The sequence below is a fragment of the Armatimonadota bacterium genome (assembly GCA_016223145.1).
Taxonomy (GTDB): domain Bacteria; phylum Armatimonadota; class Fimbriimonadia; order Fimbriimonadales; family Fimbriimonadaceae; genus Nitrosymbiomonas.
The window spans coordinates 172,650-229,811 of the sequence record JACRPN010000001.1; the positions used below are offsets into that span (position 1 = coordinate 172,650).

A 57,162-nucleotide genomic window follows, 5' to 3' on the forward strand; every position below is an offset into this window, starting at 1 on the left:
GCGCGCGGGCGTCCTTGGCCTGGCTCTCGATTCGGCTCAACCGACGCTCCAAATCGGGGTCAATCCCCAAATCCGGGGCGTTCCGGGTCCGTTCCGCGGCCTCCTCCATCTCACCGAGCCTCGTGCCAAAGGTGACGTCGAGCTCCTTCTCAATGCGATCGACGGCCTTCTGCAGGCGCTGTTCGACTTCGTCATCCACGGCGTCCTCGCAGACTGGAGAGTCTGCGCCACGGGGGGGCTCCCCTTTTCCAGGTAGAGGCTCGTCTGGCATACTGGATAAGGTACCGCGGAAACGCGCAAGTTAAGTGAGAGTTGTAGGAATGGTGAGAATTGTGAGCATTGTCCGGGCCCAATCTCACCAATCTCACCACTCTCACCATTCTCACCATTCTCACCGCTCGCACCATGTCCTCCGCCCCCGGACCTCATAAACGCACACTGGACGACGAGATTCAGTATCTGAAGGGCGTCGGACCCAGGAACGCAGGCCTGCTCGCAAAGGTCGGCATCAAGACCGTTCGCGACATTCTGTTCCACCTCCCCAGGCGCTATGAGGACAGGACCAAGCTCCCCAAGATGCAGAGCCTGCGCTCCGGCGACGTGGTGACCGTGCGCGGAAAGCTCCTCGGACTGGAGACCAAGCAGGTGCGCGGCGGGATGGTGATTCTGCGCGCCGTCATCAGCGATGGCACCGGCACGGTCGGGCTCACTTGGTTCAACCAGCCCTGGGTGAAGAAGGCGCTCGAGGGGTTCAAAGGCGAGATCATCGCTTTTGGCCAGGTCAAGGAATCCGGCTGGACCTACGACATCAACAGCCCCGAGTACGAAAAGGTCGATCCTGAGGATGAGGCCGAGGGGTTTCAGCGGATCATGCCCGTGTACCCGCTTAGCGAGGGCCTCCCGCAATGGGTGGTCCGAAAGGCTGCCGTGTCTGCCCTGCAGACCCACGCGGAGCTCCTGGAAGAATCGCTTCCTGCAGCCATCCAGCGGACCCACGGCCTCATGTCCCTCGAACTTGCCATCCAGCGTGTCCACCGGCCCGAGAGCCTTGAGGACGTAGACGCGGCACGGCGCAGGATGGTCTTCGAGGAGTTCCTGTGGCTGCAACTTGCGCTCGGCATGAAGCGGAACGAGACCCACCGCGAATCTGGCGAGCCGTTCCCGATCTCGAAGATGGAGGGGCTTTGGGACGAGATTCACAGGATGCTTCCGTTTGAGCTAACCGGGGCGCAAAAGCGGGTCATCGGCGAGATCTTCTCCGATCTGGAGGCGCCATTCCCGATGAACCGATTGCTGCAAGGCGACGTCGGGTCGGGCAAGACCGCCGTGGCGGCAGCGGCGATGCTTGCCGCGGTCCGGTGCGGCTATCAGGCGGCCCTCATGGCGCCAACCGAGATCCTCGCCGAGCAGCACCGGATGAATCTGGAGAGCCTCTTTGCGCCGCTGGGGATCGAGGTGGCGCTCTTGGTGGGCAGGCAAACCTCCACGGAGCGAAGAAAGGCCCTGGCGCACACCGAAACGGGCAAGGCCGGCATCGTGATCGGCACCCATGCCCTGATTCAAGAAGGCGTCCGTTTCCACAAGCTGGGTTTCGTCGTGATCGATGAGCAGCATCGCTTTGGCGTTCTGCAGCGGGCGGCCCTCAAGGAAAAGGGGTACGGCAACCCTGACGTGCTGGTGATGACGGCCACGCCCATCCCCAGAACCCTGACCATGACCCTTTACGGCGACCTCGATGTGAGCGTCATCGACGAACTGCCGCCGGGGCGAAAGCCGATCAAGACGCACTGGAAGGTGCGCTCGGAGCGCGATTCGGTCTATGAGGGAGTGCGAAAACTCATCGAGGGTGGCCGGCAGGCGTACATTGTGTGCCCTTTGGTGGCCGATAGCGAAAAGATGCTCGCCCAAGCCGCCGAAGATTTACATTACAGGCTTACGCATGAAACCTATCCAGATTTTGCGGTAGGGTTGCTGCACGGCCAAATGAAACCCAAGGAGAAGGACGACGTGATGGCACGGTTTCGGGCGGGCGAGGTCCAGGTCTTGGTGAGCACTACTGTTATCGAGGTGGGGGTCGACGTGCCGAATGCGAGCGTGATGGTCGTCGAAGACGCCAACCGCTTCGGCCTTAGCCAGCTTCACCAGCTTCGTGGAAGGGTGGGTAGAGGCTCGGCGCAGAGCTTCTGTGTTCTGCTAGGCGACGGCCGGACCGAAGACGCCCAGGCCAGGCTGAGCATTATGTCGGAGACCACCGACGGCTTCAGGATCGCAGAAGAGGACCTGAAACTCAGGGGTCCCGGTGAGCTTCTTGGAACCAAGCAAGCGGGCAGTCTGGGCCTAAAAGTGGCCGACCTCTTAAAGGACGGCAGGGTGCTTGAGGAGGCTCGTCAGGCGGCGATGCGAATCCTTGAGAACGATCCCGGACTCTCACAACCGGATCACGCAGCGCTTCGCGAAGGCATGCTGCGACTCCAACCCGAACGCGCCGCCGTCATCACATCCTGAGCCATGAAACTGCCCTTTGTTGGATCAACCCTCCCCCAGATCTCGCCCCTGGAGCTGAAATCAGAGCTTGACGGGAACAACCCGCCCACCCTGCTTGACGTCCGTGAGACAGAGGAACTGGCGATCAGCCATCTGGAGGGAGCCCTGCACATCCCCATGCGGCAACTGCGTCGTGTGCCGGTCCGGCCACCGAAGCTCTTCGGTAGTCCGTTACTTGATAGAGAACGGCTTCACGTCTGTCCGGAACCTGTCCACGGGCATGAACGGCTGGTCCCGCGATGTGGACCCTAACGTGCAGAAGTATTGAAGGTTACTTCAACGCCGCTTCGATCGAGGCAACGAAATCCTTGTCGTCCGGAGTCACGCGGGGAGCGAAGCGCTTCAGCACCTTGCCGTCCTTTCCGACCAGGAACTTGGCGAAGTTCCACTCGATGTCGCCCTTGTTCTCGGTGGACTGCAGCAGCCAGGTGTAGAGCGGGTGGATCCCCTCGCCCTTGACCACGATCTTCGAGAACATCGGGAAGGTGACGTTGTACTTGCCGGTGCAGAACTCCTTGATCTCGGTGTCGGTGCCTGGCTCTTGGCCACCGAACTGGTTCGCCGGGAAGCCGAGGACCACGAGGCCTCTGTCCTTATACGTGGTGTAGAGCTTCTGAAGGCCCTCATATTGGGGAGTGAGGCCGCACTTGCTGGCCACATTGACCACCAGCACCACCTTGCCCTTGAACTTGGCGAGCGGCATCTCCTTGCCGTCGATGTCCTTCATTTTGAAGTCGTAAAGGGAGCCGGCCGCTTTGGGATCGAGGGGCGCGGCCTTCCTCCCAAAGAAGAGGCTGAACGACATGGCGAACACGGGCACGGCGAGCAGGGACAGGATCATTTGAGTTTTCATCTCGATTCCTCGGCAAAGACCGAATCCAGTCTTAGTTTGGCTCTAACTTGACGAGCCTGTAAAGAATGTGCGCATAAATCCTGCTCATTTTGTGCAGGCTTTCGATGCTGAGCCTCTCGTCGGTCTCGTGCGCGTTGCCGTCGCCCTCCCATCCTGTACCGATGCTCACGGTGTTCGGCAGCTTGCGCGCGTAGGTTCCGCCACCCATGGTTCCGGGTTCCTTGTCCTCGCCCGTCTCTTCCTTGTGAACCTCGCAGATGGTCTTGACCAGCGGGTGGTCCAGCGGGAAGTACAGCGAGGGACTGTCGTCCATCGACGCGAGCTTCCAACCGCTTTTGAGCGAGGCCAGGTGGCCCACACACTTGCCTTTGAGCTGTTCGCCGGTCCATGTCACTGGGTAACGGATGTTGAAGAGCAGTTCGATTACGCCCTCGCGCGACGAGACGATGCCGAGGTTGCATGTCAGGTCCTGGCTCTCTTCATCGCGTCCGTGGATGCCAAGGCCGACGCCCGAAATGTGGGCGCTCTCCATGAGTTCATCGTAGAAAGCCTGGGTGCTGAGCGGCGAGAGCTCCCTCAGGAATCGGAAGAGGCGCGTAGCGGCCGAGTCGCCCCCGAAGGGAAACGCGCCGTGGGCGGCTTTGCCGAGCGCGTGAACCTCCAAGCGGCCACCGCTCCAGGTCCACTGAACGTTTTTGTCCCAAGCCGACGCCAACTTGTCCTCGACCTCAGATCGAACCGAGCCCGCCACGTGGACGGAAGCCGAGCAGGCGTCGATGACAATGTTTGGCCGTTGGCCGCCAGAGACCGATACGATCTGGAAGTCCGATTTAGGAGAATCCAGCTCGACGTGGAGGTTGGCGATGCCCTTTTCTCCGTGATAAAGGGGCCAGCCGGAGTCTGGCGCGACGCCGAGCGTCGGTGCTCCCTCGACCTCGTAATACTTCTCCACGCACTTCATGCCCGATTCCTCATTGCAGCCGAAAACGATGCGGATTCGGCCGCCCAGGTTGGGGCAGGTCTCTTTGAGAGCCCTCGCGGCGTAGTAGGAGGCCATCGTGGGGCCTTTGTCGTCGGTGGAGCCCCGGGCGTAGATATAGCCGCCATCGATTTCCGCGCCGAACGGTTCGTGTTTCCAGCCGTCGCCGACGGGCACGACGTCGAGATGCCCGAGCGAGACGATCAGCCGCTCGCCCTCGCCAAATTCGGCATACCCGGCGTAGCCGTCGATGTCCTTCACCCTGAAACCGTCTCTCGCCGCCATCGAGAGCGCCAGATCGAGCGCTTTTCGATTGCCCGCGCCGAAGGGGGCGTTGGGCTCAGGGGTGGACTCGATCGAATTGATGCGCAGCATCTCAATCGTGTCGGAAAGGAGTTCAGCTTCGTGGGCGCGCAGCCAGTCTTGTGCGCGCAAAACGTCGGGTGAAGGCATTCCGAAAGGGTACCCACGGGAGGCGATGCGTGAGGGTGTGTGAGGGTGAATGAGCATGCATGAGGGTGATGAGATTAGGGGAAGATGGGATGATGAGATGAGGGAATATGGGGCCGCCTTTGGTGTGCGGCGACCTTGCGCCGCTTTGGGCACTGCTCGCTTTGCCGTGATCAAGAGACCCCATAGGTAACCCGTGGTGCAGACTCTCCGTCTTCCATCCCAAAGCCGCATGACGAACGGAGAGAGGGAGAAAGGGAGAGAGGGAGAAAGGGAGACAGGGAGAAAGGGAGAGAGGGAGAAAGGGTGAAAGCGACAGCCCATGCTGAGCGCAGACTGTCGTCGCTAGACGCCATTCGGCAGCAGGCCCGAGCGGCCGTCGAAAAGGAAGAAAGAAAGCGCCGGCAGGTTCGGGCGGTTTATTTGAACCTGCTCGGCGCTATCTCTGGTATTCCACTCAGGCTCAAGCATGGCCCCAGTAACGTCACCGGGTATCTGGTAACCCGCAAGCAGAGGTTCAAAGTGGGACTGGCAAGGGCCGTTCCTCCCGGTGCAGGGCGCATGGGACGACTCAGACTGAGAAGGACGGCCATGCTTCGCGGCGTTCCCAGCACTCCAAGTGCCAACATGAAACCATGAAGGTTGCCCGGGCCGCACGCAAAGCCTACATCGAGCAGTTCCGCGATGAACCTGAAGTCGTGGCCTTTGCACCAGGGCGCATCAACCTGATCGGCGAGCACACGGACTACAACGACGGCTACGTGTTTCCCGTGGCGATCGATCGCGGCATCGCCGTTGCGGCGTCGCGGTCGAACGGTTCGGTGAGTGAAATGACCTCTCTTGAGGTCGGCAAGGGTGCGCCATTCGACACCAGCTACCCCATCAACAAAGAACCCAAGAGCTGGACCGTCTACCCGGCCGGCATGGCCTGGGCCATCCATCGGGAGTTCAAGAGGGCCATGCCCAACCTCTGCGCTGTGGTCCATGGAGACTTGCCCGTGGCCAGCGGCGTGAGTAGCAGCGCGGCCATCGAGGTGGCCTTTGGGCGCGTGTATGCCGCCATCGAGGGGTTCGAGCTCGATCCATTCCGGCTGGCGCAGATCGCCCAGCGGTGCGAGATCGAGTTCGTCGGCGTGAATTGCGGGATCATGGACATGACGGCGTCTTCCTGTGCCAAGGCGGGCTGCGCGATGCTGCTCGACACGCGCTCGTTCGAGATCCGGCACGTTCCATTGCCGAAAGGGCTGAGCATCGCGCTTCTCGACACTTGCACGCCGCGAGCCCTGAGCGCTTCCGCCTACAACGAGCGCCGGTCGCAATGCGAAGCGGCGGCCGCGGCCCTGGGCGTTCCGTCCCTGCGTGACGCCACCGAGTCGGCTCTTGAAGCCAAGAAGAACGACCTTCCAGCGACCGTCTTTCGCCGCGCTCGGCACGTCATCACCGAGAATCAGCGGTGCCTTGACTTTGTGGCCGCGCTCGAAGGGGGCGACTTCAGCGCGCTTGGCGACCTCATGGCGGGAAGCCACGCCAGCCTCAGAGACGATTATGAGGTCAGCAGTCCCGAACTGAACGCGATGGTCGAGGCGGCGCTGGCGTCGCCCGGATGCGTTGGCGCCCGCATGACCGGGGCCGGCTTCGGGGGGGCTTGTGTGGCCCTCACACGCTCGAAAGAGGCAGCGAATTTCCTTGATTCGACGAAGGTCGGGTACGCTCAAAGAACCGGCCGGAAAGGGAGTTTTCTGCTCTGTAGCCCAAGTGAGGGGGCGCACATCGTGGAATCCATTTCCTAGCGAACCCGAAGAAGCGATGATTTGGGAACATGCGGGGCTCCCTTTTCTTCTGAGTGTTGAACGGGTACGCAGACTCCTCTGAGGGAACTCCTTTAGGTAGGCCACTGTTTCTGGCAGGGGAAGCTTGCATGCCTCCAGATTTGAGGTACATCAGAGACATGACGTTAGGTTGCCTGTCAGAAGTACCGAGTGGCGAAAAAAAGAGGGCCAAGCATCTCAAATTGATAGGCGCTTGTGGAATGAACCATGTAGGCGGTTATCCAAACCAAAGTGAGGGGTGGGTTCATGGCAATGCCTAGCGCATCGAGATCGGACGTGGCCAAGCGCGGCGTTCGTCTTACAAAGCGAGAAATCGAAGTACTGAGCTTGATTGCACAAGGACACAGCAGCAAGGAAGCGGCTGACGTTCTGTTCGTTTCGAAGCGAACTGTCGATTTTCATCTCGCAAACATCTACGATAAACTTCAAGTGAACAATCGTGTCCAGGCCTTCCGCGCGGCGACGCGTCTCGGTCTGATTCCGTTCGAGCCGGTTTTCGGCGCGATGCGGGACTAAGCGGTCGTTTCACATAAGGTACGGTTTTGCCCGGGAGGGTTTCCTCCCGGGCTTCTGTTTATTGGGCCCGGCCTGAAGCGGTATTCTGTGCCCCGTGAGGATCGCGAGGGCCGTACTGCTCAGGTTTGTCTATGGCCTCGTCAGCCTGATCTTTATCAGCTTCATCACCTTTCTGGCGGATGAGGTCGCCCCTGGAGACGCCGCGACCGTCCGGGCCGGCGAAAAGGCCACCAAAGCACAACTCACCTTGCTCCGGCATCAAATGGGCCTCGATCGGCCGATGATGATCCGCTATGGCGAGTGGCTGGGCAAGGCGGCAAGGTTTGATTTTGGGGAAAGTTATTACGGGACCAAAGAGCCGGTCACCGACATCGTCAAGCGCAACCTCCCCACCACCCTCAAGATAGCCACGAGCGCGATCCTGCTCGCCGCGATCCTCGGCATCTTCTTCGGCACGTTGGCCGCAGTCTGGGAGAACCGTTTCCTTGACCGCACCGTTTTGAGCGTAAGCACTCTGGGGGTGACGCTGCCCAACTTTGTGTTGGCGCCGATCCTCATCTATGTCTTCGCGCTCAAGCTCGACCGGCTGCCCCAGAACTGGACGACCCCCCTTGCGGGCCCCGAGTGGATGTACCTCTTGTTGCCCGTGGTGGTGCTTTCCGCCAGGCCCACGGCCATGCTGACCCGTCTCACCCGTGCCAGCATGGTGGAGACGCTCAAGCAGGAATTCATCAAACTGGCCATCGCCAAGGGTGTGCCCACAAACCGCCTCATCTTCCGACACGCGCTGCGCAACGCCATCCTGCCGGTCGTCACGGCGATCGGTACCAGCTTCGGCTTCTTGCTCACAGGCTCGTTCGTCGTCGAGACGTTCTTCACGTTACCGGGCATTGGGCGTGAGGCCATCGAGGCCATTCAAAAGGGCAACATGCCCGTGGTGCAAGCCTGCATCCTGATAACCGGCCTGATGTTCATCACGATCAACACGCTCGTGGACATGGTGCTGCCGATCCTCGATCCGCGCATTAGGGAGAGCCAGGTATGAAGCGAACCGGCGCTCGGTGGGGGATGATTGTCGGCGGCGCGTTCCTCGTGCTGCTGATCTTGGTGGCGGTCATCTATCCGATGGTGGGTCCTGCCTATACCAAGGAGGTTGGCCCCAAGTTCTCAGGTCCGAGCCTCCAGTATTGGCTGGGCACCGACGAGTTGGGCCGCGACACCTTCGCGCGCGTGGCCTATGGAGCCCGGATTTCCCTGTTCATCGGCTTGGCTGTTCAGGCGATTGCTCTGATTGTGGGGATCGCGGTGGGCACAGCGGGCGTCTTCGCGCCGAAGTGGATCCGCGTTCCGCTCATGCGCTTCACCGATGGCATGTTCGCCTTTCCCGATTTGCTGCTCGCCGTGCTTCTCATCGCGATCTTCGGCATGGGGGTGACGCCAGTGATTGCTGCGCTCGCCATCACCCACTGGCCGGGAACCGCCCGCTTGGTCATGACCCAAACGGCCTCACTGAAGGACCGCGAATTTGTGGTGGCAGCGCGTGCTCTGGGAGCCAACACCTTCTATATCACCGTCAAACACGTCCTTCCACAGATGTGGGGCATCCTGCTCGCAGTGAGCATGGTCGACCTGGCCGGCACGATCCTTGCCGAAAGCACATTGAGCTTCCTTGGCATCGGTGTGCAGGCGCCTGAGCCCAGTTGGGGCAGCCTAATCATGCGGGGGCGGGCGAACATCGAGTCGCACCCCGAGCTGCTCATCTGGCCCTGCCTGGCGCTCAGCGCCACCATCTATGCGTTGAACTTCGTCGGCGACGGCTTGCGCGAATGGCTTGACCCGAGGTCGAAGTAGCTGCACGGTTGTGGGTCTGCTCGCCTAACTCACATAGGCGAAGAGCGAGGTGCGAAGAGCGAACCGATCGCAATACGCGATGGGCGATGGGAACGGTGCGTCGGGCCAGGGGCGACGGTCTCAGCATAGGCCCAAGGGGCCGTAAGGTGAAAGCGAAGGCCCTAGGCCTGGAACGATGGGTATCCCAACCATCTTCTCTATCCCCAATCGGGCGCAAGGCGAAACGAAGGAAGAAGAGCGAGGAGCGAAGGGCTAGGTTTCCCGGTTATCGCATCGCGCATCGGCTGGGTATTGGGCGTAGCCCTGGAAGGGTGCATCTCATCGAGCAAGCTCAGCAAAGGGCGGCCCATCCATCACTTCGATCGCGCGTCAGGCCATCCGCTCAATACCCGTGACGAATCTCTGTAGCGCCCTCGGTTCCTGTAGGAAGAACAGGCTCGGCTCGATCAACTCCAATTCCGAAACGCACAACTTATCTTCGTTATCTCTCATCAAATCGGCCCGCGCGTAGAGGAGCGGACCCGGCGCTGCCTGGATCGCGCGAAGCGCCAATTCGGCCTCCTCCTGAGTCGGCTTGATCGCACTGGAGACCGATTCCTCGTCGCCGCTGAACCGAGGTTTCTTACGGATCGCATGGGTGATCGCCCCGTCGATCCACACCACGGAACACTCACCTTCCGTCTCAACGGATCCGAGAAAGGGCTGGAACATCGGCTCATGGGTCCTGCTGAGCTGATCGACAAACCGCTCCGCGTCCTCTCGCTCGTCCTGTGAAAACACCCTCGTCAGATACGACCCGCAAGAGACCGTCGGCTTGACGACGTACCGATTCCACGGCACCTCCGCCAGGTCCCGACCAATCCAGGTCGTGACCGTCGGGACGCCTTTGGCTTCCAGGTCGTGCAAGTATCGCTTGTTAAGATTCCATCGAACGACGCTTGGCGGGTTCCAAATCCTGGTTTGGCCCTCAACGGCGTCAAGCCAATGGCGAAAAGCCGTTTCATTCCACGGGTAGTCCCAGCAAGAGCGAAGGAGAGCCATGTCGAACTGAGACCAGTTGACGTCAGATTGCCAGGGCACGACCTGCACCTCGAATCCGGCCCGAGACAGCGCCGCGACCGTCATCTCTTCGTCGACATCCGGCTCGGGCAAGGGGTCGCAAGATACGATGGCAAGGCGCATCGCGGGATCGTACCGCAAGCTCCTCATCGTTCTCTTAGCGGTACAATCGGCCCTTCGCATGAGCCAACTCGATCGCCTCCTCGATAGCCTCAAGTACGATTCAAACGGATTGATCCCGGCAGTGATTCAGGATCACGAAAACGGTCAAGTGTTGATGGTCGCGTGGATGAATCGCGAATCATTGGAGCAGACGATAGCGACTGGCAAGTGCACTTATTGGAGCCGCTCGCGGCAGAAGTTCTGGGTGAAAGGTGAAACGAGCGGCCACACCCAGGCAGTCAAGCGCATCGCGATCGATTGCGATCTGGACACGCTACTGATCTGGGTCGACCAGGCTGGGGCGGCATGCCACGAGAACTATAGGTCCTGCTTCTTTAGGGATCTGACGTCGGATGGCCTCACGGTGAACGCTGAGCGCGTGGAAGACTGATGACGTTAGGGCATTAGGGCATTAGGGCGTTGAGGCATTGGGGCATCGGGTGCTAGGGCTGCGGATGGGGGCGGGCTTCAGCCCGCCTTTTTGGGGTCGGCGAGCTTCAGCTCGCGATCAAACAGCCGAATAGAGCCAAACTGAAGCCGTGGCGACGTCCTTTGAGAACCTAAGTCCCCTGCTAGAGAGCGCTATTGCCGAGCGGGTATTTCCCTGCGCCGCCTACGCGATCGGCGTTCCTGGCGACCTTGAATTCGGATTCGCCGGAGCGCACACCTATGCTGCCGCGGCCCCACGAGCCGCTTCAGAAACCCTCTTCGATCTTGCTTCCCTAACCAAACCTCTCTACGTGACGGCCGCCGCCATGCTGCTCCATCAGGAGGGCCGGCTGGACCTGGATGCCCACGCCATAGACATCTGGCCCGAGTTCACCGGAGCGGGCATGGAGGCGATCACGGTGCGCCACTTGCTGCGCCACGACTCGGGGCTGCCGGCCTATCTTCGGATAGAAGACGATGCGCCGACGCCCGGGGAAGCGGCGGCCAAACTGCTCGGACTGCTGCACAAGCCCCTGCCTAGCGATCCGGGGGAAGAGACCGTCTATTCCTGCTTGAACGCAATCTATCTGGATGCCGTTCTACACGAAGTCGTCAATGGCGATGTGAAGATGTTTGTTCGAAAAAAGCTCTATGACACGATCGCTATCCGGCCGCACTTCTTGCCCTCGGAAGAGGATCACGCCCGCTGCGCGCCGACGATCGCCATCGAACCATGGCGGAGACGGGTTCGCGAGAAACAGGGCAAGCCATATGCCGCTGATGCGGTCTTCGTCCAAGGCGAGGTCCACGATCCCCTCGCCTTCCTCCAGGGTGGCGTTTCTGGCAATGCGGGGCTTTTTGGCACGATCGCGGACGTGTCGGGCTTCGCTCAGGAAATGCTGCGGGCATGGCACGGCTCAGGCAAGGTCTTCAGGCAAGAAACGGTCCGTCGTTTCACCGCTCCCGATGCCCCGGGCAAACGTCCGCTGGGATGGGACATCAAGGCCTCCGAGGGGTCGAGCGCGGGATCGCTCTTTGGCCCGCACACTTTCGGCCACACGGGCTACACCGGTACGTCCATCTGGATTGACCCCGAGGCTGCTATTTTCGCGGTGCTTCTTACGAACCGTGTGCACCCGAACGACGACCATGCCGAAGCCATGTTGGCGGTTCGTCGAGCATTCCATGACAACGCGTACCGGCTCCTGACCCAGTAAACTCCCGATATGGAGGGGCAGGGATGGGGCCTGATGCTGGACCTTGTGGCGATCCTCGCTGCCGCTTTCCTGCTCGGTGCGCTCATGGAGCGCTTTCGCCAGGGCGCGGTGCTCGGCTACATCCTCGCCGGCGTGATTTTAGGACCGAGCTGTGCGGGCTTGGTGAAGGACGTCGCCACCGTTCACAGCCTTTCCGAACTGGGTGTCAGCCTGGTTCTGTTCTCGATCGGCCTCGAGTTCTCGGGCCGTGAGCTGCGAAAACTGGGGCGTATCGGCATTGGCGGCGGATCCCTTCAGATCTTTCTCACAGCCACCTTGTTTGCTGCCATCGCCTTGGTCTGCCGGTTGCCGTGGCGCGAGGCGGTGGCGCTTGGCGCGATCGCTTCGCTCAGCAGCACGATGCTGGTCTTGAGGGGCCTCAAAGAGACCGGAGAACTCGACGCGCCCCACGGCAAGGCCTGCTTTGGTGTCCTCCTGGTTCAGGACATCGCGTTGATCCCGCTCGTCCTCCTCTTCACGTTGATCTCGCCTGTGCGCGTGCAAGGCGCCGCGGATTGGCAAGATGTCGGAACAAGTCTGGCCGGCGTTCTCGCGGGCATCAGCGCTTTTGTTCTGATTGCCGTGCTGCTATTGCCGCGACTTCTTTCTTCGCGCGCGATGGCGCGAAACCGCGAACTCCCGATCCTGCTTGCAGTGACCACGTGCATTGGCGCGGCATGGGCGGCCGAAACGATTGGGATTTCGCCCGCTCTTGGCGCGTTTGTAGCGGGCATCCTCTTGGCGGAGACCGGCTTCGCGTCTCAACTCCTCGCCGACGTCGCCCCGCTCAAGGCACTCTTTGCCACCATGTTTTTCGCTTCTATCGGCATGCTCGCGAACCTGCACTGGGTCTGGGGCAACTTGGGGCTGGTGGTCTTGTTCTCGGCGGTGCTGATCGTAGGAAAGACCTTCATGGCGGCCGGCGCGCTTCACGCGCTCCGTCTTCCGCCTATCTCCGCGGCCGCTTCAGGACTCTGCTTGGCGCAGGTCGGGGAGTTGTCGTTCGTTCTGCTTCAACTGGCGCTGACTCTGGGGCTGCTTTCAGAGCGAAGCGGACAGTTGGCCACATCGACGGCGGTCATCTCGCTTCTGGCCTGCCCTTTTCTCGTGGCGAGGAGTTCCAGCCTGGCGGCAGTCCTCGCGATCCCACTCTTGAAGCGAAAGCAAGGGGGCCTGCAGGTCTGGGAGCCGAAAGAAAAGCCGAGCGGGCACGTGGTGGTGGTCGGCTATGGCCAAGCGGGCAGGGAAGCCTGCAGGAGCCTGATCCGGGCTGGCGGCGAGGTGCTGGTGCTGGAGACGAACCGCCGCCTGGTTCACCTGGCCAGGGATGCGGGGATCAAGGCGCTGCTCGCCGATGGGTCGCAAACCGAAAACCTGGAACACGCCGGCTTGGAGCAAGCCAAAGGGCTCATCATCGCTCTTTCCGAGCACCGAACGGTCTCGCTTGTGGCCTCTCAGGCCAAGCGGCTGGCGCCTGATCTTCCCGTCGTGGCCCGCGCGCGCTACCATCTGTTTCACGAAGAAATCGACCTGGCCGGCGCGGACATCGTGGTGGACGAAGAGTCGGAAACTGGGCGGCTTCTTGGCGAAGAAATGGCCCACCATTTGGGCCTCAGGTGGGAGAACGAAGGGTCGTGAGGGAGAGACGGTGAGACGGAGAGTCTGCCCTACGGGTTCCTTGCTTCTACCATTTGCACCCTCGTTCAGCCTTACTCATCCTCACTCATTTCTCGCATCTTTGACGCACCGAAACCCGATCGTCGAGCAGCGGTTTAGCGCCGGACCGAGCAGCAGAAACTTGGTGTGGTGGTCCAGCGGATGGGCGCCTCCCAGCACGTACCAGCCGCTGCCTTTGGCTTGAAACCACGATCCGCCGCGGAGGATGCAGTAGCGCGTGTTGCCGCCCAGGCGTTCGGATTCGGTCCACTGATACACGTTGCCGACGGTGTCGTAGAGCCCATTGGGGCCACGGCCGTTCGGGTAGGCATGAACCTTGGAAGGGCCGCTCGAGTCGGCGTTGCGCCGAGCAGGATCGTCCTTGTCGCCCCAGGGCCACTTGCGGCCGTCGGTCCCTTGCGCTGCGAACTGCCATTCGGCTTCGGTCGGCAACCGCTTGCCCGCCCATTTGGCATAGGCCCGGGCATCGTCGAGGTCGACGTAGACGACCGGCAGGTCGCGGAGCGCGGAGGGGCAATCCCTTGTGCCCACCGCCCCCCAGTGTTTCAGGAAGTTGTCTTTCACCTTCGGGACATAACCCGAGGCCTTCAAAAACGCCTCGAAGTCTCCATTCGTGACCAGCGCCTCGTCAATGAAGAAGGACCCAACGTGCTCGGCGTAGTCGTGGGTGATCTCCTGCCACCACGGGTCGCCCCAGGTCCAATAGGATGGGTCCAGGGTCTTGGGTCCGAGGTGCAGGTCCGGAGGGTCCGGGTAGCACCCGCACTCGCGTCGTTGGTGGGTGATCTTCATCCGGGCGGTGCCGCCCGGGATGAAGACCATGCCGGGAGGCCTATCAGAGCGAGAGAGACGGAGAGTCGGAGAAGGGTTGATTGGGAGGTGGTCGCCGGGGTCTACGGTGACATTGGGAGGTGTCTTGAAGGTGTCGCCTTGGAAGTGGCCCTGGATGCCGTTGAAGAACGCATAGGCGTCGTCTGTGTTCGCCCCGCCGATGGCGCCATTTCGATCGATCGGTGCGTAGAACCGTCCGTTCTGTGCCGGCCCAAGCTCCGAACGGCCGACGTCGTGCCCAAATCGCTGTCCTTCCATCTTCACGCCCACCTTCCCAAATCCTCTCGGCACAGCGATGAGTGCCACGGCGGCGTCCTTGGCCGAAAACAGGTTGGCATAAGCGTCCTCGGGCGTGGATTGGGCATATGGGACCCAACGGCTTCGCTCGATCAGAGGCGTCAAGTAGGACAACAAGCGGGAGTCAACAGACCATTTGGCGGCGTCTCCATCGCCCCACGGATTCCAGGTCCCGAAGATGTTCTCCCAAACCAACATGCCGCTGGCGTTGAAAAACGCCTCATCGATCTCTCTCGCATGATCGGTGTTCCATCGCCGGATCTGGTGCTGCATGTGCCTTGGCTCGATCCACTTGTGGACCAGGATGCCTGGAGTGTCGTAATAAGGCAGCCATTGGCCCCAGGAAGAGTCGCAGACGGCGAGCTCGCCGAAGTCCGGCAGCGTGCCTTCCGGTTCAAGAGACTGCCCCAGGTTCAGCCTATCCAGCTCTTCGCGCAGACCCGCCTGAGGCTCGTTCATGGTGTCCAGGAACACGCCGTCCGCGCCGATCGCTTTCACAAGTTGAGCCAAGGCCACGGCGTCCGAGACGCCTTCCCGCCGGGTTCCGGTGTCCCAAGGGTTATAGGGGATCATCGCCTTGGCGCCCGACTTGTGGATTTGGTCCACTGCTGCCTTTAGGCCGGCGAGCCCACCGGGCAAGTCTCGAAAGAAGTCGAACTGGTTGCGCTCGTCCACGCCGATGCGCGGGTAGGCCTGCCAGAGGAGCACGACGTCTGCGCCGCCATAGCGGATCCACATGCGCTTGAGGAACGGGTCCATATCCAACCGATCGTTCTGCGGCTGATAGGCCGTCGCATCGTAGAGAAACAAGAACGCGCTGGTGAATGCGCGGCTCGCCCACTGGAGCTCCTTTCGATCGTAGAGGCTCAGATCGAGTGGTTTCTTGAGCCCCTTGGCTACCTTCTGCCGAGCGGCGTTCGACGACAGCGAAATCGTCAGGTCTTTGACCTCGATCGTGCCCTTGTCCTTCGAGAGCACGGCGTCCTTGCCGACAATGGGTTCGGCGTATTGCGTCTTCGGATCGAAGTCCGGCGGCTTGGCAGTGAAGGTCACTTGCTGCCATGGGCCGCCCGCCTTCAAGTTCGTGTTCGAAGGGACTTCGCCTGACCAAGCCCGCCACTGTCCGTTCATGTCACGGACCTCGAACGCGAGCCCAAACTGGCCGTTGCCTTCGGTGCATCGCGCCTGGCAGGTGACGGTAACCGGTTCGCCCGGCTGGATCGCCAGCGCCTTGGCCAGTTCGAAACGAAGCCTCACCCAAGACCACCGGCCGTCGAAGCGCAGAACCACGCATTCCGGATTGCCGGCTCGCACGTCTTTCCGAAAGGTCTCCAGAGCCTTCCGCCATTTGGCCAAATCCGCGTCCGGCTTTGGGGCGCGGATGATGAGGCCGTTGCTCTCGAACTGGCTTTCGGTGCGGTAGCGCCATGACGCTGCGGGCGGATCGGGCCGCCAGACGTTGGGCGAGAATACGGCGATCTTGAGCTGGGCTTGAGGCATGGCCAAGACTGCGAGCAGCAGGAGGCTCGTCATGGTCTCTTGATTCGATCAGAGTCTGCCGTTGACCTCCTGCCTCCAAAATTCCGAGCTGAGAGACCGCACTGGCATGGGCGAACAGCGGGCAAGAGGAGCCCCTTGGTACGGGGCTATTCGCCAAGAATCAGGATTCCCCTCGCGACCTTGCCCGACAGCATGTCGGCATAGGCTTCGTTGATCTGGGCCAGAGGGTATCGCCGTGAGACCATTTTCGCTAGCGGCAGGGCGCCGGCGAGGGCCTTTGCGGCGTAGTCGGGAAAGTCACGAGCCGCGTCGCAGGTGCCGTAATAGCTTCCCATCACGGTCTTTTCCTCGCGGACGAGGCGTGCGGCGGGGAAGTTGGTGTCTTCACCCATCGGCGAAAGCCCCGCGATGACGAGCGTCCCGCCGGGTCGAAGGCAGTCGAAGGCAAGCTCCTGGACGGAGCGAGCGCCTACGCACTCGATGGCGCAATCGACACCTCGGTCCTCGGTGAGTTCTTTGATCGCGCTTCGCACGTCGCTCTTCGCCAAGATGAACTCCGTCGCCCCCGCTGCCAGAGCAAATACCTGCTTTGCTTCCTCCCGATCAATCGCCATGATCTTCCCGGCGCCGGCGACCTTGGCGCCCATGATCGCGCTCAATCCCACGCCACCACATCCAAACACCGCCACGCTTGAACCGGGCGTGACCTTCGCCGTATTCAGCACCGCACCAACCCCCGTAGCGACCGCGCAACCGATCAGCGCCGACAGTTCGAACGGAAGCTCCCGGGGCATGAGCACACAAGAGACCTCCGGAACGACGGTGTACTCGGCGTGACATGCCAGGCCGCAATAGTGATAGAGCGGCTGGCCGTCGCGGCTCAGGCGCGTTGTTCCGTCGAGCATCGTCCCGGCCCAAATCGGTCCGATGTACGCCGCGCAGAGCGCCGGACGTCCGGCCTTACAGTAGAAGCATGCGCCGCACGAAGGGGCCCAGTTCAGCGCCACGGGGTCGCCGACCTTGAGCTTGGTGACGCCTGCGCCGGTCGCCGCCACCACGCCCGATCCCTCATGACCTGCGACGCAAGGGAACGGGTGCCGGGTCGCGCCGCTCACCAGGTGCCAGTCCGAGTGGCACACACCGACGGCCTTGACCTGTACGAGCACCTCGCCGGCCTGGGGCTCCTGAAGCTCGACCTCTTGAACTCGGAACGGCTGTCCCGGCCCTTCGAGCACGGCGGCTTGAATGCGCATGGGGAGATGTTAGCAGGGGAGGGGGACAGAGGGACGTTGGGACAAAGGGACACAGGGACCTGATAACCGGATGATGGTGGGCGGGAACCCAGACATGATTTGGGGTGGCACCCACCGCAGTGCTCAAGTCCCCTGACCAACAGGCCGAGCCGTTACGAGCCGACGCCGATCAACCTTAGCAGCTTCGCGATCGGATCGTAATACCGGTCCACGACGCGCTCCTTCAGCGGGATGATCGCGTTGTCGGTGATCTTGATGTGCTCGGGGCAGACCACGGTGCAGCACTTGGTGATGTTGCAGTAGCCGATGCCGTCGCGCTTCTTCAGGTCTTCCAGGCGGTCCTCGGTGTCCAGGGGGTTCATTTCAAGCTGGGCGACGTGGATGAAGAGCCTCGGGCCGATGAACTCGCCAAACTTGTCGTGCTCGCGCAGCACGTGGCAGACGTTCTGGCACATGAAGCACTCGATGCACTTGCGGAATTCCTGGGCGCGGTCGATGTCTTCCTGCTGCAAGCGCCAGGTGCCATCGGGAGCGTCCGGCTTGCGCGGCTTGAACGGTTTGATGAGCTTCTTTTGCTCGTAGTTATAAGAAACGTCGGTGACCAGGTCGCGGATGTGCGGCCAGGTGTGCATCGGCTCGACGGTGACGCCCTGCTCGAGCGGGAGCTCCGAGCACCGGGTCATGCACATCAATCTGGGGTTGCCGTTGACCTCGGCGGAGCAGGAGCCGCACTTGCCGGCCTTGCAGTTCCACCGGACGGCGAGGTCGGGCGCTTGCTCGGCCTGAATCTGGAGCACGGCATCGAGCACGACCATCCCTTCGCCGACCTCGGTCTCATAGGTCTCGTGCTTGCCCGCGCCCTTGTCCCCACGCCAGATCTTGAACTTGGTCTTCATGGCTAGCTCTTCTGCTCCTCGATGATGGCCTTTTGCTCTTCCGATAGGGGAACGATGGGCACGTGCTCCAGTTCCATCGCTCCGTTCTTTCCAAGCCTAACGACGGTGTTGACCTTGGCGAATTCGTCGCTCTTCTCCGGATAGTCCTCGCGGAACTGCGCCCCTCGGCTCTCTTTGCGCCCGATCGCCGAGCGAGTGATGGCCTCAGAGGCGTCGATCAGGTTTTCCAGCGCCAGCGCCAGGTTCCAGCCGGGGTTATAGGCCGGGCCGCCGCTAACCGGTACGACTTTGGCGCGCTTGCGCAGTTCGTCCAGCTTGGGCAGGGCTTCCTCCATCTCGTCCTGCAGCCTCACGATGCCGACCAGCGCCTGCATCGTCGCCTGAAGGTCGGCGCTGATCTTGAACGCGTTGTCGCCGTTGGCGGCGCGCTCCAGCGGCGCGAGCGCCTTTTGAACGGCGTCCTCGGCGTCCTTCTTGTTCAAGGGGCCGATGGAGTTGTTCTTGGCGTATTCGGCGGCGTACTTTCCGGCGCGCTGGCCAAAGACGATCAGGTCAGAGAGTGAATTGCCGCCGAGTCGGTTCGCGCCGTGCAGTCCCGCGCCGCACTCGCCCGCGGCGAAAAGACCGGGCACCGTGGACATTTGCGTTTCGGCATCGACCCTGACGCCGCCCATGATGTAGTGGCAGGTCGGGCCAATCTCCATCGCGTCCTTCGTGATGTCCACTCCGGCGAGCTCCTTGAACTGGTGGTACATGCCGGGGAGTTTTCGTTTGATGTGCTCCTCCGAATTCGGGATGTGCTGCTTGATCCAGGCGATATCGAGGAACACTCCGCCGTGGGGGCTGCCCCGCCCCTCTTTGACTTCGCGGTTGATGCACCGCGCGACGTGGTCGCGCGTCAGCAGTTCCGGAGGCCGGTGGGCGGTCTTGTCGCCCGTCACATAGCGCCAACCCTCTTCGGGGTCCTTGGCGGTCTGGTTGACGTAGTTCTCCGGGATGTCGTTGAACATGAACCGCTCGCCCTTGTTGTTCTTGAGCACGCCGCCCTCGCCGCGCACGGCCTCGGTGACGAGGATGCCCTTGACCGAGGGCGGCCACACCATGCCGGTGGGGTGGAACTGCAGGAACTCCATATCAAGCAGGTCCGCGCCGACGCGATAGGCCAAGGAATGCCCGTCAGCGGTGTATTCCCAGGAGTTGCTGGTGATCGCGTAAGCCTTGCCCACACCGCCGGTGGCCAGAATGACGGCCTTGGCGTGGTAGATGTGAAACTCGCCGGTGGGCCGATCATAGCCGACTGCGCCGACCACCTTGCCGCCGTCCTTCAAGAGGTCGGTCACGCACACTTCCATGTAGAAGTCGATGCCCTGGTGGATGCCATGATCCTGGAGGGTACGGATGAGCTCGAGGCCGGTTCGGTCTCCCACGTGTGCGAGGCGCGGGTAGCGGTGTCCACCGAAGTTGCGCTGGAGCATGCGGCCGTCTTTCTGGCGATCGAACAGCGCACCCCAACCCTCGAGTTCGAGCACGCGCACGGGGGATTCCTTGGCGTGGAACTCGGCCATTTTCGGGTTGTTCAGGTACTGTCCGCCGCGCATGGTGTCGGCAAAGTGGACGCGCCAGTTGTCGCGGTCGTCGGTGTTGCCGATGGCAGCGGCCATGCCCCCTTCCGCCATGACGGTGTGGGCCTTTCCGAGTAGGGATTTGCAGACGACGCCGACGCTGACGCCCATTCCCGAAGCTTCGATGGCGGCTCTGAGGCCCGCTCCCCCTGCGCCGATCACGAGAACGTCATGCTCGTGAACCTTGTGCTCGCTCATTGTCTCTGGTTCTACCTGGAATTGCAGGCGGATGGTGGGAGGGGGAGGCTGAGGAGTGTGTGATCGGGTGAGGAGGTGAGGTGAGGTGAGGTGAGGTGTTCAGGTTCTGGGTGTTGGGGGTTTTGGGCGTGGTATGAAGCGCGGTCCGATGATCGGACCGCTTTGGCCTGCGCGATTTGTCATTTGGGAGTGCGCTGACTTTTCAGCGCTTTTCCCCTGCGCGACTTGTCACGCAGCTGAACAGTTGAGACCCAAGGTGTCTTCGCTGGTTCAGGTTTGGGGTATAGGCACTGCGAACAGGGATGTTCGCGGTCCGGGGTGCGGACTGGAAGTCCGCGCTCCATCCGCCTCCAGAATGCCCTTTTGCCTGAGCCCAGATCATCGGGGTTGAAGCTCGTGCGCGATCATCGCGACGGGTGGCGAGCCTCAATACCTGAAGGTGCTGAGGCAACCGAAAGGACAACAAGAAGACTGCCCCTAGGGCAAGCTGCCGATTTGCCTATTTTCCCTTGCCCTTCTTCTTGTCGTCCGGCTTGGGGCCTGCCGCCAGGCGGTTTGCGTCGGCCTTGGCGCCCTTGGCCTTGTGCTTGTCGGCGCTGCCCGAGGAGGTCTTCTTTGGTTTTCTGTCACCCATGATTCACCAGTATGGCGGGACGATGGCACGCCACGGCTAGGAGCCTGCTGAAAAGGAGGCTTCGGGCGCTGCGCGCATCGCCCTCTTTTCGCCGATCGCTTCTCTCCTCGCGCCCTTACTAGATCCCTTGCTTTCGGATGCGGTTCTTGTTGGGCTTCTTGTCTTCGACCTTAGGCACGGATCGATCCGGGGTGTAGGATCCCTTTTTGTGCTCCTTCAGCTTCTCGACGGCGGCACGGATCTCTTCTTTGGAGGGACGTTTCATGGCTCAAGGTACCTGTTTTGTGCTCGCGAGGAGCCTGAAGGACCCTAAGTACAGCAAGCCCTCCCCCTACCTCTCCCTCCCAACAAACTCACTCAACAAGCGAATGTAGGTGGACTGGTAGTAGATCGCCGGTTCGCTCAGTTCCCAACTCGCCTCGGGCCAGGCTTTGTCGAAGTCGGCATACGCTTTCCCGCGGGGCTGCGTCTTGATCCATTCCACGCTCGGCGCGCCGTCGGCGGCCTTTCCGCCGAACTGCTGGTTGGGCCCGCCCACCACATAGCCCGGCGCGGGGTTGCCTGAGTGCTTCGAGCCGGCGCCCCAGCGCGCGTGATACAGGTACTGGCATGAGAGCTCCGCTCCGTAGCGGCCCATGTTCGAGAGATACACGAGCGTCAGCGGGTTCACCCCATGAAACGAGTGCAGCATATCGGCCGCACGCGACCTAAGCCTGCGCCGGGTGGCCCCGTCCACGTCGGCGGCTTTCGCCGCGAGGAGCGCGACGATCCCGTGGTTCGCCCGGACCGTGTTGCTGCCCCAGTGGTAGCAGGTCGTGGGCATCCAAGCACGGTAGAGGTCGGCCTCGGGTCCCGGTGCGGCCTGAGCGCTGAGCGCCGACTTGGTGAGCTGGGCCCTGATGCGCTTGCAGAGCCCGGCGTCGGCCTTTGGAAGGCTCAGATAATCCACCAGGGCTTCGGCCGCAGAAGCGCCATAGGGGCTCCAGACCGGCTCGCTGAGCTGGCGCATCTTGCCTGCCTTGGCCACGGCGACGTCGTTGTATTTCTGCTCGCCGGTCAGCGCGAAAAGGTGGATCGCCGCCAGAACCTCGAGCTGCTCCTGCTCCTCGACACTTCGGTTCGCTCCGCCGCTTTTGATCTCGCCGGTGTCCGACTTCGTGGTTTTGGGGGTCCTCTGGTACCAGTTCCAAGAGAGCACCGCGCGGCGCTTCAGGTCGTTCGCAAAAGCCCTCCACCGGGGGAATTGCCCATACACCCGCGCGGCGTGCGCGTAGAAGCCTGACGTTGCGATCGCGGCGCCCGTGTCCTTGGGCCCGTAGTAGCGAGGCCTCAGGTCGTCGCTGATCGGGTATTTGCCGTTGTAGTCGATCACGCCCATCTTCACGGGCACCGCGCCATCGGTGAACTGCATCTTGACCAGCCAATCAAGCTGCACCTTCAACTCGTCCAGGATGTCCGGAAGGCCGTTGCCGGACTCCGGGATGCCGTTCTTGTCGCCGAACGCCTTGGGGTTGCCGCGAAAGGCATAGAGCAGGGGGTGGATGACCTCCACGTTGAAGGGCGGGTACTTGTTCTCGTCGCCTGCATCCATCCAGCCTCCGCTCATGTCGCGGTCGGTGCTGGGGTCGTTCTTGGCGTTCACATAGCGCGTGTGGGAGTCCTGCCTGTAGGCGGCCTTTTCGGTCCAGGGGTTCTCGGCATAGGGCGCCGGCAGGTCTTCATTTTCGCGCTGGTAGTAGTACATCCGACTGGCAGCGCGGAGGATCGGCGCGAACACGTCGCTCCTGATTTCAAAGATCGCCGAGCGCTTGCCGGTACCGGGGTCCAAGATGTAGTATTCGCCGGGCCTCAAAACGCTGGAGAAGTCGAACCACCAGCCCTTGTCGCCAGAGTCTTCGTGCACGGCGCCGCTTTTCCAAGGGCGAACTGGGGCGCTGAAGAGGGCCCTGCCGGTCTTTCGGTCGATCACTTTGAGTGTGTTGCCCGGCGCGTAGCCTCTTCCGGCGTTGTAGCCCTTCACCGGGTCGCTGATGATCGCGACCTTGTTCTCCTGCGGCAGATAGCCGAACTGGTCCACGTGGATGCGGCTGGTGATCGGCGGGAGCCCCGGCACGGTGACGCCATCGAGTTCAGGCACCGCATAGGGCGGGAAGGCCCGGGTTTGGAATCCAATGGAGAGGACGAGGAGGTGGAGTACCAGTCCCATGTTTGCAGATTGGCACAAGCGCTCCGCCGGTGTCGTAGGTGCAGGTTCGGCGCCATTCTTTACTTCTGAATAGGGATGGGCGCGCCGTTCTGGATGCGGTAGGAGCTCAGGGTATAGCCCTGAACGCCGCCCTTGCCCAACCGCACTTTGAGGATCGCCGTTCGGCGCTCCGGTTCCTTCACGGCGTCGAAGATGAAGTTGCCGAGCGAGTAGGCGACCAGGCACCTTCTGCCGTCGTTTCGCGGGATCCACTCGACCGGCTGCAATACGTGGGGATGGCTGCCCAGGATAAGGTCCGCGCCTGCGCTTGCGGCCAGGCGCGCCAAGTGGCGTTGGCGGGCGTTTGGCTTTGCCGAACCTTCGGTCCCCCAATGCCAGGCGACAACGACCACGTCGGTGCCCTGCTGCTTGGCAAGCGAGATGTCGGCTGCGAGCGTTTCCTCGTCGGTGTAGCGGATGCCCTTGCCGCCGGAGTCCCTGGGGAAGTCGCAATAGGCGAGAAAGGCGACCGTGACGCCCTTGAGCTCCCACAGCACGGGATCGGATTCGCGGCCGATCGGGACGAGGTTGGCGGCCTTTAGCGCAGAGACCGTTTCGTCCAGACCGGATTCGCCGAAGTCGAGCGCGTGGTTGTTCGCGAGTGAGAGCAGGCTGAATCCTGCGCGCGAGAGGGCTGGGGCCAGGGCTGGATCGGCTCTCAGGACGATCTTCTTGTTGGCCGATTTCGTTGTTTTGGTGAGGGCGCACTCCAGGTTGGCGAAGGTCATGTCGGCCTGGTTGAGTTCTTTGCTGAACCCAGAAAAGAACTGGTCTGTCCCCACCTTTGCGATCCGCTTACCGACCCATCGGCCCAGCATGACGTCACCGACTGCGGCGAGGGTGATCACAGGGGAACTCTCGCCCAGGCGCGAAGACGCCAAGGTGCGCGATGGGGATTCGACTATGCCCAAGGGACCAGGCAACAAGTGGCCCGGACATGTGCCAACGGCCCAGACCGCCGCAAGCCCCGCCACCCGGAGAAGTGTCGTCAATCCTCCTTCTCGATCGTGTCTTTGCTGAAGAAGGACTTGATCCAGAACGGGCGTTCCGGCGCCTCTCCGCTCTCCAGCATCGTCTGCCACTGCTTGTCTGTGAGCCGCCCCGAGACCGGCACCTTGAACTCGTAGAAGCTGAGCGAGGAGCCATGCGCCAGATAGAGTTTGCCTTCAATGGGCACCACCGCGACCAGCCCGTCGGCACTCCCGACCGCCACGGTTAGCGCCTGGCCATAGGCGGTGTGGATGTCGGCTACCAGGGCCATGTTCAGGTCGTCCTGGCTGAGCTGCTGATACCCTGCGGCGGTTCGCAAGAGATCATAGTTGAGGTTTTCGAGCTCGCCTTCGATGTGCCGGATTCGCTCATGGTCCTTCTTGGCGAGCTTGCCGTTCCTCAACTCGGTCTGGCTGACTCTGAGGAAGAAGTCAAGAAGGCCGAGGAAGGCGGTGGCGTCGTCTTTGATCGGCTTGGTGAGAAATCCCCGGGATTTCAGGCCGTCTCGGGTCTGGATCACAAACTCCTTCAGGCGCTTGTAGAAGGCGACATTGGGCTCCACATAACCCTTCACAAAGGGAGGCGGCTCGTCCTCTCCACCTCCCATTTCGGCAACGGATTGCTCGCCATAGAGGATCGTGTCGTGCCGAAGCTCCGCCCAGGATGCCAGAGCGCTGTAGAGGCAGCGGTCGGTCCAGGCTTGGCTGCGCATGAAGCTGGGATAGCCGCTTGGCACGGTCGCCAGGTACGGCTTGAGCGTGTCCAGCCACGACCAATAGAGGTCGCGCCGCCATTCGACCGCCTTGATGGCCGCGAACTGAGCCTCCAGCGTCTTGCGCTGCGAGCCGTACTCCCTCCAGCCCTTGGCGTTGAACTCCTTCGGGTTGCCATCGAGGATCTGCCTCGCCCGGGCGCTGCCCAAGACCGCCATCACGTCGAGGCCGGTGGGGAAGGGCCTCATGTCCGGCTCGCTGAGGCGCTGAAGCATCGCGCTGTCGGGGATGGCGCGTTGGCCCATGAACCGGAGCTGCAGGTCGCCCGCGACTGCGCCGGTTCGGCTGCGATGGACCGGCACGATCGGGGGTTGGCGCATGCCCCTAGCCAGGTTCACAAACGCTCTGAGCTTGGCGTCTTCAGAGTAGGCCTTGACGGGTGGCTTGGCCCCGAAGACCTTGGCGCAGGCTGTCGCCCACTCGCCCGGGGTCAGGTTGTTCGACTTGCCCGCAAAGAGAGCGGTGACATCGTAGATGCGCTGCCAACGCGTCTTCGCCTTCGAGAGTTCGAGGTCCCGAGCCAGCAGGAGCGACTGCTGAAGCTGCTCCTTGATGAGCACGGTCTTGCCGTTCACGGTCTTCTCGACCGAAAACGGCACAAGTCCGTAGAGCATCATCGTGAGGAAGTAGCGCGTGAGGAGCGGCGTCTTGGTGTAGTGCCCGCGAGGGATGAACTGGGAATAGTCGATCTCATAGGGGAAGATCGCGCTCTTGGCGAACCCCTGATGGGCTTTGATCAGCGCCAGCTCTTGGTCCACCATCGCTTTCGCGACGGCGGGCATTTTGGCGGGTTTGCCGCTTAAGCTTGATGCGAGACCAAAGTAAGCCAGGTTCTTCAGCGCCGCCGATTCGAGCGGCGTCCCCTTGCAGTCCTGGTAGGTCTTGGCGGCTTGGCTGAGCATCGAGGATGTCAGTCCCAGGAGCTCTTTGTTCAGCGCGGTTTGCTCGGCGATGCGCAGCGTGGATTCGAAGAAAACGTGATAGATCTGGAGGACGTTGTCGGCGGTTACGATCGAGCTCAGGTTCTTGTAGTCGTTACGGCCGTAGACCCAGAACATCTCGGCGTCGCCAAGGGGATAGGTGAAAAAGAGGTTTTTGGCGAGGAGGGCCCGCTGGCCGTCGGTGAGGCTGTATCCCTCGACAAAGGTCTTGGCGTTGGCGACTTCTTTTAGGCTGGCCGTGACCTTGTAGGGTTTGTTGGCGGCGGTCTGGGCAACACTGGTGCCCACGACCAAGGTCAGAAAGATGACATGGGCAATGCGCTTCAAGGTCGCCCCTACAGGGCTCGTCCCAGAAATGGCCCGCCTTTCCAGGGCGATGCCCTTCGCTGAGTTAGGTCGGCCCGTTGGGCCTCCAGACGATTCGGAGGCGAGAGGCTTCAGTGCTGAGAATCGTTCCATGGTCCATCCTTGGCCGGCAGGGAGAACGGTTTGCCGGACACCGTCATGCTGATTGTGCCATCCCGAAAGCTCAGATGGGTTGCCCGCTCGAACACCCGCTCCCCTTCTTGCTTGCGAAACCCGAACCCCGACCAGACGTACCTCGAGAGCGCCGTCTTGCCATTGAGGGTGGTTTCAAGCGTGTAGAGTTGCTGTCGGCCCTTGGCGTCGGGTTCGCCGAAGCAGAAGTCCTTGAGCGGCCTCCCGAGCGAAGATCCCATCCAAAGCTTGTCGATCCTAAGCCCGTCGAACTGATACACGAACAGCGTCGTGTGGGGTTTGGGGTGGTTGTGGGTCGCCTTGACGATGCCGATCGCGAGGTCGGGACGACCGTTGCCGTCGGCGTCGGCAACCTCCAGCCTCCAAGGTCGCCATTCCTGCTTGGCGGCTTCCGCCACCTTCTTGTCGTCGCGAAAGATCTGGAGCGGCCTGGCGGCGCCTGGGACTAGCGCAGCCCGGAAGCCAACCCCTCGACACGAGAAGTCAAAGCTCTGCTGGATCCAGATAGCGCATACGGCGAGCACACCGAACAGACGTCGCGGGCCCACGAACCGAACCATCAACGTGCCGTCCTGGGGCGAAAGGGCCTAGATCGCCAGACATGCCTGGCGTCGTTTCGCAGCCGCAGCGCCTTCGATCTCCAGAAGCCGCTGCTTGCGCCAGAGCCCGCCGCCATAGCCGCCCAGGGTTCCGTCAGTCCGGATGACCCGGTGGCATGGGATCAGGATGGCGATCCGGTTGTCGCCGTTGGCGGAGCCCACCGCCCGGATCGCGCCGGGGTTCCCGATCTTCGCGGCGAGCTCGGCATAGGAAAGGGTGCGGCCATAGGGAATCCGCAACAGCTCCCTCCAAGCAGATTCCTGAAATGGCGTGCCATCGATCACCAGCGGGACGCTGAACTCCCTCCTCTCACCTTCAAAATAGGCCTCCAACTCGGCGGCCGTTTGGTCGAGAAACTTGTGCTCTCCGGGGACGACCCGGCATCCAAGACGCGAGGAGAGCGTTCTCAACTGCGTTTCCAGCATCCGGCGATCCACGAACTCCAGGAGCGTCAGTCCGGCATCGGTGGCGATGGCGATCATCGGTCCCAGTGGCGTCTCGATCCACTTGGCTTGCGCCGGCGTCAGGCCGTTCGCCTTGCTCGGGATCGCCCCCAGAATTCGCTGAAAGGCATCACGGAAGCCGCTGTCCGAGCTATATCCGGTCTGAATCGCCGCCTCCACGGGATGCGCTCCGTTCCGAATCTCGCTGAGGGCCATTCCCATCCTGCGCGCGCGCTGATAAGCGTGAAAGGTCATCCCGAAGCGCTTTAGGAACGTGCGCCGGACCGTGGCGGGCTCAAGCCCCATGTCGCGAAGGTTCTGGTCCTTGAGCCGAACGTGAGGCGAGGCATCGATCCGCGCCCTCAGGACCTCGATCCATGCGGGCGGCTCCGCGCCCATGTCCAGCGGACGGCAACGCTTGCAGGGGCGGTAGCCGGCCTCCAGAGCTTCCTTTGCCGAGGCGAAGAACTCGACGTTCTGGGCATAGGGGGTCCGTGCCGGACAAATTGGCCTGCAGAAGATCTTGGTGGTCTTGACCGCCTGGAAGTACAGCCCATCATACTCGTGGCTTCTTGCGCAAACGGCGGCATACAATTCCTCGAACGACGGGCGGCTCATGCGTTGAAGTTAGCGCGAAACCCGCCACCGTGGCAAGCGAAAAACGGACTTCAATGTCCACTTGCCCTCAAGCCGCGTCCAGCAACTCTTCGCGAAAGGCGGTCTGGCGGCAGAGCCTGTGGAGGATGGTGATCAAACGCGAGTCAAAGAGGTCGCCGGACATAGACTGAAGCGCCTCGAGGGCCTTTTCAACAGACAGCCCGGGCCGGTCAGAGCGTGCCCGCATCATGGCATCAAACGTGTCCACCATTCCCACAACCTGTCCCACGAGCGGGATTTCGTCCCCTTTGAGGCCTTTGGGATAGCCCGTGCCATTCCAACGTTCGTGGTGGGTACGCGCGATCACTTCGGCCATCTTGACAACGGGGCTGGCGCCGCCCGCAAGGATGCGCGCGCCAATGACCGTGTGTTCCTTCATGACCTCGAACTCCTCGGGCGTCAGGCTGCCTTCCGTTCATGCGCGATTTTGGAGGAGATCAGGCCCACCTTCTTGGTGTGGTCTTGAGAGGGGTGGTCTCGCAGTTCCGCTACGATGACGAGGCGCCGGTGCATGTCCCAGGCCGCCGTTTCGAGCAGGCGCACGTACTTCTGCACCTCGATTTGCTTCTGGGCGGCGACCTCTCTGAGCTTTGCTTCGAGCGCACTTGTCGAAAGGGCGCTTCGGACCCGAAACAGGATCTCCCAAGCGTCGCCAGGTACGGAGAACGCCTCGCTGGCGCCGAGAGTCAGGGCATGCTGCTTGGTCTCGGTGCTGGCCAGTTGCAGGCAAACGAGCAAGGGCGAGAATCGGGCTGGGGAGCTTTCGTCTCGGAGCGCCTTGATGCACCGCGTCTCGGCCAACCCGAGTGAGTCGGCCGTCAGAAGGACCACGTCGGGCGAGAGCGTCTGGGCCGTGGCGATCGCCGAGGAGATGTCTGTGGCCAGCGCGGCTTCGCCAAACCCTGCCCACTCGAAGAACCTGGGCGTCAGCGCCGTCTGCCCTTGCGAGGTGTTGACGATCAGCACCTTTCGCTTTGCGAACTCTTGCCCAAGGTGGGGAGCGTTTTCGCTGGTTAGGTCCATGACGTCCTTCTGTACTCCGCGTGAGGGGAACTTGCCCCAATACCTTTTTCGGCGGATTGTTGATCGTTTTAGAGACAAGCTTTTGAAGGTGCACAGATTACTGGAGTACTGTGATAATCCAAGCGCGATGGGCGCCAACCCAAGGTGAGTACACTTTGGTGTGTGAAGGTCAAGGTATCACACCCGTTGCCCATCTATGCCGAGGCCCTGGAGTGCCTCATTGAGAAGCGCGGCGGCCTCGAAGTGGCGGCCGGGCAATTGTCCCCAAACGAGCCAGCCGTGCGGGTTGCGGTGGACACCAGGCTCACGGCCGGCGACCTCGCCGAGCTGCAGAAGATCCGTCGTGCAGGGTCTGCGGTGCTCGTGCTTGCTGAAGGAAAGTCTCTGTCCACCGAGGTTGCGGCGGCCGCCGATGCGGTTGTCAGCCTCTCGTCGCCGACCGAGGAGTTCCTCGGCAAACTCTCGGCCCTCGGCGCCAGTCGGCGCGTGATCGGCGTGTCGGATCAAGGCGCCGGCTACTTTGAGGTGCGGCTCTCCTCCAACGAGCAGAAAGCCGCGCAATTCCTCGCTCGCGGCGCCTCGAATCAGGAGATCGCGGCCGCGATGGGCTGCAGCGAGCAGTCGGTGAAGAACTACATGCGCCAACTAATGAGGAAGCTGGGCTGCAAGAACCGGGTGCAGCTACTGCTCAAGTTGAGCCGAGCGGAGTAGGAGCAGTCGATTCGCCCGTAGCGAGGGTCTGTGCTGCGAAGCAATGGGGGTGCAGGGATTGCAGAGGCGTGGCCCGGCCATGCCACTAGCCATCCCACCGGCAAGGCTAAGTTCTTGCGAGCCTAGGCCCTTCCATCATTGGCCCGGAAAAAGGCAGTAGTCTAGGCCGCTATGCTTTCCTCACTTCTCCTTGCACTGCCGCTCGCGGCGCTGCGGCCGGCCGTCGATGGCCCTCACTGGTTCGAAGATCCTACCGTCAGCGGCAAGCGCATCTGCTTCGCCCTTGGCGGCGATTTGTGGGACGTTCCTCGCGAGGGTGGCGATGCCCGACGGCTCACAGCGAGTGTTGGCCAAGAGGGAGTTCCTTCGTACTCACCTGACGGAAATTGGATCGCCTTTTCTGGCCAATACGCTGGAAAAACCGACGTTTATGTGATGCCCGCTGAGGGCGGTGTTCCCAAACAGCTCACCTTTGGCCCTGCCGAGGATGAAGTGCTCGGCTGGAGTCCAGACGGAAAATCCGTTCTATTTGCGACGACGGAAGGTGGAATGCCCTTTACCCCTCGCCTCTACACCGTGCCGGCAGCGGGAGGCCAGCCTGAGGGATTGCCGTTTCCTCAAGGCACGATGGGCAGCTTCTCCCCGGACGGCAAGCAGATTGCTTACGTGCCCTATGGGCAGTTCCAGAAGGCTTGGAAGCGCTATCGGGGCGGACAAGCGTTTCCGATTTGGATATCCAAGCTAGAAGATTCCTCCTGGAAAGAGGTGCCTCGGAGGAACTGGAACGACAAGGCGCCGATGTGGGTCGGCAACCGGATCTATTACTTGAGCGATCGAACCGGCAAGTTCAACCTCTATTCCTGCGACACGTCGGGCGGATCTCAGCGCGAGCATGTCAAGAGCGCAGTGTTCGGGTTCACTTCGGCTACGGCGGGAGCAGACGCAATAGCGCTCTGCGAGCCCGGCTCGATCTCTCTTTTTGATTTGAAGTCCGGAAAAGCCAGCCCGGTTTCTATCACGGTGCGCGGGGACTTCCCGGAGGTTCGCGCCAAGTATGTGCCGATCTCTCAGGGCATCGCCGGCGCGGACGTCTCGCCGACCGGCAAGCGGGTGGCCTTTGAATCGCGAGGCGAGATCGTGACCGTGCCCGCCAGCAAAGGGGACGCTCGAAACCTGAGCAACAGCAGCTCCTCAGCTGAGCGGTCGCCGGCATGGTCGCCAGACGGCAAGTCCATCGCTTACTTCAGCGATGCCGGCGGTGAATACAAGATTGTGGTTCGACTGTCCGACGGATCTGGAGACTCCAAGACGATCGAGCCCGGTGGTGGCAAGGGGTTCTACCAGGGCCTGGCCTTTTCGCCGGACTCCAAGAAGCTCTCCTACTCGGATAATCGGGGCGCCCTTTGGGTTACCGAAGTCGAGAGTGGAAAGGCCACCAAGGTAGATGAGGCGCCGCTTTACCCGGTCACTTATGGCTATTCACCCTCCTGGTCACCCGATAGCAAATGGCTGGCCTTCAGCAGGATCATCGACAACTATCAACAGGCTGCCTTTGTGTATAGTCTTGAAAGCTCAAAGCTAACACAGATCACCGACGGCATGAGTGAAGCGTTTTCGCCGGCGTTCGACCGAAACGGGAAGTACCTCTATTTCCTGGCGAGCACCAACGCCAAATCCGCGCCCGGATGGCTCGACCTGACCGCGCTCGAGACTCCCAACCAGACCTACAGCGTCTACATGGCGCTTCTACAGAAGGAACTGCCTTCGCCGTTCCTCCCTGAGAGCGATGAAGAACCCGTCGCCGAAGCCAAGAAGCCGGAGAAAAAGGATGAGCCGTTCCGTATTGACCTCGAAGGGCTGAACCGGCGGGTGCTCAGCGTGCCGATGCCTTCGAGAGTCTATCGAGCCCTGGTTGCTGGCACAGAAGGCACGTTCTTCACCATAGATACGCCTCCTCAACCAAACGCAGCGCAGCCTGGCGGCCCGCCGACGATTCGCAAGTACGAGTTCAGCTCCAAGAAGGAGAGCGTGTTCTTTACCGGCGCCAACGGGTTTGTCATATCCCCCACGGGGGGGCACATGATGATCCTCGGGCCCGCCGGCCCGCAGCTGGTCTCTACCGCTGCGCCGGCTACGCCGGGACAGGGCGCCCTCGACGTCAGCGCCCAGGTCATCAAAGTGGATCCTCGGGCCGAATGGCGGCAGATCTTCCATGAGGCGGTGCGCTTGCAGCGCGACTATTTCTACGATCCCGGACACCACGGGGTAGACCTGGTTGCGCTTGAAAAGCGCTACGAGCCGTTCCTCGCCGGCCTCATGAGCCGGGCGGATTTGAACTCGCTCTTCGAAGACATGATGGGCGAGATCTGCGTTGGCCACATGTACATCGGCGGCGGCGACATCCCGGGAACCTCGGGCCCCGCAGTGGGCTTGCTCGGCGCGGACTTCAGCCAGGAAAACGGCCGATATCGGTTCTCAAAGGTCTACACTGGCGAAAGCTGGAACCCCGGTCTGCGTGGGCCCTTGGCGCATCCTGGAGTAAACGTCGAGGCTGGAGAATATCTCCTTGGTGTTGGAGGCAAGGAGCTCAAGGCTGGAGAGGATCTGTATCAGCTCTTCGAGGGCAAGGTCGGCAAGCAGGTCAGGATCAAAGTTGGCCCCAAGCCGGATGGAACCGACTCGCGCGAGGTCACCGTGGTACCGACAGGAAACGAGACGCAGCTTCGCGTGTTCGACTGGGTGGAAGGTAACCGGAGAAAGGTGGAGGAGCTAAGCGGTGGCCGACTGGGATATGTGTGGTTCCCGAACACGACGGTTCAGGGCTATACGTTCTTCAACCGGTACTACTACGCGCAGGTGAACAAGGAAGGCATGGTGTTGGACGAGCGCTACAACGGTGGCGGTTCGGTGGACGATTACTTCATCAACAACATCACCCGCCCGCACATGAGCTGGTGGATGACTCGATATGGCAAGGACTTCAGCAGCCCGCTGATGACGGTCTACGGACCGAAAGCTCTGATCATCAATCAGTATGCCGGCTCCGGAGGCGATTACTTCCCGTGGGCGTTCCGCAAGGCGAAACTGGGTCCGCTGGTGGGCAAACGAACCTGGGGCGGCTTGGTCGGCATCCTCGGATTCCCGGCCTTTGTAGACGGCGGCAGCATGACGTCGCCGAACCTCGCCTTCTACAGTCCTGATGGAGAGTGGGAGATTGAGAACTTCGGCACTGCGCCTGACATCGAGGTGGAATGGGATCCGGTGCTGTGGCGGCAGGGCCGCGACGCCCAGCTTGAGAAGGCGGTGGCCGAGGTCATGAACCAGCTCAAGTCCTACAAGAAGCCAACGCCCAAGCGGCCTCCGTTCAAGGACAACACCAAGATCGGCGGCGGGTAGGGCGCTCCATTGATGGCTCCTGAATAGCTAGGTACTTAAGCTCATCCCATAATCAATCTCGCAGGGCGAGGAACGCGAGTCTCCAGACTCGCACAAGGATGCCGAGTCTCCAGACTCGGCCAGGTTGCGGGCTCGAGGGATAGGTACTAGGATAAGGGGATGGGACCACTTGTGGGTTCCCATCCCCGTTTTCGTTCGGCTAATCTGGCAACCGTAGGTAGGATTGGGCTGAGGGTATTCACACATGTTTCTTGCGGTTGGTCTTGGGTTCGTTGTGTCTCTCTTTGTTGTCGCACCCAAGCCCCTTCACATCGAAGGAACCCAGGTCGTCGATTCCGGCGGCCGGCAAGTGGTACTTCGCGGGGTCAACGTGGCGTCCCTCGAGTGGTCGAGCGATGGCGAGGGCCACGTGCTGAAAACCATCGAGGTCGCCATCAAGGACTGGAAGGTTAACCATATCCGGCTGCCGATGAGCCAAGATCGCTGGTTTGGCAAGGCCCCGGAGCAGAAGGACGGCGGCAAATCCTATCGCAAGCTGGTGGACGAATGCGTCCAGCTTTGTTCCAAGAATGGGGTCTATATCATGCTGGACCTGCATTGGAACAGCCCGAACGAATGGGGCAAGCACATCGGCCAGCACTTCATGCCGGATATGTTCAGCGTGGACTTCTGGAAAGACGTCGCGAAGGTCTACAAGAACCATCCGGCCGTGCTCTTCGACCTCTACAACGAGCCGCACGACACGACTTGGGAGATCTGGAAGAACGGCGGCACGATCGACGAAACGCGGGGCGTCGGTGCACGGCAAGGGAGGTTCACTCCGATCAAATACCAGACCCCCGGCATGCAGGCCCTGGTGAACACCGTGCGTGCGACCGGTGCAAGGAATCTATTGGTTGTCGGCGGCTTGGATTGGGCTTACGATCTCAAGGGGGTATTGGAGGGCTATGCGCTGACAGACCCGGGGGTCACGGATGCCCCTCGCCGGCACGGAACCGGCGGCTACGATGGGTTTGGCGACCTGCGCCGGCACGGAACCGGCGGCTACGCTGGGTTTGGCGACCTGCGCCGGCACGGAACCGGCGGCTACGGGGATTCTCCTACTCGCTCCTCAGACCTCGGACCTCAGACCTCACACCTACCCGGCAACGGCATCCTCTATGTCTGCCACAACTACCCGTTCAAAGGCGACACGTTCGAGACCTGGCTGGGCAAGATGAAGCGCTACACCGAGAAACTGCCGGTGATCATGAGCGAGTTCGGCGCTCAAAACCTCGGGAAGGCGATCAACGATCCGAACCCCTGGGTGGCGAACGTCCTGAGAGCCTGCAAGGAGAACGGCTGGATGTGGACGGCCTGGGACCTTCATCCCGCCGCCGGTCCGACGCTGATTTCCGACTGGAACTACACGCCCACGCCGAGCTTCGGGAAACTCGTCAAGGAGGCGTTGGCGAAGAAGTGACCTACTTCCCCAACAGGTACACCAGCGCCTCTTCCATCCTGTTGCGCCAGGCCGTCCAGTTGTGCCCTTCGTGCGTGGCCTTGCTGCCGAACTTCCGCCCCAGATTATTCAGCGACTTCACGCACCGCTCGTTGGCGGCGGTCAGGTCTCCCTCATAGCTTCCCCAGCAGATCCAGAGCCTGAGGCTCGGCGCAAGCTGCTTGAGCTTGGCCTCTGAGCCGGTTTCGCTGAAGTCCTCCGTCGATGCCTTGAGGAAGGCGCCTGATTGGGAATGAACGCCACCGGCCACCTTGTCCGGAAATTCCTCTGCCAACCTCAGCGAAATCAGGCCGCCCATGCTTGAGCCGCCGACGTAGAGGTCTTCGGGCTTGTTGCTAGCGCCTGTGAGCGCTCGGACCGCAGGGAGGATCTCGTTGAAGAGCGTGTCGGCGTAGCCCTTCCAGCCCGATCCATACTCCTTCCAGCGGTCGACCGGCGGAACCAGAACGATCACCACCGGCTTGATCTTCTTGGCTTCGACCAGGTTCTGGACGACGTTTTGGATCTTGCCGTACTTCTCGTAGTTCGGCCCGTCGCCGTAGAGCAGGATCGGAAGGCCCTTGGGGCTGTCGGGGGAGAAGATGGTGATTTCGCGGCTGGGTAGCTTGATCGAAGACCGGTTGAGCGGCTTCTTGGGAGCGCCCTCGTTGGTCGTGGCTTTGTACTTGGGGCCCTCCCAGATGCTGTTCTGGCCACCGACGCCGTTGTCGCCCTTCTTGGGGTTGGCGGGGTCGAGCCACCACTGCTGATCGACCGTGAACTTGTATTCGAACCGGGCATCGTCGGGAATGTCGAAAGTGATGGTCCAGTCGGATCCGCTCTTCGTCATCGGCTTAGGCTCGGCCCAACCGGTCAGGTCGCCCACGAAGAACACCTCTTTGGCTGCGGGCGCGGTGAGCTTGATCGTGACGGGGTTGGGGGCCAGAAATGCGGCGGCGATGAGCGCGGCGATCATGGCCCGAGTATACGGCCCGGTGCGCAAGGAGATGCTCCAACGGTCCCGGAGTTCGGTCCCGGTGTATGCTCGGTTCCGTGAAGTTCAGGCAGTTTGGAAGGCATGGGTTCGAGGTCTCGGAGATCGGCGTCGGAGCGTGGGCGATGGGCGGAGGATGGGGGCCGCAGGCGGAGGAGGACTCCTTTGGCTCGATGAACGCCGCGCTGGATGCGGGTGTCAACTTCGTGGATACGGCGGCGGTCTACGGCATGGGCCACGGAGAGCGGGTAGTGGCGAAGGCGCTCGCGGCGAGAGGCGGGAAGCGCCCGTTCGTCGCCACCAAGACACCTCCCAAGCTGCCGGGCACCTGGCCGCCCGCCAACTCCGAGGACTCCGAGGAGCGGTATTCCGAGGCGTACCTGCGCGAGAACCTTGCCGAACGCATGGAGAACCTGCAGACCGACAAGATCGACCTCTTGCAGCTTCACACCTGGACCCGCGCCTGGAACCGGGACCCCAAGCCGTACAAGCACCTGAGGAACCTCCAGAACGAGGGCAAAATCGGGCTGATTGGCGTCTCAACCCCCGAGCACGACCAGAATTCGGTGATCGATCTGATGCGCGGGGGATGGGTGGATTCGGTGCAGGTGATCTACAACATTTTTGAGCAGGAACCGGCCGCGGAGCTTCTCGACGTCGCCGGTGAGACGGGCACCGGAATCATCGTGCGCGTGGCGTTGAACGAGGGGTCCCTGACCGGGCGATTCACTCCTGACACCACCTTTCCGGAAGGCGACTTCCGGCGCGGCTACTTCGCCGGAGACCGTCTGGGGCGAGCGGTGGCCCGCGCCGAGAGAATCAGATCCGAGCTGGAGGGTTCGGGGTACACGATGGTCCAGGCGGCACTCAAGTTCGTACTGGCGCATCCGGCGGTGAGCACGGTGATCGTCGGGATGCGGAATAGGGAGCAAGCTCTGGCGAACTGCGCGGTCTCTGAATTACCAGATCTTCCAGAAGAACTGCTGGGCCGCCTCAAAACCCACTATTGGCGCCGGGGCATGTGGAACGGTGGGAAGTAGCCTATCGCGTGGTTCGCCAGCGCTTGATCGGGAGCCAAATGATCTCGGATCGCCCGACGATCTGCTCTTCGGTGACGAGGCCCCAGGCCCGGCCGTCGAAGGATTGCCCACGGTTGTCGCCCATCATCAGATAGTGCCCCGGTGGAATCGCGGCAGGCGGAGCGTCGGCCAGCTCCTTGGCGGTTCTGAGCTCCTGCTCATTGAGCTCGTCGACGTTCTTCCACATGAGGACCCACGGTTCGCCGTCGGCATGAGCGGGAGGATCGGGCAACGCACCGACCGCATATTTCTTGGCGATACCGGGAATCTGGAAGTTGCCCCGGCCCGTGGTGGCATCTAGACTGACGGGCACGAACTGCCCCTTTAGCGGCTCGTATTCGCCGGTGTAATGGACGAGCTTCCAATCGTACTCGTTGCTCCCTTTCCTAAAGGGCTCCTCGAACGCCTTTCCGTTGCGATACAGCACTCCGCCGCGTATCTCCACGACGTCTCCGGGAACCCCGATACAACGCTTGATGAAGTCCACTTTGGGCTGCCCATCGGTGTCGAGTTGGGATTGGGAGCAGGCATACGCGGGCGGGCGGAAGACCACGATGTCCTTGCACTGCGGGTGGGTGTAGCGATAGACGGCCTTGTTGGCGACGATAAAGTCGTTCACCAAGAGCGTGTCCACCATCGAGGGCGAGGGAATTTGGAACGCCTGGATGCCGAACGGCCGAATGACCATGAACACCACGACGCCGGCATAGACGATGGCGTCGAGCGTCTCATTGAAGAAGCGCCTCGCCTTGTAGCCGCCGGTGCGCATGTGCGGTGGCGTCTTGGCAAGCCCAGGCGCCAACGCGAGGCGCAGGACTGTGCACACGGCCACGAAAATGAAGACCTTGCTGAGTGGAGTTCGGGCGAGCGTGTCGATGATCGACACGCCGTCGCTTGGGCCACCTGTGGATTGGGCGAGCAGGAACTCCACGGGGTATTACCGTCGCTCGCGGATTCGTGCGGCCTTTCCAATCTTGTCGCGGAGGTAATAGAGCTTCGCGCGGCGAACCACTCCGTGCCGCAACACTTCGAACTTGGCAATGTTCGGCGAGTGCAGTGGGAAGCTTCTCTCTACGCCGACGCCGTTGCTGATCTTGCGGAGCACGATCGTCTTGGAGATGCCGCCACCCTTAACGGCGATGCAAAGGCCCTCGAAGACCTGCAGCCTCTCCTTGCCCGCTTCGCGCACCTTCACGTGGGCGCGGACCGTGTCGCCGGGCTGAAAATCGGGCAGATCCGACTTGATGTTCGGTTCGGCGACGCTGCGCAGGATGGCATCTCTGGACATGGTTGAAACTCCCAACAAGCAGGCGGGCGTGGTGCGTTCCCGTCTGGAGCCTAAAAGGATAGCATATCAGCGTCTCTCTTTTCCAACGTCGCGCGCCAAAACAGGTCGGGGCGGTTTTGCCGTGTCGTTCGAAGCGATTGAAGGCGTTTCCATGTCGCTGCGCCCCCGTGGTCGCCGGATCGGAGAACCTCAGGAATGGTGGCACCTTGAAAGGTCTCCGGGTGGGTGAATTGCGGCGCGCTGAGAAGGCCGTCGAAGAAGCTGTCCTGCTCCAGTGAACCCGAGCAGCCGAGCACTCCTGGAAGCAGCCGAACGACTGCGTCCGCAATGGTGAGCGCAGGCAGTTCGCCCCCGGTCAACACGTAGTCGCCCATTGAAAAGACGTGCGTGGCGAGAAGCTGCCGGATGCGGTCGTCGATTCCCTCATAGTGTCCGCAGAGCAGGACGATTTGGTCCGTTTGAGCCAGCTCGTGGGCGTCGGACTGCTGGAACAAAGGTCCCGTCGGATCGGGTAGGACGACGGCGACTCTCGATTTCGGATTTCGGATTACGGATTTCGGATTACGGATTGCGGATTGCGGATCGCGGATTGCGGATTGCGGACATGGGCTCCCCTCCCTTGTTTTTCGCGAAGCGGAAAATGAGGGAGGGGCTGGGGGAGGGAGACATACTGCCTCATCTTGATCTCCACCTTTCCATCCCTCCAAACTCCCCACAAGGCTCTCCACTGCGGCCCACACTGGCTCGCACTTCATCACCATGCCCGGCCCGCCGCCAAATGGGTCGTCATCGACCGTGCGGTGCTTGTCGTGGGTGAAGTCACGCGGGTTGACGGCGCCGAACGCCACCAGGCCGCTCTCCTCGGCGCGCTTCATCATGCTGTGCCGGATGGCGGGCAGCACCATCTCGGGAAACAGGGTGACGAAGTCGACGCGAAGCATGCACGAAAGGTACCTGGGCGCCGCCTTTCAGGCTCTACAGCAGGGCTTCGATCCGGCTCGCCAGTTCAAAGTCGTATGGCGAAAGCCCATTCACAGCGTGGGTGTTCATGCGGATCGCCACCTTGCGCCACGTTATCGTGATGTCCGGGTGGTGGTCCAGGTCCTCGGCGGCGTAGCCGACCTTGGCCGCAAAGTCTACGCCTTTCAGGTAGCTCTCGAACTCAAAGGTCTTGCTGAGCATTCCCTCCTTCACACTCCAACTCGGAAGCGAGGACAGCCCCTCGGCCACCTGCTCAGGCGATAGAAGGACGTAGGCGAGTTCCATGGCGGGATTGTACTGGAGCTGGAGACGGAGATTGATCGTCCTGGGTGCCAGGTGTAGGGTGCGGGGCACAAGGCCCTATGGCGGGAGCAGAACGCCTTTCCGCTCTTTGCCCGCAGAAGGCAGACTGAGAGTCTGCCCAACGGGCTCATCCTCATACACCCCCACTCATCCTCGTTCACCCTCATGCACCCTCCCTGCCAAATCCCTACACCTTGGTAGGGTTTCCAGAGGGGTCTCGGCGGGACGTCCCAGGTAAAATGCCCCATCCGCAGCCGATCGTCGCGCCTCCCCATGCGTTGACACTGGGCTTGCAAGGTAGACCGACAATGGCGTCACAGGCTCCTTCAAACGCACCCTTCGAAATGGAATTCACAGGCGAAACCCTCCGCAACCTCTCCACACCCGAACTGGTGGAGCTCAGCGTCCGGGATGGCGATCAACTCGCAGCGAACGGCGCCCTAGTTGCCCTCACCGGCAAATACACCGGGCGCACCCCCAAGGACAAGTACACCGTCCGCGAGCCCGGCAGCGAACCGAATGTCTGGTGGGACAACAACCAGGCCATGTCACCGGAGACCTTCGAGAGGCTCCTGAACAAAGCCAAAGCCCACATTGAAGGAAGGCGGCTCTTCGTGGTGGACACTTATGGCGGAGCGGACCCCGCGCACCGCATTGCGGCTCGGTTCATCGTCGAGCGTCCTTACCATGCCCTCTTCATCAAGCAGCTTCTCATCCGCCCCCACGAAGCTGAACTCGCCCTCTACGCGCCGGATTGGACGATCCTCGACCTTTGCACCCTCACTGCCGATCCCGAGAAGGATGGCACCCGCAGCGAGGCCGTGATCGCGCTCGATTTCTCCAGGAAGATGGTGCTGATCTTTGGCACTCACTATGCCGGCGAAATGAAGAAGAGCGTGTTCACGATCCTGAACTACCTTCTTCCGCTCAAAGGTGTGCTGTCGATGCACTGCTCGGCAAACATCGGGTCCAAGGGCGACACCGCGCTCTTCTTCGGCCTTTCGGGCACCGGCAAGACCACGCTCTCTGCCGACCCGGGCCGAAAGCTCATCGGCGACGACGAGCACGGCTGGACCGACGACGGCGTGTTCAACTTTGAGGGCGGATGCTATGCCAAATGCATCAAGCTGAGCAAAGAGGGCGAGCCCCAGATTTGGAACGCGGTCCGCTTCGGATCGGTGCTGGAGAACGTGGTGCTCGACGAGGGCCGGGTGCCAAATTACGACGATTGTTCGCTGACCGAAAACACACGCTGCGCCTATCCTGTGGACTTCATCGAGGGCGCCGTGATCCCGAGTGTTGGCGGCCATCCGAAGAACATCTGCTTCCTCACGTGCGATGCCTTCGGCGTTCTTCCACCGATCAGCAAACTCACGCCCGAACAGGCGATGTACCACTTCTTGAATGGCTACACCGCCAAGGTCGCCGGCACCGAGGCCGGAATTACCGAGCCGCAGGTCACCTTTTCAACCTGCTTCGGCGCGCCCTTCCTGCCGCTACGTCCGAGGGTCTATGCCGACCTGCTCGGAAAGAAGATCGAGCAGCACAAGACTCGCGTTTGGCTGATCAACACCGGTTGGACCGGCGGTCCCTACGGCGTCGGCAACCGCATGAAGCTGGCCTTCACGCGCGCCATGATCAAGGCTGCCTTCGACGGCAAGCTGGACAAGGTGAGCTACGTGAAGGACCCGGTGTTTGGGCTGAATGTGCCCACGGCATGCCCCGACGTGCCCGACCACATTCTATTGCCACGCGGCACCTGGAAGAGCGGCAAAGCCTACGACGCCAAGGCGCAAGAGCTTTTTGGCATGTTTGAAGCGAACTATAAGAAGTTCGCCTAGCTTTGGGTTGGCAAACACTCAAGCCTCCGCCCCTCTGGGGTGGAGGCTTGAGTTCGGGTTATTCAGCCCCTAAGCCTCCACCCCTGAAGGGGCGGAGGCATTCCTTGCATCCTTTGGGTGTCAAGTTCGAGCAACTTTGGGCCGCAATCGGAGCCAAATCGTCGTAGAATGCCAGTAGGGGAACCCTCTGATGGCGCGCCCGACTTTTCTCTTCATCCTCGCGGGAGACGACCCTTGGCTCCAAGTCCGCATAACCAAGGATCTCGACGTGACACTGGCCGTCGAGCAGCGTCGCGCCGGCAAGCCACTCAAGATCGTTTACGTCGAAGAGGTCCGAACGACGCTTGACGCCCTGCGCAGGGCCAGCAAGCTGTCGAGAATGTCCGGGCGACGGCTTGCCGAATTGGTGTCCACCCAAAACCCCGAGTGGAGGAACCTGGTGCCGGCGGCGGAATGGGTGGGGCCGTCAGGGGGTCCGCTGGATGATTTCTATGGCGGCTGGCCAGGCGAGGATTGGGGCGATGCGGCGGGCGGTGTTCCGGCCAGAGTGCCTGTTGGCCCGCGAGGGCCGAGGCTTGCTGCAGCGGCGAAGGAAATCCCAGAGTTTTGAATCAGAGTCAGGGCACGATCTGGGCCAGCAGCGCACGATGATCGGAGCCTGAAGCAGGAGAAACGGAGCAGCTCCTTACGAGAGAGGTGCCGCGGACCCATACATAGTCGAGGCGCGTGAGAGGAAGGGAAGATGGGATCGTCAACCCAAATCCCGCTCCGGCTTCACGGAAGGCGTCCTTGAACTCTGAAGAGAGCTTCTGATACACGCGCCCTTGCGGCGGGCCGTTGAAGTCGCCACACAGGATAACGGGCGTCTTTGGGTCGATCTTGGCGGTCTCCGCGATCATGCTCTCTGCCTGCGCCAGCCGAATCCGTCCGCAAACCCTAAGGTGGTCCGGCAGCTTGCCGATTTCACCTAACAGAAACCGATCCCAGTGGACGGGGTTGAGGTGCGTCGAGGCGACGACCAGCGTCTTGCCCTGCCAGTCAATCTCTGCAAAGAGCGCCCAGCGATGGGTTGGTGTTTGGTAGTCGGTGGTCCACTGCCGTCGAACGCCCCACCGGCTGGCAATGGCCAGGTTTTCGAACGTGGCGAGCCTCCCAGGAAGGGCGAGGAGGATCGGTTTGGACTTTGGCGACCAGGTTCTAAGGAACTTGGCCTCTTGAAAGGCGCAGATGTCCGGGTCCGTTTCGCGTATGAGGTGCGCGATGCGCTCAGGGTCTTCGTTGCCTTCTTTGAGGTTGAAGGTGAGAACGCGGACCGAGGCGGCCTCATCGGCGTTGGAATCTGTTCTGGCGCCGCGCCAGCAGGGTCCACAAAGATGAAGGGCAAGCAGCAAGGAGGCCGAAGCAGCGCAGAGCACTTTCCATCTTCGCCTCCAGGCGGCAAAGCATACAATTGCCATTGGGCCCAGCGTGAGCGGGCCCTGCGGCAGGTAGGTCACCAACATCGTGAACCAACCGTCTTCGGCCCCAAACGTCTCAAGAAGGTAGGCCAGCAAGGGAGCGGTTAGGATGAGGCCCGCAAGGATAGGCCCCATTCGTCGGGCGACACTTGGACGTCTGGACTCCCCAGCTCCCATGTCAGAAGAAACGGATTCGGAAGGACATCCGTGCCCAAGTAAAAAGGCCCCCACGTCAATTGACAAGAGGGCCTCTCTGGGACTTGTTCCGGAACTACCCAGACGGCGGTTTCGGAGTGCCTTTGCGGTCAAACGGAGGTTTGTCGTCGCCCCTTGGGATGGTTTCGTTACAGCCGCAGCCGATGGACGTCCAGGCCACTAAAACGGCGAGCGTGATCCAGCAGAGCGTTTTCATGTTCCTTGCCAAGGACGGCCCCAGAAGCCCCAGAGCTTCTCTCCGACCGAGCATCTTGCGTTGTACGACCAATCTTCAGGCACAAACATCTGCGGACCGACTTTGCCAGCGTGGCCGTCAGAGAATCCGACCGTCAGGCGCTTGGCGGGATACACGAACGTCGCATCCCAGACTTCGTTCCACCAGCTCCAATAGTTCTGGGGGTTCTTGTAGGGCCAGGCAGCGTACCAGCCGAGGAAGCGCATCCAGCCGACGTTGGTCTTGCCGCCCCAAACGGTGGGCATGATCGCAGCGCGTTCTGCGGGCGGATCGATCGACGTCAGGCTTCGTGGCTGTGCATCGGCGTCTGCCGTTGAGCCGTATGGGTTGAAGCAGTCGGTTCCGCCGTACATCGCCGCGTAGCCGTCGTGGTTGATGCCGAGGTTGTTGAACCATGCCCAGGTGTACACGGTGCCGTCATCGGGATCGGTAAACGTGTCGTCCAGGTTTTTCGACCGCACGCCGTCCCAATAGATCGGGCGGCTCTTGCAGTAGGGGTAGGTTAGGCCAACCCAGGTGTCTTCCCGGGCGTACTGGTTCGGGCCTGGAGGATAAACGCGCACCGCCAGATCGTCGTAGTCGCTCGAATACATCATCAACGCGAGGTTGATCTGCTTCAAGTTGGAGATCGTGACGATCGCCTTGGCCGCCGCCTTCGCCTGGGCAAAGACCGGGAACAGGATCGAGGCCAAAATCGCGATGATGGCGATCACGACCAGAAGCTCGATGAGCGTAAATGCTTTCTTCAACAAAGGTCACCTCCGTTACGGTGGTACTGACTGGATGCCTTTAGAGCCTCGAAAAGTTCTGCCCGTTGGGCAGCGCCAGACCAAAGTCCACCTTCCTTTCGCGTTCTCAAAGCTTGATTTAGGTTACATCAAGTTTCGCGCCATCGGTTGCCAGTTGTGGCGAAGTTTGGAGAGAAGGGCGTTGGGGCATTGGGGCGTTAGGGCATTGGGCGAAGCGCGATGGATCACCTCGCCCCAATGGGGAGAGGTCTGTGAGCGTAGCGAACTGGGGTGAGGGGGCGGCACCGATACTGCAAAACCGGCGCCAGGTCGCCGCACTCCAAAGTCAGTCGCCGTCGTTCTTGCTGCTGGGGCGGGTGCGCATTTCGGCCCAGGTGCGGAGTTCCTCGATCTCAGAGTCCATCATCACGGAGAGGGGAACCGTGGCCCCGGCTTCGGTCTTCAGGTCCTCGGTGGTGATGTCGCGCTTGGCATCATAGGCTGTGTAGAGCGAGCTCACGACCACCTGCTCGATCTCAGCGCCTGAGAATCCCTTGGTGGTTTTCGCCAGTTCTGAGAGCTTGAACTTAGAAACATCGCGCTTTCGCTTTTTGAGATGGATCTTGAAGATCTGCTCCCGCTCCTTTGCGTCGGGGAGGTCGACGAAGAATATCTCGTCGAATCGCCCCTTGCGGAGCATTTCGGGGGGAAGCTTGGTCACGTCGTTGGCTGTGGCGATCAGGAACACAGGCTTCGTTTTCTCCTGCATCCACGTGAGAAACGTGGAGAAAACGCGCGCCGTCGTGCCGGAATCGCTAACCCCCGAACCCCCGATTCCAGAGAAGCCTTTCTCCAGTTCATCGGCCCAGAGGATGCAGGGCGCAACGGATTCGGCGATGCGGATCGCCCTGCGCATGTTTTCCTCGCTTTGGCCCACCAGGCTTCCGAAGATTCGGCCGACGTCCATTTTGAGCATCGGCAGGTTCCAGTTCGCCGCGATCGCCTTGGCCACCAGCGACTTGCCGCAGCCTTGTACCCCGAGGAGCAGCACGCCCTTTGGCGCAGGAATGCCGAACTCCTTGGCCTTGTCGGTGAAGGCCTCCTTGCGCCGGCCCAGCCATTCCTTCAGAAGCTCCAGTCCGCCAACGTCTTCGAGCTTGTTCTCGGCGGGGTAGTACTCCAGCAGCCCCGATTTGCGCACGATCTGCTTCTTCTCTTCGAGGATGGCCTCCATGTCGAAGCGCCTCTTGCTGACCAGGCTGAGCGCGAAAACGTTTTCGATCTCGTCGCGCGTGAGTCCCTGGCTCGACTTGACGATGAGCTCGCGCTCCTGCTTCTTAAGCTTGGTGTCGAGCTTTGGGTCGTCCTTGACCGCTTCGATGACCTTGCTGAGCACTTCGTCGATGTCCTCGGCGTTGGGCAGCGGGAACTCGAGTACCGTCACATCTTTTTCAAGCTCGACCGGGAGATTCAGCGTGGGCGCCAGCAGGATCAAAGTCTGGGCGCGGGTGCGCAGTCGGAAGGAAAGGTCGCGCAGCAGGCGCACGACGCGGTAGTCCTTGAGGAAGGCGTGGTAGTCGCGGAGGAGAAAAACCGTGCGTTCGGGCGCCTCGTGGATGAGTGCGAGCGCTTCGAGTTCGCCGGAAAGCGCCGAGGGCTTGTCGGGCCCGCTGGTGCGCTGCACCTGAGGGCGCATGCCCTGGGTGACCGACCATGTGTGCAGTTTGCGGCCGAGGTCCGTGCAGATTTTGGTGACGGCCTCCTCGACCCTTCGCTCTTCCCAAGAGACAACGTAGAGGATCGGGTACTTGGCCCGAATCAAAACCTCGATCTGCCCGGCTTCGTCCATGCGGGTTGAAGGGTACCTGGGGGGAGCATGGAGGCAATAGGGCGTTGGGGCGTTATGGCGTTGGCCCTTGAGTGCATGAGGATGAATGAGGATGAGTGAGGGTGCATGAGGGTGGGGGGAGGGATGATGAGATGAAGGGAAGAAGGGACGGAGGGACGAAGGGACAGGGGGCGGGTTCTTTGGTGCGCGAGGACGCTGCGCTGCTGTTCCCCGAGTCTCCACCCCTCCCGACTTCGTTGCCCTCGCTACGCTCGGCGGGATCTGCGACAACCCCTCCCTTCCCGACAAGCCGGGACTCGGAAGCATTTTCGACTTCGTCAAAAACAAGGGAGGGGCTCACCCATCATCCCATCATCGCTTTATCCCTTCACTGTAACTCACGCTCTTCCACCTGACCCCCGTCATAGACCGAACCTGAAATGCGTTCTACAATAGAGGACCCTATGACGCCGCAGCTCATCGACCGGTTTGGCAGAAGGCACTCCTATCTCAGGATCTCCCTGACGGATCGCTGCAACTTCCGCTGCGTCTATTGCATGCCGCCCGAAGGCGTCCCATGGCGCGAGCGCGATGAGCTCCTTACGTACGAAGAGATCCTTAGGCTCACCAAGCTCTTTGTGAAGATGGGGGTGGACAAGGTGCGCCTCACCGGCGGAGAGCCGACCGTGCGCAAGGGCCACGAGCGCCTGATCGCCGATATCGCCGCGATCGAGGGTGTGCGAAGCCTGCTCATGACCACCAACGGCTTTACGCTCCCGAAAATGGCTCAGACCTATCGGGACAACGGCCTGACCGGGCTGAACGTAAGCCTGGACAGCTTGAGACCAGAGCGCTTCGAGGCGATCACGCGAACCAAGCACTTCGACAGCGTGTGGACTGGGATCGACGCCGCGCTCAAGGCGGGCTTTGCTCCGCTCAAGGTCAATTGCGTCGTGATGGACGGCGTCAATCAGGACGAGATCTTGGACTTCGTGGAGCTCACCCGCGAGCGGCCGCTCAACGTAAGGTTCATCGAGTTCATGCCGTTCGATTCCAACGGGTGGAGCAAGGGAACGCTCTACCCCTATCGCAAGATGCGCGAGGACATTCAGGCTCGCTACGAATTGGATCCGATCGTGACGGAGCCCAGCGCCGTCGCGAAGGATTTTCGCGTTCCTGGGTTTTCCGGCATGGTCAGCTTCGTGACCTCGATGACCGAGGACTTCTGCGGCGGCTGCAACAGGCTCCGGCTGACGAGCGAAGGCGCGCTCAAACCTTGCCTATTTTCGCCACTCGAGGTCAGCCTGCGCGATCCGATGAGGGCTGGGGCCAGCGACGACCAGCTTGCAGACGTAATCCGGTCCACGGTCTTGCGCAAACCCAAAGGGCACGCTTCGCTGGATGTCCTTCCCTTGATTGAAAACAAGCCCATGGTGAGCATCGGCGGATGAGAGACGTCACACAGAAGATCGACACGCTTCGGACCGCGAAGGCGGTCGCAGAGCTGCGCGCCAGCCCTTCGACCCTCCAGATGATCCGTGATGGAAAGGTGCCCAAGGGCGATCCGCTGCCCGTGGCCAAAGTCGCCGCCGTCTCGGCCGCCAAAAACACGCCGCTCTTTATCCCCTACTGCCACCCCGTACCTCTGACTGCTCTGACCGTGGAATTCGAGATGGGGGAGAGCTGGATCAGAGTTACTTGTGAGGCAAAAGCCATCTACAAAACGGGTGTCGAGATGGAAGCCCTGACCGCGGCGGCGGCGGCAGCGCTGAACCTCTATGACATGCTGAAGATGGTTGACGAGGAGATGGAGATCGTCGGGGTCCGGCTGCTCGAAAAGCGGGGCGGCAAGTCCGATTTCCGAAAGGCGCAAGCGGTGGGGAAGAGGGCGCTGGTGCTGGTGGTGTCCGATTCGGTCAGCCGTGGCGACGCCGAAGATCTGAGCGGTGCGATCCTCAACGAAAGGCTGCAAGACTTCGGGCTGGATGTGGCCATGCAGGTCGTCGCTGACGAGGCCGACCTGATCCGGCACGCGGTGCAGTCCGCGGTTGCAGAAGGCTTCGACATGGTGGTTTCGACCGGCGGAACCGGTGTTGGCCCGCGCGACGTGACGCCCGAGGCCGTGCGCCCGATGCTCGAACGTGAACTTGAGGGCGCCAATGAGGCGTTCCGTTCATTTGGGCAAGTGCGGACCCCCTACGCGATGCTTAGCCGGTGCGTCTGCGGGCTCATCGGCGAGGCGGTGATACTGTGCCTTCCAGGTTCTCCAGCGGCTGTGGAGGATGGCCTCACAGCGCTGTTCCCTTATCTGCTGCATATCCTCCAGGTGCGCGAGGGCTGTAGGCATGAACCGGTCTCGGAGGGCGCCACGGCTTGATCTCCTATCGGGAGGCCCTCGCCAAGATCGCCGCCGAGGTGGGTCCCCTTGAGCCGACGAGCCTCCCCGTTGATGAGTGCCTTTTCCGGTCGCTCAGCGAATCGGTGAAGGCGCCGTTTGATGCGCCGCGATTTGACAATTCTGCGGTGGACGGGTATGCCGTGCGGGCCATAGATTTGGCACAGGCGAGCCCTGAGTCGCCTGTCGAACTCCCTCTCTGTGGCAAGGTCCAGGCAGGAGATGCCGGGTCCCTTGCGTATCCGGAAGGCTCGACGGTGCAGGTGCTCACGGGCGCTGCCATACCTTCCGGCTTCGACGCAATGGTCATGCAGGAAGATGTGAGCGCTGAAAACGGCTCGGTTCGGTTTGTACATCCAGCCGAGCGGGGTGCGCATGTCCGGTGGCAAGGGGAGGAGTACCGGACGGGCCACAGGCTTTTTGAGGCGGGGACTCGGATCACGCCTCAGTTATTGGCCTCGCTCGCCGGTCTGGGAATGGCGCAAGTTCCGGTCACGAGGCCGCCCAAGCTGGGGATTCTCGCCACGGGCAACGAGCTTGCAGAGCCTGGGGCTTCGCTATCGCCGGGGGGGATATACGAGTCGAATTCGTTTGGCATCGAGGCCGCCGCCAAGACCCTCGGGCTGACTCATGTCGTTCGGGATCGCGCCAAGGATGACCCCGACGAGACCCGCGCCAAACTAGAAGCTTTGCTGCTCGAGTGTGACTGCGTGGTGACCACCGGCGGTGTGTCGGTGGGGGAGCACGACCTGGTCCGGGCGGCGCTGGGCGAGCTGGGGGTTCGCGAGGTGTTCTGGCGGGTGGCGATCAAGCCCGGCAAGCCCGTGGCCTTCGGAGTCTGGGAGTCGGAAGGCAGGCGGCGGCTCGTGTTTGGCCTTCCTGGGAATCCGGTTTCGGCGTTGGTGACGTTCGCGCTGTTTGCCGTGCCCGCTCTTGGAGCGCTGAACGGAAACGGCTTTCAGTCTCAGCCGGAATGGCCTGCGACGCTTGCGTCGGAACTTCACAAGGCGCCGGGGCGGATGGAGTTCGTGCGCTGCGAACTGGAGCACACGGAGTCCGGGCTCTTGGCAAGACCGATCGAGGCCCGGGGCTCGCACATGCTCGGTTCGATGGGCGGTGCATCGGGACTGATCCACCTTCCTCAAAACGCCGAGCATGTTTCGGCGGGCTCGAGAGTGACGGTTTCGCCGTTCGATTGGAGGTGGCCGTGAAAGTCACGATTCAGTATTTCGCTGCGCTCAGGGATCAGCGGGGACTCTCCGAAGAAGCGCTGGAGACGTCGGCCACCACGTGCCGCGAGCTCTACCGTGAGCTTGCGGAGCGCCACGGCTTTCGGCTGAAGGAACAGCACGTCCGCGCGGCCATCAACCTGGAGTATGTCGGCCTTGATACGCCCTTGCGTGACGGCGACACCGTCGTTTGGATACCGCCGGTGGCGGGAGGTTGAGGAGAGCCATGCCTGACGTCGCGACTCATTTCGAGATCACCGAAAGCCCGATCGGCTCGCCCGATTTATCGCTTGAGAGCGCGGGGGCTCACGTCGTCTTCGAGGGTTGGGTCCGCGACCATCATCAGGGCCGTGAGGTGGTGCGGTTGGAATATGAGGCCTATGTCGCCATGGCGGTGAAAGAGGGCGAAAGGGTGATGGCGGAAGCCGCCTCCCGATTTCCTATCCAGGCAGTCTGGTGCGCCCATCGCATCGGCGTGCTGGAGATTGGCGAGGTGGCCGTGCGGATCGATGTGCTTGCAGGCCACCGTCAAGAGGCGTTCGCCGCCTGCTCCTGGGTCATCGACGCCATCAAGGAGCGTGTGCCGATATGGAAAAAGGAGACGTACCGCGAGGGGGACGCGACGTGGGTGAACGTCGAGGGTCCCGGCGCAGCGTGATCGGTTTTCCATAGGCAGAAGTCTGCCGATATAGCACCCCTTGCGGGGTGCGGGGGATTGGTGGCCACTGTCCAGGGGCGTCGTCTCGACAGCTCGGGGTCCGGAGACTCGCGCTCAACCTATGGCTATTCTCTGCTGACCCGTGCAGGGTCGTCCCTTAAGGGTTTGCCAATTGCCCCCGCAACCTTTGGCCTTCGTGCAAGCATCTACAATGGAGTCATGTCGAGAGGGCGTTCGTGGTTGTTTTTCGTTGCACTTGCTGCGGCGATTGTAGCGGGCTGCGGGGAGCCGCCGTCCGAGTCCGATATGATCGACGCCGTTGCGGCGGGAGACGTTGCCAAGGCCAAGGAGCTTTTGGCGAGCGGCGGATTCGTCGAATCGCGGGACAAGCGCGGCTTTACGGCCATGGGGATCGCCTGTCTCAACGGGGACGCCAAGATGGCGGAGCTGCTTCTGGAGCACCGGGCAGGACTGCAATCGGCAGGGTCCGCGCCCGAGCCGCTCGGGCTGGCGGTGCAGTCCGGCTCCCTTGAGACGGTCAAGGTGCTCCTGGACCATAAGGCCCCCGCGAACGGCGGCGGACTCAAACCCGCGCCCATCGGCCTCGCGACGACCGTCGAAATGGCCCAGCTCCTGCTATCAAACGGCGCCGACCCCAATGGGATGAAGGAGGCCGTTTCCGACCCGCCGCTGATCCTCGCCGTGCGGCGAGGCAAGCTCCCGGTGGTCCGGTTTCTTCTGGAGCATGGTGCAAAGGTGGACGCGACCACCAAGCAGGGCCAGACGGCGCTGCACCAACCCTCGAGCCGTAGACGCCCTTGGCAATCAGCCGATTCACTATGTGGCGCGAAACGGGCTCTCAACCGTGGATGCAGCGATCGCCCTTGCTGAGGCGAAAGCACCCTTGAAGGTGCTGAACAACGACAACGAGACGCCGCTGATGATCGCCCTCAAGATTGGGCGAGATGAGGACGATCCGATCGTCAGGTACTTGCGTGAGAAGACAAGGGATGACTCCAGGGTCCGGCGCAATCGACCTACGCGCGAGGAAATGCTCCCAGACCTGGGTCCACATGGTGGGAACGCCAAGGGATCGCAGCGCACGCGCAATACGCCAGAATAGGGCGTGGCGCCCCCGATTCGACCCAATGTTCTTGGCATGCACGCCTACACGGCGGGCAAGCCACTCGACGTCTTGGCCAAGGAATTTGGGGTGGGCCGGTGGGCAAAGCTCGGTGCGAATGAGAATCCCTGGGGACCCTCACCGAAGGCGATCGAGGCGCTGGTCCGACATGCCGACGGGCTGAACCGCTATCCGGACGGCTCGGCTCATCTGCTTCGGGAAGGAATCAGCGCACATTTCGGCGTTCCGGCCAATCAGATCGCGCTTGGAAACGGCGGAGACGAGATTCTGAGGATGTCGGGGTGGATTTTGCTGGGCGACCCGGAGGATGAGATACTCACGAGCGATCCCTCGTTTGTGGTGTATGCCCACTCCGCCCAGATCGCGCCGTGTCGGTTCGTGAGCGTGCCACTGAAGCAAGACCTCTCGCACGATTTGAAGGCTATTCTGGAGCGGGTCAGCGAGCACACCAAGATTATCTTTCTGGCGAACCCCAACAACCCGACGGGAACCTATGCCCGGGAGCCGGAACTGCAAGCGTTCCTGAAGGGGCTCCCTGATAGCGTGCTCCTTGTGCTGGATGAAGCCTATTTTGAGTTTGCCGAAGGGTGTGAGGACTACCCGGATGGCAGACTCGAAGTTCTCGCGGGGAGGCCCAATGTGCTCGTGTTGCGCACGTTCAGCAAGGCCTACGGCTTGGCTGGGATTCGGTGCGGGTATGCGTTCACCAGCCCGGCGATTGCCGACGCCATCGAGCGGGCGAGGCAGCCATTCAACGTCAACCGCGCCGCCCAAGCAGCCTGTGTGGCGGCGCTGGAGGATGGCGCGTATGTCGCGGAGACCGTGGGCAAGACTCGGACCTCGCTGGCCAAGATCACAGCGATGCTGGAGGAGGCCGGCGCCAAGGTGGCGCCCAGCGCGGCAAACTTCGTTTGGGCCGACTTTGGGCGCGACACCAAGCCGATTGCCGGCGCGCTTTTGAGGCAAGGGGTCGTCACAAGAACGGGTGACGTTTTTGGGTGTCCGACCTGCCTGAGGGTCAGCGCGGGAACTGACGAGGACCTGGATCAATTGGCACGCGCCTTGCGCGAAGCGGTCTCTGGAGCACCGGCTTAGGTGGGAAGTGAAGAGATGAAGGGATCAAGAGATGAGGGGAACGGCCACTCCTCACCTCCCGAGGCGGACCACGCCCTCATAGACTTACGCATCCAGGCGACGCGCCCCTTGATCGCCCCGGCGATTCTGCGCGAGGAGGACATCCCCCGCTCTGAAGCAGCTTCCAAGGTTGTGCTTCAGGCGCGCCAGGCCGCGAAAGGAATAGTCTTCGGCGGGGACCCAAGGATGCTTGCCATCGTTGGCCCTTGCAGCATTCATGATCCCGCCGCCGCGCGTGCTTATGCCGAGAGGTTGGGAGTCCTACGCAAGCGATACGAAGACAAACTGCTGGTCCTCATGCGCGCCTACTTTGAAAAGCCCCGAACGGTCGGCGGATGGAAGGGGTTCATCTACGATCCCGATCTGGACGGCTCGCATCGGATCAACCACGGGCTGCGGCAGGCGCGCCAGCTCCTCAGCGATTTGAACGATGCCGGGATGCCTTGTGCCACGGAGTTCCTCGATCCGACGGTGCCCCAGTTCATCGCGGACTTGGTCTCTTGGGGGGCGATCGGGGCGAGAACCGTGGAGAGCCAGACGCACCGCGAGCTTTCGAGCGGTCTCTCAATGCCGATTGGGTTTAAAAACGCCACCGACGGGCGGGTCCAACCGGCTGTGGACGCCGTGCTCGCGGCGAGGATGCCCCACTGGTTTGCTTCGAACACCGTGGACGGTGTGGCAGCGCACTTCCAGTCCACCGGAAACAACACCGGCCACATCGTTCTGCGGGGCGGGGCGAAGACCCCCAATTACGACGAGGCGCACATCGATGAGGCGGTTCACAAGCTGGAGCGCGCCAACCTGCCGCCCTATTTGATGGTGGACTGCAGCCACGGCAACAGCGGCAAGGACCACACCAAGCAGCATCTGGTGGCCGAGGAGATCGCGCGACAGCACATGGCAGGGTCAAGGAGCGTGATGGGTGTGATGATCGAGAGCAACCTGGTCGCGGGGCGACAAGATTGGTCGGCCGATGCGCCGCAAACTTTCGGCCAGAGCATCACCGACTCCTGCGTGGACCTGGTTGAGACCGAGTCAATGCTGGAGACTCTGGCGCGGGCGGTGTAGCCTCGGAGGGCTCCTGGATAGGCAAACCACGGATGCTTCGCATCTCAGTTCCTGAATAGGTCGGCCAGCCCAGTGCTTTTGCTGGTTTTCTGAGATACTTTCTTTGGAGTCTTGGCTGGCTCCAAAGGTGCGAGTTAACATTGGTCCAGGTGGGTGGCGTTGGCCTTCCACTTCACTCCAAAAGGGGGAATACACATGAGATCTTTCGCAAAATTGGCTGTGCTGGCCGGCGCTGGCACACTACTCTTGGTGGCTCAAGCTAGCGCTCAGCAGATCGCGAGCCAAGCAGCCCTTGCCGGCATCCTCGGCGGCAACATGACCATGGAGGACTTTGAGGGCAATGGCCAGCTTCCTTCTGGCCAGCTCTACCAGGCCAGCGCGGTCCTCAACTCAGGCAGCACGTTTGCTGGCTATGGCCCGGGACTGGTCCAGGCGGGGGTCGATTACTCAGCAAACAGTTTGTGGTGGAACGACAACGGCTATTTCGGTCTGAACACCCGCACGTTGGCCGACAGCAGCGCTTGGCGCGGCGCCGGAATCACGATCACCTATACGTCTTTCGTGACAGCCTTTGGGTTTGACATGCAGGGCTATTCGGGCTATGGCATGAGCGGCGTCATCGACGTGTACGACACCTCGAACAACCTCTTGAGCTCCACCGCGGTCAACGGCGGGTTCTTTGGCTGGCAGAATGCCGCCGGAATCGGTAGGGTGTACGTTGCGGCGAACTCCGATGAGTACATCATGGTCGACAACCATGGCTACGGCGCCGTGCCGGAGCCCTCGAGTTTGGTGGTCGCCGGCATCGGACTTCTCGGGCTCATGCGCCGACGCGCTACCCGCTCGTAAGTTCAAGCACGGCGACGCCGGGCACTTTTGTAACTTCGATGTCGAGACCCTCGCGCATCAGGCTCATGCCTGATGCGCGAGTTGTTGTTTTGACCCCGTTGGTTCTCGCGCGAACGGTGTACGACGTCTTTGGATCAAGTCCCCGAAGCACCAGGCGAACCTTGCCGGTGGGCTCCTTCTGCCTTCGGAACGCCATGACCAACGCCGACTTGCCCTTGGGCATGACAAACGACCAAGCGATCCAGACATCCTCGGCTTGGCTGTAGGGCGTCAAGGGGTAGTAGTCGCCGTAGCAGTAGGGCTCGGTCGCCCGCCAGTCGCCGATCAGCTTTCTCAGCGTTTCGTAGTCCAGCCCCCGCTCGCGGATGTCGATGCCGAGGCCCAAGCTCGGGGCGGTGTTACTCCAGAAGGCGTAGGGATCCACGCCGGTCGGTCCTCCACCATAATAGGGGGCATCGACCTGGGCCACCGTGCCCGTGCCGTGGTAGGGGAGCCACATGGAGATTCCGTAGGTCATGCACTGATGGCCGATCGGCTCGAAAGCATAGTCGCTGCGCCACAAGGGAACCGACCGGCGCATGGTCTCCAAGTCGTTCCTCCTGCCGCCCGAGGCACACGAGTCGATCAGCATGTTCGGGTGGCGTCGGCGAAGCTCGTCCCAGTACGCCAAATAGCCCGTGACGTGCTTGATTTCGGTGATGCCCTGGCGGTCCGGCGCGTCGTTCGATCTCCAGAACTCCAGAGGGTCGAAGTTGAAATCCTGACGGTAGAGGCCGATGCCGTTCTTGGTGATCAACCCGTCCACGTGCTCGATCAGCCACTTGAGCGCTTGCGGGTTGCCTAGATAGAGCAGCCGGTTGCCCGAATTGCCACCCTCGACCTCTTTGTCGAACTTGGAGAAAGCCGATGCATCGGGGGCTGGGGCTGGTGGGAGCCAGCCGAAGGTCCAACCCGTACCAGCCACTGAATGGCTAGGCATCCTGCCTAATGCGGCAAAGGGCGCAGCCCCTTCTCGCTCGCTTAGCCGGACCGTTAAGCCCGTCGTGTCGTAATGGAACGCTCCGTTGCCATAGCCCACGACGAAGTCGAGCGTATCGCCCGGATTGAGATCCACCTGAAGTCTGCAAAGGGCCTCGTCTTTGCCCGCAGGGCGGTCCACCTTTCCATTCCAAAGCGGTCTGCCGTTCAGGAGCACGTGGCCGTCCGTGGTGGTGCGGCCGTCGCAGCCGAAGAAGCGGGCGTCCACGAAAACTCGGCGTGAGGCGTCAGCGGTGTACCTTGCCACGGCATACTCACCCTTTGGTCCCGGATGCAGGCTGAACTCCCTAGGCTCCCAAACGATACCGAGCGTGCGGGTCTGAGTGTCGCTTTGGTTGAAGACGGCGCAGGGCTCGCCTGTGCCGAGCTTGGAGGCCCTTTGAGCGCGCAGCGCCCCGAGCGGGCTGATCAGCCATTCGGGGTGGTGCGTTGCCAGCCACGTGCCCGGCGCAACGCGCTCCGGCTCGAACCAGACCAGGGTCTTCATTCCGTTCTTTCGGGCGTGGTCGCTGATCGGCTTGAAGCCCCTCGGGAAGCGCTTGGGATCGGGCTCCCAGGTGCCCACCTGCGGCCAACCCTGCTCCTGGATGTACCAGCCCGCGTCCATCCACCAGTAGTCCAGGGGGATGCGCTCCTCCTTGTAGCGGTCGATGTGCATGATCTGGTTGGCCTCGTTCGCCCCGATCATTTCGCCATAGGCACGGCTGCTGCTGGCCTCCAACATGGGTTGGGGGAGCTTGCCGCCCGGTTTGGGCATACCATAGGCCATCATCCAGCGCCGCCATTGGTTCTGCCCGTCGATCCAGTCGCCTTTGTAGCGCTGGACCACCATCAGCGGCGAGCGGACTTCTTCGCCCGGGTGAAGCTTGAAGTGGGTCAATTCCTGCCCGGCGCGAACCCGAAGGGTGCTGCCCGCGTCTCGGGCGAACGTCGAAGTCCATTGCCCGGGCCAGCCCACGACGATCAGCGCGCCGCCGCCATCATAGGCCAGATTGAAATAGGACATGTCGGTGTTCGTCGGCCGCCCGCCGGCCGCGCCGATGCGCTTGAAGGCGTTTGGGCCCAAGGGGGTTTCCAGAGGGCCGTAGTCGCTCTTGCTGGCGGGAGAGCCCACGTTGTGATGGAGCAGGAACTCGCCGGCTCCCGTACGCACGAATGGCTGGTCGAGGGCCTGGATGTCCTGCAGGATCGGTGTGTCGGCTTTGCCCTCGTTCTTGAAGGTGAGGGTCCATTCCACGCAAGGGAAATCGGCGTACCAAACCTCGCGACTGGTGAGCAGGAGGTGCGAGGCAGGATCGCGCCAGGTTCTCACCACCTGCTTGCGGCCGGCGTCGAGGCGGCGGCTCGATGTGGCCGGCTTCCAGGTGGGTAGGAGACTCTGGGAGGAGCGTCCGCCATAGACGAAGGAGAACTCAGGCTGGGCGATCTTTAGTGGCTTGGACTTGTCGCCCTGGCTGAGGGGAAGAGTCGCGGCGGCCACCGCCGCCAAGAGCCCGAACAGGAATCCGGCCATGCGGCAAGGTTACTTGCTTTCTGGCGATAGTGGGTGGCTATAGCCCGGACCTCATGCAACCCGAGGAGTGCCTCCCACTTTGTTCCTTCCGCGATCCGCCGCGCATCGCACCGATGACGCCAAAAGACGATGGTTGCGGACGCAATGGCGCGGTTTCAGGACGGTGCAGGGGCGGCCCTGTGTGAGGCGGGCTTCCTCTCTAATGGGCCCTGTTGCAGCTCCTCTAATGACATATTCAGATCGTGACCTACACTCATCGATACTATGAATAAAAGTATAGAATCCTCACTATCCACCGATTTAGCTTAGGACCTAAGTACACTGCTCTTTCGTACGTTGGAGGTATACCGATGTCCCCTAAGAGAGCTCCCAAAAAAGTTTGCTTCACTGTCATCTTGGCTTCAACTAGTTTTCTTCTCGCGATAGTCGGCTGTGGGGGATCCGGCAGCGTTGCACCCATTATCAGCGATCCGGCGGGCTATGTTTCGGCCCAGGGCATTCCAGGTGGAAAGGCCTATGACAAGTTCTGGGCGAAGGAGGTCGGCTGGGATCAGGACGATCCCAACCTCTCGATCTTCAATGCCTTTCCCG

Annotated in this window: 52 protein-coding genes and 1 pseudogene (2 of these 53 running past the window's edge); 27 read left to right on the plus strand and 26 right to left on the minus strand. The window is 61.7% G+C overall.

Annotation, left to right across the window (positions count from 1 at the left end):
- Positions 1 to 199, minus strand: partial view of a hypothetical protein gene (locus HZC36_00735; protein ID MBI5705496.1) — the start only. 248 nt of this gene lie to the left of the window's left edge; the window shows 199 of its 447 coding nt (coding positions 1-199); it begins with the start codon at positions 197 to 199; its stop codon lies beyond the left edge, outside the window.
- A gap of 206 nt (positions 200 to 405) precedes the next feature.
- On the opposite strand from HZC36_00735, the gene recG reads away from it, so the two are divergent.
- Positions 406 to 2,505, plus strand: coding sequence for an ATP-dependent DNA helicase RecG (gene recG, locus HZC36_00740; GenBank protein ID MBI5705497.1), 2,100 nt, complete (start codon positions 406 to 408; stop codon positions 2,503 to 2,505).
- Positions 2,506 to 2,508: 3 nt separating this feature from the next.
- Positions 2,509 to 2,812 (plus strand): annotated as a pseudogene (locus HZC36_00745) (sulfurtransferase).
- A gap of 3 nt (positions 2,813 to 2,815) precedes the next feature.
- Here the strand turns inward: HZC36_00745 and HZC36_00750 are convergent.
- Together HZC36_00750 and HZC36_00755 are read right to left on the minus strand one after the other, a co-directional pair.
- Positions 2,816 to 3,349, minus strand: coding sequence for a glutathione peroxidase (locus HZC36_00750; protein ID MBI5705498.1), 534 nt, complete (start codon positions 3,347 to 3,349; stop codon positions 2,816 to 2,818).
- Positions 3,350 to 3,428: 79 nt separating this feature from the next.
- Positions 3,429 to 4,829 (minus strand): Sapep family Mn(2+)-dependent dipeptidase, encoded by a 1,401-nt coding sequence (locus HZC36_00755; protein ID MBI5705499.1) that lies wholly within the window; start codon positions 4,827 to 4,829, stop codon positions 3,429 to 3,431.
- Between the two features lie 303 nt (positions 4,830 to 5,132).
- On the opposite strand from HZC36_00755, the gene HZC36_00760 reads away from it, so the two are divergent.
- The 5 genes from HZC36_00760 to HZC36_00780 all read left to right on the plus strand — a co-directional run bounded on the left by HZC36_00760 (position 5,133) and on the right by HZC36_00780 (position 9,022).
- The gene (locus HZC36_00760; GenBank protein ID MBI5705500.1) at positions 5,133 to 5,465 is read left to right on the plus strand and encodes a hypothetical protein; all 333 of its coding nucleotides are present in this window, start codon (positions 5,133 to 5,135) and stop codon (positions 5,463 to 5,465) included.
- Positions 5,462 to 6,616: a galactokinase gene (gene galK / locus HZC36_00765; GenBank protein MBI5705501.1), complete on the plus strand. Its 1,155-nt coding sequence runs from the start codon at positions 5,462 to 5,464 to the stop codon at positions 6,614 to 6,616. The genes HZC36_00760 and galK overlap by 4 nt, the downstream gene beginning before the upstream one ends.
- 285 nt (positions 6,617 to 6,901) lie before the next feature.
- A complete protein-coding gene (locus HZC36_00770; GenBank protein MBI5705502.1) occupies positions 6,902 to 7,171 on the plus strand; it encodes a response regulator transcription factor in 270 nt (89 codons plus the stop codon).
- 94 nt (positions 7,172 to 7,265) lie between these two features.
- Positions 7,266 to 8,216, plus strand: coding sequence for an ABC transporter permease (locus HZC36_00775; GenBank protein MBI5705503.1), 951 nt, complete (start codon positions 7,266 to 7,268; stop codon positions 8,214 to 8,216).
- Entirely contained in the window at positions 8,213 to 9,022 is an 810-nt protein-coding gene (locus tag HZC36_00780) for an ABC transporter permease (protein ID MBI5705504.1), read from the plus strand. The genes HZC36_00775 and HZC36_00780 overlap by 4 nt, the downstream gene beginning before the upstream one ends.
- 369 nt (positions 9,023 to 9,391) lie before the next feature.
- Here HZC36_00780 and HZC36_00785 read toward each other — a convergent pair whose 3' ends face one another.
- The gene (locus tag HZC36_00785) at positions 9,392 to 10,231 is read right to left on the minus strand and encodes a hypothetical protein (protein MBI5705505.1); all 840 of its coding nucleotides are present in this window, start codon (positions 10,229 to 10,231) and stop codon (positions 9,392 to 9,394) included.
- 31 nt (positions 10,232 to 10,262) lie between these two features.
- Between HZC36_00785 and hisI the strand changes: the two genes are divergently transcribed.
- The 3 genes from hisI to HZC36_00800 all read left to right on the plus strand — a co-directional run bounded on the left by hisI (position 10,263) and on the right by HZC36_00800 (position 13,566).
- Positions 10,263 to 10,634 (plus strand): phosphoribosyl-AMP cyclohydrolase, encoded by a 372-nt coding sequence (gene hisI / locus HZC36_00790; protein ID MBI5705506.1) that lies wholly within the window; start codon positions 10,263 to 10,265, stop codon positions 10,632 to 10,634.
- 148 nt (positions 10,635 to 10,782) lie between these two features.
- Complete coding sequence (locus HZC36_00795; GenBank protein MBI5705507.1) at positions 10,783 to 11,889, plus strand: beta-lactamase family protein; 1,107 nt, start codon at positions 10,783 to 10,785, stop codon at positions 11,887 to 11,889.
- 9 nt (positions 11,890 to 11,898) lie between these two features.
- Positions 11,899 to 13,566, plus strand: a complete 1,668-nt coding sequence (locus HZC36_00800; protein MBI5705508.1) for a cation:proton antiporter — start codon at positions 11,899 to 11,901, stop codon at positions 13,564 to 13,566.
- Positions 13,567 to 13,647: 81 nt separating this feature from the next.
- On the opposite strand, the gene HZC36_00805 is transcribed toward HZC36_00800, so the two are convergent.
- The 12 genes from HZC36_00805 to HZC36_00860 form a co-directional block, all read right to left on the minus strand.
- The gene (locus HZC36_00805; GenBank protein MBI5705509.1) at positions 13,648 to 16,266 is read right to left on the minus strand and encodes an SUMF1/EgtB/PvdO family nonheme iron enzyme; all 2,619 of its coding nucleotides are present in this window, start codon (positions 16,264 to 16,266) and stop codon (positions 13,648 to 13,650) included.
- 113 nt (positions 16,267 to 16,379) lie between these two features.
- Entirely contained in the window at positions 16,380 to 17,486 is a 1,107-nt protein-coding gene (locus HZC36_00810) for a Zn-dependent alcohol dehydrogenase (protein ID MBI5705510.1), read from the minus strand.
- A gap of 152 nt (positions 17,487 to 17,638) precedes the next feature.
- Positions 17,639 to 18,382 (minus strand): succinate dehydrogenase/fumarate reductase iron-sulfur subunit, encoded by a 744-nt coding sequence (locus tag HZC36_00815; protein MBI5705511.1) that lies wholly within the window; start codon positions 18,380 to 18,382, stop codon positions 17,639 to 17,641.
- Positions 18,383 to 18,384: 2 nt separating this feature from the next.
- Entirely contained in the window at positions 18,385 to 20,202 is a 1,818-nt protein-coding gene (locus tag HZC36_00820; protein ID MBI5705512.1) for a fumarate reductase/succinate dehydrogenase flavoprotein subunit, read from the minus strand.
- A gap of 752 nt (positions 20,203 to 20,954) precedes the next feature.
- On the minus strand, positions 20,955 to 21,101 hold the full coding sequence (locus HZC36_00825; protein MBI5705513.1) for a hypothetical protein: 147 nt from the start codon (positions 21,099 to 21,101) through the stop codon (positions 20,955 to 20,957).
- A gap of 66 nt (positions 21,102 to 21,167) precedes the next feature.
- Positions 21,168 to 23,042, minus strand: coding sequence for a glycoside hydrolase family 9 protein (locus HZC36_00830; GenBank protein MBI5705514.1), 1,875 nt, complete (start codon positions 23,040 to 23,042; stop codon positions 21,168 to 21,170).
- 59 nt (positions 23,043 to 23,101) lie between these two features.
- A complete protein-coding gene (locus tag HZC36_00835) occupies positions 23,102 to 24,073 on the minus strand; it encodes a CapA family protein (protein ID MBI5705515.1) in 972 nt (323 codons plus the stop codon).
- On the minus strand, positions 24,070 to 26,112 hold the full coding sequence (locus HZC36_00840; GenBank protein MBI5705516.1) for a DUF3160 domain-containing protein: 2,043 nt from the start codon (positions 26,110 to 26,112) through the stop codon (positions 24,070 to 24,072). The genes HZC36_00835 and HZC36_00840 overlap by 4 nt, the downstream gene beginning before the upstream one ends.
- Before the next feature lie 110 nt (positions 26,113 to 26,222).
- Positions 26,223 to 26,843, minus strand: coding sequence for a hypothetical protein (locus tag HZC36_00845; protein ID MBI5705517.1), 621 nt, complete (start codon positions 26,841 to 26,843; stop codon positions 26,223 to 26,225).
- A gap of 27 nt (positions 26,844 to 26,870) precedes the next feature.
- Positions 26,871 to 27,944, minus strand: coding sequence for a bifunctional transcriptional activator/DNA repair protein Ada (locus HZC36_00850; protein ID MBI5705518.1), 1,074 nt, complete (start codon positions 27,942 to 27,944; stop codon positions 26,871 to 26,873).
- Between the two features lie 67 nt (positions 27,945 to 28,011).
- A complete protein-coding gene (locus HZC36_00855) occupies positions 28,012 to 28,362 on the minus strand; it encodes an HD domain-containing protein (protein MBI5705519.1) in 351 nt (116 codons plus the stop codon).
- 20 nt (positions 28,363 to 28,382) lie between these two features.
- The gene (locus HZC36_00860) at positions 28,383 to 29,006 is read right to left on the minus strand and encodes a hypothetical protein (GenBank protein MBI5705520.1); all 624 of its coding nucleotides are present in this window, start codon (positions 29,004 to 29,006) and stop codon (positions 28,383 to 28,385) included.
- A 162-nt stretch (positions 29,007 to 29,168) separates the two neighbouring features.
- On the opposite strand from HZC36_00860, the gene HZC36_00865 reads away from it, so the two are divergent.
- The 3 genes from HZC36_00865 (at position 29,169) to HZC36_00875 (ending at position 34,575) form a co-directional block, all read left to right on the plus strand.
- A complete protein-coding gene (locus tag HZC36_00865; GenBank protein ID MBI5705521.1) occupies positions 29,169 to 29,717 on the plus strand; it encodes a helix-turn-helix transcriptional regulator in 549 nt (182 codons plus the stop codon).
- 171 nt (positions 29,718 to 29,888) lie between these two features.
- Positions 29,889 to 33,113, plus strand: coding sequence for a PD40 domain-containing protein (locus HZC36_00870; protein MBI5705522.1), 3,225 nt, complete (start codon positions 29,889 to 29,891; stop codon positions 33,111 to 33,113).
- Positions 33,114 to 33,357: 244 nt separating this feature from the next.
- The gene (locus tag HZC36_00875; GenBank protein MBI5705523.1) at positions 33,358 to 34,575 is read left to right on the plus strand and encodes a cellulase family glycosylhydrolase; all 1,218 of its coding nucleotides are present in this window, start codon (positions 33,358 to 33,360) and stop codon (positions 34,573 to 34,575) included.
- A 1-nt stretch (position 34,576) separates the two neighbouring features.
- Here the strand turns inward: HZC36_00875 and HZC36_00880 are convergent, their stop codons facing one another.
- The gene (locus HZC36_00880) at positions 34,577 to 35,569 is read right to left on the minus strand and encodes a hypothetical protein (GenBank protein MBI5705524.1); all 993 of its coding nucleotides are present in this window, start codon (positions 35,567 to 35,569) and stop codon (positions 34,577 to 34,579) included.
- Between the two features lie 65 nt (positions 35,570 to 35,634).
- Between HZC36_00880 and HZC36_00885 the strand changes: the two genes are divergently transcribed.
- Positions 35,635 to 36,627, plus strand: coding sequence for an aldo/keto reductase (locus HZC36_00885; GenBank protein MBI5705525.1), 993 nt, complete (start codon positions 35,635 to 35,637; stop codon positions 36,625 to 36,627).
- Between the two features lies 1 nt (position 36,628).
- On the opposite strand, the gene lepB is transcribed toward HZC36_00885, so the two are convergent.
- Genes lepB through HZC36_00905 form a run of 4 tightly spaced genes read right to left on the minus strand, consistent with a single transcriptional unit; the run spans position 36,629 to position 39,220 of the window.
- Positions 36,629 to 37,597, minus strand: a complete 969-nt coding sequence (lepB, locus tag HZC36_00890) for a signal peptidase I (GenBank protein ID MBI5705526.1) — start codon at positions 37,595 to 37,597, stop codon at positions 36,629 to 36,631.
- A gap of 6 nt (positions 37,598 to 37,603) precedes the next feature.
- Complete coding sequence (gene rplS, locus HZC36_00895) at positions 37,604 to 37,954, minus strand: 50S ribosomal protein L19 (protein ID MBI5705527.1); 351 nt, start codon at positions 37,952 to 37,954, stop codon at positions 37,604 to 37,606.
- 50 nt (positions 37,955 to 38,004) lie between these two features.
- Entirely contained in the window at positions 38,005 to 38,895 is an 891-nt protein-coding gene (gene trmD / locus HZC36_00900) for a tRNA (guanosine(37)-N1)-methyltransferase TrmD (GenBank protein ID MBI5705528.1), read from the minus strand.
- Positions 38,896 to 38,929: 34 nt separating this feature from the next.
- Positions 38,930 to 39,220, minus strand: coding sequence for a 4a-hydroxytetrahydrobiopterin dehydratase (locus tag HZC36_00905; protein ID MBI5705529.1), 291 nt, complete (start codon positions 39,218 to 39,220; stop codon positions 38,930 to 38,932).
- Between the two features lie 362 nt (positions 39,221 to 39,582).
- Here HZC36_00905 and pckA point away from each other — a divergent pair, with 362 nt between their 5' ends.
- Positions 39,583 to 41,079 carry a phosphoenolpyruvate carboxykinase (ATP) gene (pckA, locus tag HZC36_00910; protein ID MBI5705530.1) on the plus strand — a complete coding sequence of 499 codons (1,497 nt, stop codon included), beginning with the start codon at positions 39,583 to 39,585 and terminating at the stop codon, positions 41,077 to 41,079.
- 190 nt (positions 41,080 to 41,269) lie between these two features.
- A complete protein-coding gene (locus HZC36_00915; GenBank protein ID MBI5705531.1) occupies positions 41,270 to 41,689 on the plus strand; it encodes a hypothetical protein in 420 nt (139 codons plus the stop codon).
- Between the two features lie 7 nt (positions 41,690 to 41,696).
- Here HZC36_00915 and HZC36_00920 read toward each other — a convergent pair whose 3' ends face one another.
- From HZC36_00920 to HZC36_00935, 4 genes are all read right to left on the minus strand, one after another.
- Entirely contained in the window at positions 41,697 to 42,671 is a 975-nt protein-coding gene (locus HZC36_00920; protein MBI5705532.1) for an endonuclease/exonuclease/phosphatase family protein, read from the minus strand.
- A 136-nt stretch (positions 42,672 to 42,807) separates the two neighbouring features.
- Positions 42,808 to 42,948: a hypothetical protein gene (locus HZC36_00925; GenBank protein ID MBI5705533.1), complete on the minus strand. Its 141-nt coding sequence runs from the start codon at positions 42,946 to 42,948 to the stop codon at positions 42,808 to 42,810.
- Positions 42,945 to 43,736: a prepilin-type N-terminal cleavage/methylation domain-containing protein gene (locus HZC36_00930; protein MBI5705534.1), complete on the minus strand. Its 792-nt coding sequence runs from the start codon at positions 43,734 to 43,736 to the stop codon at positions 42,945 to 42,947. The genes HZC36_00925 and HZC36_00930 overlap by 4 nt, the downstream gene beginning before the upstream one ends.
- A gap of 325 nt (positions 43,737 to 44,061) precedes the next feature.
- Complete coding sequence (locus HZC36_00935) at positions 44,062 to 45,564, minus strand: AAA family ATPase (protein ID MBI5705535.1); 1,503 nt, start codon at positions 45,562 to 45,564, stop codon at positions 44,062 to 44,064.
- 443 nt (positions 45,565 to 46,007) lie between these two features.
- Between HZC36_00935 and moaA the strand changes: the two genes are divergently transcribed.
- The 10 genes from moaA to HZC36_00985 all read left to right on the plus strand — a co-directional run bounded on the left by moaA (position 46,008) and on the right by HZC36_00985 (position 54,020).
- A complete protein-coding gene (gene moaA, locus HZC36_00940) occupies positions 46,008 to 46,994 on the plus strand; it encodes a GTP 3',8-cyclase MoaA (GenBank protein MBI5705536.1) in 987 nt (328 codons plus the stop codon).
- Positions 46,991 to 47,920: a bifunctional molybdenum cofactor biosynthesis protein MoaC/MoaB gene (locus HZC36_00945; GenBank protein MBI5705537.1), complete on the plus strand. Its 930-nt coding sequence runs from the start codon at positions 46,991 to 46,993 to the stop codon at positions 47,918 to 47,920. The genes moaA and HZC36_00945 overlap by 4 nt, the downstream gene beginning before the upstream one ends.
- The gene (locus tag HZC36_00950) at positions 47,917 to 49,149 is read left to right on the plus strand and encodes a molybdopterin molybdotransferase MoeA (GenBank protein ID MBI5705538.1); all 1,233 of its coding nucleotides are present in this window, start codon (positions 47,917 to 47,919) and stop codon (positions 49,147 to 49,149) included. Before HZC36_00945 ends, HZC36_00950 begins: the two co-directional genes overlap by 4 nt.
- Positions 49,146 to 49,385: a MoaD/ThiS family protein gene (locus HZC36_00955; GenBank protein MBI5705539.1), complete on the plus strand. Its 240-nt coding sequence runs from the start codon at positions 49,146 to 49,148 to the stop codon at positions 49,383 to 49,385. The genes HZC36_00950 and HZC36_00955 overlap by 4 nt, the downstream gene beginning before the upstream one ends.
- An 8-nt stretch (positions 49,386 to 49,393) precedes the next feature.
- The gene (locus HZC36_00960; protein MBI5705540.1) at positions 49,394 to 49,825 is read left to right on the plus strand and encodes a molybdenum cofactor biosynthesis protein MoaE; all 432 of its coding nucleotides are present in this window, start codon (positions 49,394 to 49,396) and stop codon (positions 49,823 to 49,825) included.
- Positions 49,826 to 50,044: 219 nt separating this feature from the next.
- Entirely contained in the window at positions 50,045 to 50,716 is a 672-nt protein-coding gene (locus HZC36_00965) for an ankyrin repeat domain-containing protein (GenBank protein ID MBI5705541.1), read from the plus strand.
- 13 nt (positions 50,717 to 50,729) lie between these two features.
- Positions 50,730 to 50,948 (plus strand): hypothetical protein, encoded by a 219-nt coding sequence (locus HZC36_00970; protein ID MBI5705542.1) that lies wholly within the window; start codon positions 50,730 to 50,732, stop codon positions 50,946 to 50,948.
- A 3-nt stretch (positions 50,949 to 50,951) separates the two neighbouring features.
- On the plus strand, positions 50,952 to 52,064 hold the full coding sequence (gene hisC / locus HZC36_00975) for a histidinol-phosphate transaminase (protein ID MBI5705543.1): 1,113 nt from the start codon (positions 50,952 to 50,954) through the stop codon (positions 52,062 to 52,064).
- 15 nt (positions 52,065 to 52,079) lie between these two features.
- Positions 52,080 to 53,171 (plus strand): 3-deoxy-7-phosphoheptulonate synthase, encoded by a 1,092-nt coding sequence (locus HZC36_00980; GenBank protein MBI5705544.1) that lies wholly within the window; start codon positions 52,080 to 52,082, stop codon positions 53,169 to 53,171.
- Positions 53,172 to 53,420: 249 nt separating this feature from the next.
- A complete protein-coding gene (locus tag HZC36_00985; protein ID MBI5705545.1) occupies positions 53,421 to 54,020 on the plus strand; it encodes a PEP-CTERM sorting domain-containing protein in 600 nt (199 codons plus the stop codon).
- Here HZC36_00985 and HZC36_00990 read toward each other — a convergent pair.
- The gene (locus HZC36_00990; protein MBI5705546.1) at positions 54,007 to 56,571 is read right to left on the minus strand and encodes an alpha-galactosidase; all 2,565 of its coding nucleotides are present in this window, start codon (positions 56,569 to 56,571) and stop codon (positions 54,007 to 54,009) included. The two genes, HZC36_00985 and HZC36_00990, sit on opposite strands and share 14 nt — an antisense overlap.
- 395 nt (positions 56,572 to 56,966) lie before the next feature.
- Between HZC36_00990 and HZC36_00995 the strand changes: the two genes are divergently transcribed.
- Positions 56,967 to 57,162 carry part of the coding region annotated (locus tag HZC36_00995) for a c-type cytochrome (GenBank protein MBI5705547.1) on the plus strand (this coding region is incomplete at its 3' end). 513 nt of the annotated region lie beyond the right edge of the window, so 196 of the 709 annotated nt are shown.

Excerpts from the sequence above, each read along its gene's own strand:
- rplS (MBI5705527.1), bottom strand. The coding sequence starts at position 37,954 with ATGTCCAGAGATGCCATCCTGCGCAGCGTCGCCGAACCGAACATCAAG.
- HZC36_00980 (MBI5705544.1), top strand. The coding sequence starts at position 52,080 with ATGAAGGGATCAAGAGATGAGGGGAACGGCCACTCCTCACCTCCCGAG.
- HZC36_00905 (MBI5705529.1), bottom strand. The coding sequence starts at position 39,220 with ATGGAACTCGCCTACGTCCTTCTATCGCCTGAGCAGGTGGCCGAGGGG.
- HZC36_00860 (MBI5705520.1), bottom strand. The coding sequence starts at position 29,006 with ATGGACCTAACCAGCGAAAACGCTCCCCACCTTGGGCAAGAGTTCGCA.
- HZC36_00755 (MBI5705499.1), bottom strand. The coding sequence starts at position 4,829 with ATGCCTTCACCCGACGTTTTGCGCGCACAAGACTGGCTGCGCGCCCAC.
- moaA (MBI5705536.1), top strand. The coding sequence starts at position 46,008 with ATGACGCCGCAGCTCATCGACCGGTTTGGCAGAAGGCACTCCTATCTC.
- HZC36_00830 (MBI5705514.1), bottom strand. The coding sequence starts at position 23,042 with ATGGGACTGGTACTCCACCTCCTCGTCCTCTCCATTGGATTCCAAACC.
- HZC36_00935 (MBI5705535.1), bottom strand. The coding sequence starts at position 45,564 with ATGGACGAAGCCGGGCAGATCGAGGTTTTGATTCGGGCCAAGTACCCG.
- HZC36_00870 (MBI5705522.1), top strand. The coding sequence starts at position 29,889 with ATGCTTTCCTCACTTCTCCTTGCACTGCCGCTCGCGGCGCTGCGGCCG.
- HZC36_00915 (MBI5705531.1), top strand. The coding sequence starts at position 41,270 with ATGGCGCGCCCGACTTTTCTCTTCATCCTCGCGGGAGACGACCCTTGG.
- HZC36_00770 (MBI5705502.1), top strand. The coding sequence starts at position 6,902 with ATGGCAATGCCTAGCGCATCGAGATCGGACGTGGCCAAGCGCGGCGTT.
- HZC36_00990 (MBI5705546.1), bottom strand. The coding sequence starts at position 56,571 with ATGGCCGGATTCCTGTTCGGGCTCTTGGCGGCGGTGGCCGCCGCGACT.
- recG (MBI5705497.1), top strand. The coding sequence starts at position 406 with ATGTCCTCCGCCCCCGGACCTCATAAACGCACACTGGACGACGAGATT.
- galK (MBI5705501.1), top strand. The coding sequence starts at position 5,462 with ATGAAGGTTGCCCGGGCCGCACGCAAAGCCTACATCGAGCAGTTCCGC.
- HZC36_00850 (MBI5705518.1), bottom strand. The coding sequence starts at position 27,944 with ATGAGCCGCCCGTCGTTCGAGGAATTGTATGCCGCCGTTTGCGCAAGA.
- HZC36_00785 (MBI5705505.1), bottom strand. The coding sequence starts at position 10,231 with ATGAGGAGCTTGCGGTACGATCCCGCGATGCGCCTTGCCATCGTATCT.
- HZC36_00845 (MBI5705517.1), bottom strand. The coding sequence starts at position 26,843 with ATGGTTCGGTTCGTGGGCCCGCGACGTCTGTTCGGTGTGCTCGCCGTA.
- HZC36_00960 (MBI5705540.1), top strand. The coding sequence starts at position 49,394 with ATGCCTGACGTCGCGACTCATTTCGAGATCACCGAAAGCCCGATCGGC.
- hisI (MBI5705506.1), top strand. The coding sequence starts at position 10,263 with ATGAGCCAACTCGATCGCCTCCTCGATAGCCTCAAGTACGATTCAAAC.
- HZC36_00815 (MBI5705511.1), bottom strand. The coding sequence starts at position 18,382 with ATGAAGACCAAGTTCAAGATCTGGCGTGGGGACAAGGGCGCGGGCAAG.
- HZC36_00820 (MBI5705512.1), bottom strand. The coding sequence starts at position 20,202 with ATGAGCGAGCACAAGGTTCACGAGCATGACGTTCTCGTGATCGGCGCA.
- HZC36_00855 (MBI5705519.1), bottom strand. The coding sequence starts at position 28,362 with ATGAAGGAACACACGGTCATTGGCGCGCGCATCCTTGCGGGCGGCGCC.
- HZC36_00805 (MBI5705509.1), bottom strand. The coding sequence starts at position 16,266 with ATGACGAGCCTCCTGCTGCTCGCAGTCTTGGCCATGCCTCAAGCCCAG.
- HZC36_00800 (MBI5705508.1), top strand. The coding sequence starts at position 11,899 with ATGGAGGGGCAGGGATGGGGCCTGATGCTGGACCTTGTGGCGATCCTC.
- HZC36_00965 (MBI5705541.1), top strand. The coding sequence starts at position 50,045 with ATGTCGAGAGGGCGTTCGTGGTTGTTTTTCGTTGCACTTGCTGCGGCG.
- HZC36_00925 (MBI5705533.1), bottom strand. The coding sequence starts at position 42,948 with ATGAAAACGCTCTGCTGGATCACGCTCGCCGTTTTAGTGGCCTGGACG.
- trmD (MBI5705528.1), bottom strand. The coding sequence starts at position 38,895 with ATGCTTCGCGTCGACTTCGTCACCCTGTTTCCCGAGATGGTGCTGCCC.
- pckA (MBI5705530.1), top strand. The coding sequence starts at position 39,583 with ATGGAATTCACAGGCGAAACCCTCCGCAACCTCTCCACACCCGAACTG.
- HZC36_00880 (MBI5705524.1), bottom strand. The coding sequence starts at position 35,569 with ATGATCGCCGCGCTCATCGCCGCCGCATTTCTGGCCCCCAACCCCGTC.
- HZC36_00780 (MBI5705504.1), top strand. The coding sequence starts at position 8,213 with ATGAAGCGAACCGGCGCTCGGTGGGGGATGATTGTCGGCGGCGCGTTC.
- HZC36_00885 (MBI5705525.1), top strand. The coding sequence starts at position 35,635 with ATGCTCGGTTCCGTGAAGTTCAGGCAGTTTGGAAGGCATGGGTTCGAG.
- HZC36_00750 (MBI5705498.1), bottom strand. The coding sequence starts at position 3,349 with ATGTCGTTCAGCCTCTTCTTTGGGAGGAAGGCCGCGCCCCTCGATCCC.
- HZC36_00810 (MBI5705510.1), bottom strand. The coding sequence starts at position 17,486 with ATGCGCATTCAAGCCGCCGTGCTCGAAGGGCCGGGACAGCCGTTCCGA.
- HZC36_00825 (MBI5705513.1), bottom strand. The coding sequence starts at position 21,101 with ATGAAACGTCCCTCCAAAGAAGAGATCCGTGCCGCCGTCGAGAAGCTG.
- HZC36_00875 (MBI5705523.1), top strand. The coding sequence starts at position 33,358 with ATGTTTCTTGCGGTTGGTCTTGGGTTCGTTGTGTCTCTCTTTGTTGTC.
- HZC36_00945 (MBI5705537.1), top strand. The coding sequence starts at position 46,991 with ATGAGAGACGTCACACAGAAGATCGACACGCTTCGGACCGCGAAGGCG.
- HZC36_00920 (MBI5705532.1), bottom strand. The coding sequence starts at position 42,671 with ATGGGGCCTATCCTTGCGGGCCTCATCCTAACCGCTCCCTTGCTGGCC.